Origin of the sequence: Chlorobium phaeovibrioides, from assembly GCF_003968655.1 — a bacterium.
In the GTDB taxonomy this organism is placed as follows: domain Bacteria; phylum Bacteroidota; class Chlorobiia; order Chlorobiales; family Chlorobiaceae; genus Chlorobium; species Chlorobium phaeovibrioides.
Genome location: NZ_RXYK01000012.1, coordinates 1 through 56,700 on the forward strand (window position 1 = coordinate 1; position 56,700 = coordinate 56,700).

At 52.9% G+C, this 56,700-nt stretch carries 52 protein-coding genes, 1 tRNA gene, 1 other RNA gene and 2 pseudogenes (1 of these 56 only partly in view); 16 read left to right on the plus strand and 40 right to left on the minus strand.

Translation table 11 applies throughout. The features are described 5' to 3' along the window. Positions 1 to 318, plus strand: a pseudogene (locus EKD02_RS07570) (integrase core domain-containing protein); the annotation flags it as partial. An 86-nt stretch (positions 319 to 404) separates the two neighbouring features. On the opposite strand, the gene EKD02_RS07575 reads toward EKD02_RS07570, so the two are convergent. From EKD02_RS07575 to EKD02_RS10030, 3 genes and pseudogenes are all read right to left on the minus strand, one after another. After that, positions 405 to 2,426 (minus strand): hypothetical protein, encoded by a 2,022-nt coding sequence (locus EKD02_RS07575; protein ID WP_126384806.1) that lies wholly within the window; start codon positions 2,424 to 2,426, stop codon positions 405 to 407. A 141-nt stretch (positions 2,427 to 2,567) separates the two neighbouring features. After that, a pseudogene (locus EKD02_RS07580) lies at positions 2,568 to 3,567 on the minus strand (IS3 family transposase). Positions 3,568 to 3,575: 8 nt separating this feature from the next. Further along, entirely contained in the window at positions 3,576 to 3,713 is a 138-nt protein-coding gene (locus tag EKD02_RS10030; protein ID WP_185805717.1) for a hypothetical protein, read from the minus strand. A 228-nt stretch (positions 3,714 to 3,941) separates the two neighbouring features. Here EKD02_RS10030 and EKD02_RS07585 point away from each other — a divergent pair, with 228 nt between their 5' ends. From EKD02_RS07585 to EKD02_RS07595, 3 genes are all read left to right on the plus strand, one after another. Then, positions 3,942 to 5,174, plus strand: a complete 1,233-nt coding sequence (locus EKD02_RS07585) for a UPF0149 family protein (RefSeq protein ID WP_126384808.1) — start codon at positions 3,942 to 3,944, stop codon at positions 5,172 to 5,174. Positions 5,175 to 5,246: 72 nt separating this feature from the next. Beyond that, on the plus strand, positions 5,247 to 6,158 hold the full coding sequence (locus tag EKD02_RS07590; protein WP_011889912.1) for a lysophospholipid acyltransferase family protein: 912 nt from the start codon (positions 5,247 to 5,249) through the stop codon (positions 6,156 to 6,158). A gap of 156 nt (positions 6,159 to 6,314) precedes the next feature. Beyond that, entirely contained in the window at positions 6,315 to 8,243 is a 1,929-nt protein-coding gene (locus tag EKD02_RS07595) for an ABC transporter ATP-binding protein (protein ID WP_126384810.1), read from the plus strand. On the opposite strand, the gene EKD02_RS07600 is transcribed toward EKD02_RS07595, so the two are convergent. The 17 genes from EKD02_RS07600 to EKD02_RS07680 form a co-directional block, all read right to left on the minus strand. Continuing rightward, the gene (locus tag EKD02_RS07600) at positions 8,240 to 10,219 is read right to left on the minus strand and encodes a hypothetical protein (RefSeq protein ID WP_126384812.1); all 1,980 of its coding nucleotides are present in this window, start codon (positions 10,217 to 10,219) and stop codon (positions 8,240 to 8,242) included. The genes EKD02_RS07595 and EKD02_RS07600 overlap by 4 nt on opposite strands. Next, positions 10,216 to 11,316 carry a glycosyltransferase family 4 protein gene (locus tag EKD02_RS07605; RefSeq protein WP_126384814.1) on the minus strand — a complete coding sequence of 367 codons (1,101 nt, stop codon included), beginning with the start codon at positions 11,314 to 11,316 and terminating at the stop codon, positions 10,216 to 10,218. Before EKD02_RS07605 ends, EKD02_RS07600 begins: the two co-directional genes overlap by 4 nt. Before the next feature lie 124 nt (positions 11,317 to 11,440). Next, positions 11,441 to 12,913, minus strand: coding sequence for a tetratricopeptide repeat protein (locus tag EKD02_RS07610; protein ID WP_148102968.1), 1,473 nt, complete (start codon positions 12,911 to 12,913; stop codon positions 11,441 to 11,443). Positions 12,914 to 13,018: 105 nt separating this feature from the next. After that, positions 13,019 to 13,810: a hypothetical protein gene (locus EKD02_RS07615; RefSeq protein WP_126384818.1), complete on the minus strand. Its 792-nt coding sequence runs from the start codon at positions 13,808 to 13,810 to the stop codon at positions 13,019 to 13,021. A 43-nt stretch (positions 13,811 to 13,853) separates the two neighbouring features. Continuing rightward, the gene (gene gmd, locus EKD02_RS07620) at positions 13,854 to 14,948 is read right to left on the minus strand and encodes a GDP-mannose 4,6-dehydratase (RefSeq protein ID WP_126384820.1); all 1,095 of its coding nucleotides are present in this window, start codon (positions 14,946 to 14,948) and stop codon (positions 13,854 to 13,856) included. A gap of 15 nt (positions 14,949 to 14,963) precedes the next feature. Further along, the gene (gene fcl, locus EKD02_RS07625) at positions 14,964 to 15,932 is read right to left on the minus strand and encodes a GDP-L-fucose synthase (protein WP_126384822.1); all 969 of its coding nucleotides are present in this window, start codon (positions 15,930 to 15,932) and stop codon (positions 14,964 to 14,966) included. Positions 15,933 to 15,957: 25 nt separating this feature from the next. Further along, positions 15,958 to 16,968: a glycosyltransferase gene (locus EKD02_RS07630; RefSeq protein WP_185805718.1), complete on the minus strand. Its 1,011-nt coding sequence runs from the start codon at positions 16,966 to 16,968 to the stop codon at positions 15,958 to 15,960. Between the two features lie 34 nt (positions 16,969 to 17,002). Further along, the gene (locus tag EKD02_RS07635) at positions 17,003 to 18,076 is read right to left on the minus strand and encodes a glycosyltransferase family 4 protein (RefSeq protein WP_244924422.1); all 1,074 of its coding nucleotides are present in this window, start codon (positions 18,074 to 18,076) and stop codon (positions 17,003 to 17,005) included. A gap of 21 nt (positions 18,077 to 18,097) precedes the next feature. Beyond that, the gene (locus EKD02_RS07640) at positions 18,098 to 19,102 is read right to left on the minus strand and encodes a glycosyltransferase family 2 protein (protein WP_126384825.1); all 1,005 of its coding nucleotides are present in this window, start codon (positions 19,100 to 19,102) and stop codon (positions 18,098 to 18,100) included. A 1-nt stretch (position 19,103) separates the two neighbouring features. Then, on the minus strand, positions 19,104 to 20,282 hold the full coding sequence (locus tag EKD02_RS07645; RefSeq protein WP_126384827.1) for a glycosyltransferase family 4 protein: 1,179 nt from the start codon (positions 20,280 to 20,282) through the stop codon (positions 19,104 to 19,106). Beyond that, positions 20,279 to 21,262, minus strand: coding sequence for a glucosamine inositolphosphorylceramide transferase family protein (locus EKD02_RS07650; RefSeq protein WP_126384829.1), 984 nt, complete (start codon positions 21,260 to 21,262; stop codon positions 20,279 to 20,281). Before EKD02_RS07650 ends, EKD02_RS07645 begins: the two co-directional genes overlap by 4 nt. A 9-nt stretch (positions 21,263 to 21,271) precedes the next feature. Further along, positions 21,272 to 22,237 carry a glycosyltransferase gene (locus tag EKD02_RS07655; RefSeq protein WP_185805719.1) on the minus strand — a complete coding sequence of 322 codons (966 nt, stop codon included), beginning with the start codon at positions 22,235 to 22,237 and terminating at the stop codon, positions 21,272 to 21,274. A 13-nt stretch (positions 22,238 to 22,250) separates the two neighbouring features. Next, the gene (locus EKD02_RS07660; RefSeq protein WP_126384833.1) at positions 22,251 to 23,573 is read right to left on the minus strand and encodes a nucleotide sugar dehydrogenase; all 1,323 of its coding nucleotides are present in this window, start codon (positions 23,571 to 23,573) and stop codon (positions 22,251 to 22,253) included. Continuing rightward, positions 23,570 to 24,559, minus strand: coding sequence for a glucosamine inositolphosphorylceramide transferase family protein (locus EKD02_RS07665; RefSeq protein ID WP_126384835.1), 990 nt, complete (start codon positions 24,557 to 24,559; stop codon positions 23,570 to 23,572). The genes EKD02_RS07660 and EKD02_RS07665 overlap by 4 nt, the downstream gene beginning before the upstream one ends. 53 nt (positions 24,560 to 24,612) lie before the next feature. Further along, positions 24,613 to 25,692 carry a glycosyltransferase family 9 protein gene (locus tag EKD02_RS07670; protein ID WP_244924423.1) on the minus strand — a complete coding sequence of 360 codons (1,080 nt, stop codon included), beginning with the start codon at positions 25,690 to 25,692 and terminating at the stop codon, positions 24,613 to 24,615. An 11-nt stretch (positions 25,693 to 25,703) separates the two neighbouring features. Further along, entirely contained in the window at positions 25,704 to 26,825 is a 1,122-nt protein-coding gene (locus tag EKD02_RS07675) for a glycosyltransferase (RefSeq protein WP_126384838.1), read from the minus strand. A 12-nt stretch (positions 26,826 to 26,837) separates the two neighbouring features. Continuing rightward, complete coding sequence (locus tag EKD02_RS07680) at positions 26,838 to 27,911, minus strand: glycosyltransferase (RefSeq protein ID WP_126384840.1); 1,074 nt, start codon at positions 27,909 to 27,911, stop codon at positions 26,838 to 26,840. 185 nt (positions 27,912 to 28,096) lie between these two features. On the opposite strand from EKD02_RS07680, the gene yrbL reads away from it, so the two are divergent. Next, positions 28,097 to 28,708, plus strand: coding sequence for a PhoP regulatory network protein YrbL (gene yrbL, locus EKD02_RS07685; RefSeq protein ID WP_126384842.1), 612 nt, complete (start codon positions 28,097 to 28,099; stop codon positions 28,706 to 28,708). A gap of 247 nt (positions 28,709 to 28,955) precedes the next feature. Here the strand turns inward: yrbL and EKD02_RS07690 are convergent, their stop codons facing one another. Then, positions 28,956 to 30,020 (minus strand): glycosyltransferase, encoded by a 1,065-nt coding sequence (locus EKD02_RS07690; RefSeq protein ID WP_126384844.1) that lies wholly within the window; start codon positions 30,018 to 30,020, stop codon positions 28,956 to 28,958. A gap of 52 nt (positions 30,021 to 30,072) precedes the next feature. Here EKD02_RS07690 and EKD02_RS07695 point away from each other — a divergent pair, with 52 nt between their 5' ends. The 5 genes from EKD02_RS07695 to EKD02_RS07715 all read left to right on the plus strand — a co-directional run bounded on the left by EKD02_RS07695 (position 30,073) and on the right by EKD02_RS07715 (position 34,050). Next, a complete protein-coding gene (locus EKD02_RS07695; protein ID WP_011889934.1) occupies positions 30,073 to 31,017 on the plus strand; it encodes a CPBP family intramembrane glutamic endopeptidase in 945 nt (314 codons plus the stop codon). A gap of 10 nt (positions 31,018 to 31,027) precedes the next feature. Next, positions 31,028 to 31,843 carry a phosphatidate cytidylyltransferase gene (locus EKD02_RS07700; RefSeq protein ID WP_126384846.1) on the plus strand — a complete coding sequence of 272 codons (816 nt, stop codon included), beginning with the start codon at positions 31,028 to 31,030 and terminating at the stop codon, positions 31,841 to 31,843. 162 nt (positions 31,844 to 32,005) lie between these two features. After that, a complete protein-coding gene (locus EKD02_RS07705; protein ID WP_011889936.1) occupies positions 32,006 to 32,476 on the plus strand; it encodes a PTS sugar transporter subunit IIA in 471 nt (156 codons plus the stop codon). 29 nt (positions 32,477 to 32,505) lie between these two features. Next, positions 32,506 to 33,786 (plus strand): histidine--tRNA ligase, encoded by a 1,281-nt coding sequence (hisS, locus tag EKD02_RS07710; protein ID WP_126384849.1) that lies wholly within the window; start codon positions 32,506 to 32,508, stop codon positions 33,784 to 33,786. Positions 33,787 to 33,795: 9 nt separating this feature from the next. Beyond that, positions 33,796 to 34,050, plus strand: a complete 255-nt coding sequence (locus tag EKD02_RS07715) for a glutaredoxin family protein (protein ID WP_011889938.1) — start codon at positions 33,796 to 33,798, stop codon at positions 34,048 to 34,050. 99 nt (positions 34,051 to 34,149) lie between these two features. Here the strand turns inward: EKD02_RS07715 and lysS are convergent, their stop codons facing one another. Both lysS and EKD02_RS07725 read right to left on the minus strand, forming a co-directional pair. Then, a complete protein-coding gene (lysS, locus tag EKD02_RS07720) occupies positions 34,150 to 35,658 on the minus strand; it encodes a lysine--tRNA ligase (protein ID WP_126384852.1) in 1,509 nt (502 codons plus the stop codon). Positions 35,659 to 35,711: 53 nt separating this feature from the next. Beyond that, on the minus strand, positions 35,712 to 36,647 hold the full coding sequence (locus EKD02_RS07725; RefSeq protein WP_126384855.1) for a phytoene/squalene synthase family protein: 936 nt from the start codon (positions 36,645 to 36,647) through the stop codon (positions 35,712 to 35,714). Between the two features lie 201 nt (positions 36,648 to 36,848). On the opposite strand from EKD02_RS07725, the gene hflX reads away from it, so the two are divergent. From hflX to EKD02_RS07740, 3 genes are read left to right on the plus strand one after another with little or no spacing between them, the layout of a single operon-like run. After that, on the plus strand, positions 36,849 to 38,129 hold the full coding sequence (hflX, locus tag EKD02_RS07730; protein WP_011889941.1) for a GTPase HflX: 1,281 nt from the start codon (positions 36,849 to 36,851) through the stop codon (positions 38,127 to 38,129). A gap of 4 nt (positions 38,130 to 38,133) precedes the next feature. Continuing rightward, positions 38,134 to 38,580 (plus strand): rRNA maturation RNase YbeY, encoded by a 447-nt coding sequence (gene ybeY, locus EKD02_RS07735; RefSeq protein ID WP_126342802.1) that lies wholly within the window; start codon positions 38,134 to 38,136, stop codon positions 38,578 to 38,580. Beyond that, positions 38,577 to 38,768, plus strand: coding sequence for a CPXCG motif-containing cysteine-rich protein (locus tag EKD02_RS07740; protein ID WP_011889943.1), 192 nt, complete (start codon positions 38,577 to 38,579; stop codon positions 38,766 to 38,768). The genes ybeY and EKD02_RS07740 overlap by 4 nt, the downstream gene beginning before the upstream one ends. Positions 38,769 to 38,778: 10 nt before the next feature. Here the strand turns inward: EKD02_RS07740 and rnpB are convergent. The 4 genes from rnpB to rpmG all read right to left on the minus strand — a co-directional run bounded on the left by rnpB (position 38,779) and on the right by rpmG (position 40,518). Next, an RNA gene (gene rnpB / locus EKD02_RS07745) (RNase P RNA component class A) lies at positions 38,779 to 39,184 on the minus strand. A 64-nt stretch (positions 39,185 to 39,248) separates the two neighbouring features. Continuing rightward, positions 39,249 to 40,049 carry a zinc ribbon domain-containing protein gene (locus tag EKD02_RS07750; RefSeq protein WP_126342805.1) on the minus strand — a complete coding sequence of 267 codons (801 nt, stop codon included), beginning with the start codon at positions 40,047 to 40,049 and terminating at the stop codon, positions 39,249 to 39,251. Between the two features lie 158 nt (positions 40,050 to 40,207). Beyond that, positions 40,208 to 40,289: transfer RNA gene (locus tag EKD02_RS07755), tRNA-Leu, on the minus strand. A gap of 46 nt (positions 40,290 to 40,335) precedes the next feature. After that, a complete protein-coding gene (rpmG, locus tag EKD02_RS07760) occupies positions 40,336 to 40,518 on the minus strand; it encodes a 50S ribosomal protein L33 (protein ID WP_011889945.1) in 183 nt (60 codons plus the stop codon). Between the two features lie 157 nt (positions 40,519 to 40,675). Between rpmG and lysA the strand changes: the two genes are divergently transcribed. After that, the gene (gene lysA, locus EKD02_RS07765; RefSeq protein ID WP_126384861.1) at positions 40,676 to 41,944 is read left to right on the plus strand and encodes a diaminopimelate decarboxylase; all 1,269 of its coding nucleotides are present in this window, start codon (positions 40,676 to 40,678) and stop codon (positions 41,942 to 41,944) included. A gap of 25 nt (positions 41,945 to 41,969) precedes the next feature. On the opposite strand, the gene metF is transcribed toward lysA, so the two are convergent. Next, a complete protein-coding gene (gene metF, locus EKD02_RS07770; protein ID WP_126342811.1) occupies positions 41,970 to 42,839 on the minus strand; it encodes a methylenetetrahydrofolate reductase [NAD(P)H] in 870 nt (289 codons plus the stop codon). Between the two features lie 24 nt (positions 42,840 to 42,863). Between metF and EKD02_RS07775 the strand changes: the two genes are divergently transcribed. Next, positions 42,864 to 45,137 (plus strand): ComEC/Rec2 family competence protein, encoded by a 2,274-nt coding sequence (locus EKD02_RS07775; RefSeq protein ID WP_185805720.1) that lies wholly within the window; start codon positions 42,864 to 42,866, stop codon positions 45,135 to 45,137. Here EKD02_RS07775 and EKD02_RS07780 read toward each other — a convergent pair. The 5 genes from EKD02_RS07780 to EKD02_RS07800 form a co-directional block, all read right to left on the minus strand. Continuing rightward, positions 45,118 to 45,390, minus strand: a complete 273-nt coding sequence (locus EKD02_RS07780) for a hypothetical protein (protein ID WP_011889949.1) — start codon at positions 45,388 to 45,390, stop codon at positions 45,118 to 45,120. The two genes, EKD02_RS07775 and EKD02_RS07780, sit on opposite strands and share 20 nt — an antisense overlap. After that, entirely contained in the window at positions 45,387 to 45,953 is a 567-nt protein-coding gene (locus EKD02_RS07785) for an NUDIX hydrolase (protein ID WP_126384868.1), read from the minus strand. Before EKD02_RS07785 ends, EKD02_RS07780 begins: the two co-directional genes overlap by 4 nt. Continuing rightward, positions 45,950 to 47,314 carry an ABC transporter permease gene (locus EKD02_RS07790; RefSeq protein ID WP_126384898.1) on the minus strand — a complete coding sequence of 455 codons (1,365 nt, stop codon included), beginning with the start codon at positions 47,312 to 47,314 and terminating at the stop codon, positions 45,950 to 45,952. The genes EKD02_RS07785 and EKD02_RS07790 overlap by 4 nt, the downstream gene beginning before the upstream one ends. Positions 47,315 to 47,461: 147 nt before the next feature. Next, the gene (locus EKD02_RS07795; RefSeq protein WP_126342820.1) at positions 47,462 to 48,073 is read right to left on the minus strand and encodes a 50S ribosomal protein L25/general stress protein Ctc; all 612 of its coding nucleotides are present in this window, start codon (positions 48,071 to 48,073) and stop codon (positions 47,462 to 47,464) included. A gap of 32 nt (positions 48,074 to 48,105) precedes the next feature. Continuing rightward, a complete protein-coding gene (locus EKD02_RS07800) occupies positions 48,106 to 49,077 on the minus strand; it encodes a ribose-phosphate pyrophosphokinase (RefSeq protein WP_126342823.1) in 972 nt (323 codons plus the stop codon). 196 nt (positions 49,078 to 49,273) lie between these two features. Between EKD02_RS07800 and lpxD the strand changes: the two genes are divergently transcribed. Beyond that, the gene (gene lpxD / locus EKD02_RS07805) at positions 49,274 to 50,329 is read left to right on the plus strand and encodes a UDP-3-O-(3-hydroxymyristoyl)glucosamine N-acyltransferase (protein ID WP_126384871.1); all 1,056 of its coding nucleotides are present in this window, start codon (positions 49,274 to 49,276) and stop codon (positions 50,327 to 50,329) included. Between the two features lie 13 nt (positions 50,330 to 50,342). On the opposite strand, the gene EKD02_RS07810 is transcribed toward lpxD, so the two are convergent. The 7 genes from EKD02_RS07810 to EKD02_RS07840 form a co-directional block, all read right to left on the minus strand. Next, on the minus strand, positions 50,343 to 50,738 hold the full coding sequence (locus EKD02_RS07810) for a ketosteroid isomerase family protein (RefSeq protein WP_011889955.1): 396 nt from the start codon (positions 50,736 to 50,738) through the stop codon (positions 50,343 to 50,345). Between the two features lie 136 nt (positions 50,739 to 50,874). Next, positions 50,875 to 51,564: a YiaD family glycine zipper/OmpA-like lipoprotein gene (locus EKD02_RS07815; protein ID WP_126384875.1), complete on the minus strand. Its 690-nt coding sequence runs from the start codon at positions 51,562 to 51,564 to the stop codon at positions 50,875 to 50,877. A gap of 167 nt (positions 51,565 to 51,731) precedes the next feature. Continuing rightward, the gene (locus EKD02_RS07820) at positions 51,732 to 52,967 is read right to left on the minus strand and encodes an ABC transporter permease (protein ID WP_126342833.1); all 1,236 of its coding nucleotides are present in this window, start codon (positions 52,965 to 52,967) and stop codon (positions 51,732 to 51,734) included. A gap of 11 nt (positions 52,968 to 52,978) precedes the next feature. Further along, positions 52,979 to 54,244, minus strand: coding sequence for an ABC transporter permease (locus EKD02_RS07825; protein ID WP_011889958.1), 1,266 nt, complete (start codon positions 54,242 to 54,244; stop codon positions 52,979 to 52,981). Continuing rightward, positions 54,241 to 54,930 (minus strand): ABC transporter ATP-binding protein, encoded by a 690-nt coding sequence (locus EKD02_RS07830; RefSeq protein WP_126342839.1) that lies wholly within the window; start codon positions 54,928 to 54,930, stop codon positions 54,241 to 54,243. Before EKD02_RS07830 ends, EKD02_RS07825 begins: the two co-directional genes overlap by 4 nt. A 12-nt stretch (positions 54,931 to 54,942) precedes the next feature. Continuing rightward, positions 54,943 to 56,157, minus strand: coding sequence for an efflux RND transporter periplasmic adaptor subunit (locus EKD02_RS07835; RefSeq protein WP_126384878.1), 1,215 nt, complete (start codon positions 56,155 to 56,157; stop codon positions 54,943 to 54,945). A gap of 7 nt (positions 56,158 to 56,164) precedes the next feature. Then, positions 56,165 to 56,700: the 3' portion of a TolC family protein gene (locus EKD02_RS07840; protein WP_126384880.1), read on the minus strand. Its footprint extends 850 nt past the window's final position; the window shows 536 of its 1,386 coding nt (coding positions 851–1,386); its start codon lies off the right edge, out of view; the stop codon is at positions 56,165 to 56,167.

Below are 56,700 nucleotides of genomic sequence, written 5' to 3' on the forward strand. Positions count from 1 at the left end.
GCGGATACAGGTTGACAACGGCAGCGAGTTCATTTCAAAGGAACTGGATCGATGGGCATATGAGAACAAGGTCGTTCGGCGTTCTCTCGACCCGGCAAGCCGACCGATAACCCGTATATTGAATCATTCAACGGGAAGTTTCGGGATGAATGCCTGTCGACCTATTGGTTCAATAGCCTTGACGATGTTCGAGGCAAAATCGAGGAGTGGCAAAACGATTACAACGGCTTCAGGCCCCATTATTCTTTGAGTGGTCTGACCCCGAATGAATTTCTTGCATTACAACAAAATAGGCCGGAAGCTCTAGTTTCAAGGTGACCGATTAAGGGGATATACGCATCAAAAACTTAATTTCTCTCGGTAGCTGTCCTACGAATTGGGAGTACTTCAGTGGGACGGCGTCTTTACAGTTCAGGATCTGAACCGTAATATGAGAAGACCTTGACTTCTTCGAAGTTCTTCTCCAGCCGAAAGAGCATCTGTTTGCCCGGAGCGCTCTTGTTGCAGTTCCATAATATGGGCCGGCGCATGCCATTCCGCACTAGTGCCAGGTTTGCGTTCAGCGTATCGGCGTCTCCCCGATAGAGGTCGAAAATGGACCTTCTTCCGGTATTGAGATTAGTCAGGAGAATCTCCCCTATGATGAAGAGCGGTTGCCGGTGGTTGGTAATTGTCAGCCGGTCGGTCTTTTCGGCAAGGGTGAATTTCATGCTGTGCTGCGTGCTTGATCGTACCGGAGGCACGTTATTGAGCGGACTGTTGTATAGCGGCCATGGTTTATCGCTGTTCCAATACCATGGAAGCAGCGCGGGGGGATAGCTGCCCTCTTCAGGGATGGTTATTTCCAGCCCTTTCGACTGCCATATTGTGTTTGAAGTATTGCCTGCGGACACTACGAGTCCGTCAGGATTGCCGATGCCGGTGTCGATCAGCTCCAGTTTGTAACGCCCCGGCGAAAGCGCCGTGGTTTTCAGTTCCAGTTTCCCGTGGAGCGGCCAGTAGGCCCTGAACTCCGGTTTCGTCGGTTTCCCGTATTTTCTCGTTTCACCGATGACCAGCCATTCTTCGGGATGCTTCGCTATTTCCTCTCCCGATGCATTGAAGCGGAACTGCAGGTCCCTGTGTCCTCCAGGAAGCCCGAGATAATATCCCCGGTATGTTTCAGGGGTATAGGTCGCCAGTGATTTCCCCTGCTGTTCGTGGAGCCAGCTGCCCAGAGCGTCGGCATCGGAGTATCGCGGGTTGTAGAACTTGAAGAGCCATCCGTGTGACGCTTTCTGGTGGGCTGCGTTATAGACGAAGAGCAGGGATAGGGTTAGAAGCGGCCATGCAAGGACCCACTCCCTTGTAGTCGATTGTTGCCGTATGTCCCTGAAGAACAGCGTTTCAAGCATTTTTGCGACGCCGTACGCAATGACCATCCATGTTACGATTTCAAGCGGATAGAAGAACCGGTAGCTCTGCTCGGTAAGAGGAGCCATGGTGAGCTGGCCTGCAAGCACCGCGATGAATATGGATGCAAGCGGATATTTCCGCTCTCTTATAATGTAATAGATGCCGTATGCGAGCAGTGGCGTGTATAGCCCGTAGTAGTATTTTGCGAAGTCGTGTCTAATGACGGTCTTGAGCAGCTCTGAGCCTATGTGCCCAATCAGCGCCCTCCAGTCGTTTTCTGCCGTGATCATCCGGACCGCGTCCGGACTCATTTTTGACTCGATGGTTTTTGAGAATGAGAACGGAAAGAGATGGAGCCCGTGCAGGTAGTCGGAGCCGACGGCTATGGCAATGAAGAGTATCCCGGCCCATAAGACGTATTTCAGCCGTCTGCCGTGTCTGAGAAAGAGTCCTTCATGTATGAGGAGTGCTCCGAGCAGAACCACGGCCAGATAGAGTCCTGTCGAATGGGTCAGCAGCATCATGGCCACTAGCGGAATGCTGAAAAGGATGCGATGTTTCGAGTAGAACAGTGCGGATGCGGAGAGAATGAAAAACAGTATCGCATAGAAACTGGGAACCACCCAGAAGAATCCATGGTAGGAGCCCTTTCCTTCATAAAAAGCAAAGATGCCGAGCGCAACAGCAATGAAGAGCGGCGAGCGGTCGGTTTTTTTTAGGAAAAGGAGGAGGGCCAGCCCCATCAGGAAAAGACCGATATAGAAATTTGCATGGAACATGGCCGTCGCCGAAATGCCGAGCGCCCTGGCCAGGGTCCCATATGCAAGCGAGAATAGGATCTGGTCCCTGTCCGGGATCAATATGTACTCGGCGGGAGGGGCGATCCTGAACTCGATGTTCGAGATGTAGGCGAGCGCGTCATCGATGCCGAGCGGGCCGGGATGGTTGTACATCATGAAGAAGACGCCGTACCACTGGACGATGAGGAAAAAGAGGGTCGCTACTATGATGATGGTCTTCTGCTTGGTCACTATACTGTTCAATATGTTAATAATTTAAAATCAAATTGTTTAGCAGCTGGAGTTCTGTTACTGCGATGGTTTCAAGCGAACAATGTAGTGGACCCCACCCAGTAGACAGAAAGGGCCGATTTTAAGCTGGTAACCAGCTGATTATGCAGCGGAAAGGCGTTGCCCCCCTTTTTCAACCAACTCTTGTTTCGGCTCGTTCTTCAGCCGATACCTGTCAACGATGTGAGCCCCGCCGCCTTGGTCTGAGCGATACACCTCATCAGGAGTACTGTAGCCAAGAGACTGATGCGGACGAACTGTGTTGTAATCTACAAAATATTCCTTTAAGCCCTGCTGTAATTCTACCGCGTAACCATACCCTTGCGCCTACAGGTCCTCATGTTTAACGCTACGCCAGCACCTTGCGAGAGTACCAGTCAATGATCGCCACCAGATACATGCACCCTTGAGGCAGTTGGCAGTAATTAATGTCAACGGACCAGACTTGCTTGGGGCGGGTCACATAGATGCCCCGCAACAGGTACGGATAGATCTTGTGTTGCGGATGCGGCAAGCTGGTGTTGGGCCCGGAGGCAATACTGGCCAGCTCCAGCCTTCTCATGAGCCGCTGTACCCGCTTGCGATTGATTTTGTATCCGAGGTCGATAAGATACTTCTTGATCTTGCGGCTGCCAAAGAACGGATGCCGGGTGTATTCCTTGTCGATCAGGTCCAGAAGCGTCGCTTCCTCAGCGTTAAAGAACTGCGCGACCGGCGGGACATAGAATGACGAGCGATAGGTTCCAGCCAATGCGCACTGGCTTGCAATCGCCAAGGGCTCTTGTTCGCTGATCCAGGCTCTGTGCGTCTTCATCGGGAGAAGCCGGACTTTTTTTAACCAATCCAATTCCACCTTTAAACGGCCTATTTCAGAGTACAGTTTTTCTGGATCAGCCGCCGGGTCCACCGGCTTAGGGTCTCTCTTCATCTCGAAAAGGCTTGCCGCCTGCTTCTGCAGTTCTTTCTTCCACTTACAAACCTGAGCGGGGTGAACGCCGTATTCCTGAGCAATCTCATTCAGGGTTTTTACTCCGTGAATGGCCTCAAGGGGCACCTTGGCCTTGAAATCGTTGCTGAAGCTCTTGCGTGTTCTTTGGCTCATTTACTTGCTCACTCTTTTGAGTGACCCCCTCCCCGCTCCTCCTGGAACACCGCCGGGACGCCCTCGTTCCGGCGCACCATCCCCGTATGGCCCGTCCTGCCGGCCAGCGGGTCGGCCTCGTCGATGTAGAACAATGTCGCCGTCACCTTCGGGAGCGCCCCCGAGAACCCTGTCGCCTTTATGGCTGGGGGAAGAGGAAGGAGCAGTTTCGGGAGCGGCAGATCGGGAAGGGGTTTGATGGGAGTGACGCCCGTGCGATAATGTTTTTTTTTCGTGGCGCATTGATATATTCTTGAATCTTGGCTGGAGCTTTATGTCGTAAGGGCTCCTGTTCCCTGAATCAACTGTATCAACTTATAAGACCGGAGTCTACCTTGCTTGTTTATGAACTTCGCGTATCGCTTTTGCATGCCGAGCCTCCCGTCTGGCGGCGGGTTCGGATGCCTGCCGAGGCCCAGCTTCCGCTTGTGCATACATCACTCCAGCTGGTAATGGGTTGGGAGAACCGGCACCTGCACGAGTTTGTAGGGGCAAACCGTTTACACTACGGTGAGGCAGAGGAGGGGGCGTTGGACGCCGGTGTGCTCGATGAGCGTCACCATACGCTCCAGTCGCTGTTTGCGGAGCCGGGTGAGCGGTGCCTCTATGTGTACGATTACGGGGACGACTGGGTGCATGAGATCATTCTTGAGTCGGTCGGTGAGCTTCTGCCGGAAGAGTTCCCTCTGTGTTGCCTTGATGGCTCTGGTGCCTGCCCGCCAGAGGATTGCGGGGGAGTCGGGGGATACGCTGCGCTTCTTGAGAGCCTCGGCGATGGGTTCAATGCCAGGGCTTTTGATTGTGCCTCTTTCAACGATGAGGTAGGACGCTTGTTTCCGCGTGACGATGAGATGCATTCACCTGAATCAGTGAGTGAGGGGATTGCCTTGTTCCTGGGGCTTCGTGATTTGCTCGAGACAGGAGCGACAACTGAGGGTGCGATGTCGGTCATGATGCTTGATGGTTTTTTTTCAGCTCTGGCAATCCATCCCGAAGCCATCCTGCCTGACCGATGGCTGCCGTGGGTATGGGATGTCACCGGGAGCGGCCGGGAGCCTGGCTTTGCCTCTAAAGGGGAAGTGGAGAAGGCAATGGGGCTGCTCTTCACCTATTACAACATCGTGGTTGGCAAGCTTGGCGATGAAGCTGCAGGGTACACGCCGCTATTCGATGAGCTGGGCATTAAGGCGGCTGAAGATAGGCCGCTGGCGGTCAGGGACTGGGCTCAGGGGTTCATTTGCGGAGCAATGATCGACAAGGGCGTGTGGGATCGGACCTTTAAGGATGAGCAGGGCAAGATGCTTCTCGCTCCGTTTGCAATGATGGCCGGTATGTTCGATGAGGCGCAGGATTCCCGGGAGCTGCAGGTTGAAGAGATGAAGGAAAAAGTGCAGGACGAACTGGGCTTCAATGTGCTTGACCTTCGGGAGTTCTGGGTGCCCTGGCGCCGTGAGTACCTTTCGCAGCACGGTGGCGGTGGGATGATCCGTTCAGAGGCCCGTGTGGGTCGCAACGACCGGTGCCCCTGCGGCAGCGGAAAAAAGTACAAGCAGTGCTGCGGAAGGTAGGGCTCTTGTTTTAGCTGGGGGTTTAATGTATGTTTTGCTGAAAAACTTCCATTACTGACCAACCTCTCCTGCATGACATTGAAAAAGTTCCGGCAGCTATTGGGCTATCAGGCGTTCATGCTGCTTGGTATGCTGGTGAGGAGCCTTAAGCGAACCCACTCTGTGGCGTTGGCTCATTTCATCGGTGATGTCATATTCCATGTTCTGAGGATCCGCCGCTCTCTTGTTGAGGAGAACATCTCCATAGTCTTTCCCGATAAATCCCCCAAAGAGGTGCGCTGCCTGGCAGGCCAAGTGTATCGAAATCAGGCGGAAAACATCATCGAGGTGCTCCGCCTTCCCCTTGTGCAGACACGAGAGGACGCCGAGGCCCTGATTGAGATTGAACCGGGGGATTTTCTTTTGAGAACGCGCGATAAGGGCAAGGGTGCGGTGATGGTTTCGGCGCATTTCGGCAACTGGGAGTTGCTCGGCCTGTGTACCGGCATGCTCATTGCTCCTTTGACAATTGTTGTCAAGCGTCTGCGCAACAGGGCAATTGACAGGAAAATCAACCAGTGGCGCAGCCTTAGGGGAAACAAGATGGTGTATGCCTCCAAAGCCCCGAGAGTGGCTCTCAGCACTTTGCGTCAAGGGGGGCTCCTCACCCTTCTGGCGGACCAGTCCGATCCTGATGAAGGGTTCTTTACACCCTTCCTTGGCAGGACCACCTCTGTTTTTCTCGGACCCGCTTTTCTTGCACTGAAAACAGGCGTTCCTCTGTTCGCCGGCATGTGCCGCCGCATAGGGGGCGGGCGGTACAAGGTTGAGATGCAGGAAGTCCCCACGGATGACCTCACCGGCTCCAAGGATGACATTGAAGAGCTCGCCCGTCGCTATACCAGGGTGCTCGAAAGCTATATCTATAGGTATCCGGAGGAGTGGTTCTGGTTGCATGATCGATGGAAACGCACGGGACCGGGTGGAGAGGCTCAGGGGACTTGAGCCCTCATCAAGGCAATGAGTAGTATTACTCCATGGCTCCATGGCTGCAGTCGTCGCCAATGGGGTCTTTTGCGTTATGGTTGGTTATTAGGCGGTGAACGCTTACTTTATTCCTTTGGTTTCGTTCCATGTTTGCTTAAGGGTTGATTGCCTCCTATGAAGTTGATTTTACGGGTATTGAGCTATCTTGCCCCGTCTAAGGGAAAGATAGTCCTTGTTGTGTTTGTCAGTCTCTTGACCTCGCTTTTCAGTGTGGTCTCTATTTATTCCGTCCTGCCCCTCCTCAACGCCATCTTTACGGCAGACAAGACAGTCAGCGCTCCAGTGACGCCCGGGCCGGCATCACCGGACAGTGTAGCGGCCGTCTCCCCCAAAGGGCTTTCGCTCAGCCGTGAGTCGCTTGCATCAAAAAACAGCCTGATCGATACGAAGGCGCTGCAGGAGCAGGTGACCGAAAAGTTCCAGCAACTCTTTCAGGCGGAGACAAAGCGGCAGATGCTCCTGAACATCTGCTTGTTCCTTATTGCGGCCTTCGCCCTGAAGAATACCTTTCTCTATATCAACAAGCAGTTGATATACCGTATACAGACCAAGGCGACAAAGACACTTCGTGATAATGTATTCCATACCATCATAGAGATGCATCTGGACTATTTCAACCACCAGCGTGTCGGTGGGTTGATGAACCATGTTTACCACGATGTTGGCGTTGTGCAGGGCTCAATCAGTTCCACCTTCATCAATTTTATACAGAACCCGTTCACCATATTCGTCTATATTGGCATTCTGTTTGTCTTGAGCTGGAAACTGACGCTTTTTGCCTTTGCAGTATCGCTCATAATCTTTTTCCTCATTCAGGTGATCGGCAAGCGGGTCAAGGCGCTTTCACGCCTCATCCGTGAAAAAATGGGCGATATGAACTCTGTCCTGCAGGAGAAGTTCAACGGCATCAAGGTGATCAAGTCGACCGGGTTTGAAAATGTGGAGGTTGAACGGTTCAAGAGCTTTACCAACGAATTCCGCCGTCTTGATCTCAAGGTGTACCGACTGAAGAACATCATCTCCCCGCTCAATGAGACCCTACTTGTCAGTGCGGTTGCTATGGTACTCTGGTTTGGCGGTCTGCAGGTGTTTGAGGGCAGCATGACGGCCAACGAGCTGATTGTGTTTGCCTTCAGTCTCTATTCAGCTATGGGGCCATTGAAGATGCTTGGCGAAGCCAACACAAACATCCAGAGCGGCATGGTGTCCGCTGAGCGCTTGTTCGAGCTGATTGATGCCGAGCCGCTTGTCGTGAACGGAACCAAGCCGATTTCAGGTTTTTCCGATGTGATTCGTTTTGAGGATGTCTCTTTTGCCTACAGGCAGGAAGAGGGGAGTGCACGGGTGCTCGACCGGGTGTCGTTTGAGATACGGAAGGGTGAGATGGTCGCGCTTGTTGGCCAGTCGGGGTCAGGTAAGTCGACGGCTGTCGATCTTTTACTTCGGTTTTACGATGTGGACAAGGGGCGCATTACGATTGACGGTGTCGATATCAGGGAGTTTGATTACAAACAGCTGCGCAGCATGATTGGGGTGGTGAGCCAGGAGGTCATCCTCTTTAACGACACCATCGAACAGAATATTGCCTACGGGGTGCAGAACGGTGTGATGCATGAGCGGGTGGTAGCAGCGGCAAAGCTTGCAAACGCAAGCGGGTTCATTGAGGAGAAGCCCGAAGCATACGAAACGGTTGTGGGGGACAGGGGTATCCAGCTCTCAGGTGGTCAGCGCCAGCGGCTTGCCATTGCGCGTGCCATGGTGCGCAACCCGGATCTCTTGATTTTCGATGAGGCAACCAGTGCGCTTGACAATGAGTCGGAGAAAGTGGTGCAGGACGCCATAGATAACGCGCTTTCCGACAGGACGGCGCTGGTTGTGGCCCACAGGCTTTCAACCGTAAAGAACGCCGACAGAATCATTGTAATGGACCGGGGCCATGTGGCGGAGTCCGGAACGCACGCTGAGCTGATGGCCAAAGACGGTCTGTACCGGATGTATCATGACATACAGTTTACATCGAAGGACGAAGATTCTCTGATTTAAAGCTCACCGCTTTTACCATAATAGGTAAACGCTTTTGCATCCTTGAATGCCTTTTTCATCTGGAACAGGTATGCTCTTCCAGGCGCTCCGTTCGGATCGGTCCATAAGAGAGGGAGCTCTTTGTCGCCATAGACCAGTGATATTCCCTCCTTAAGCGTCGTTTCATCTCCCCAGTAGAAATCTATAACCTGCGCCAATCCGGTGTCGAGGTTGGTCAGTTGGATCATGCCAGCAAGATAGCGGGTCTCGCCTGAGTTCCGCAACATGAGGGATGCTGTCGGTTCATGCAGGGTGAAGTCTATCGAGTGTTTTCTGCTTTCACGGACAATGTTGGTTTTGCGCATTGGTCTGTTGTGAAGCGGCCATGTGGTATCAGGGAACCAGTACCAGGGAGGCATGATGGGCGGATACATGCCCTTTTCGGGGAACCGGACGGCATAGGAGTCTTCCTGCCAGTCCGACAGGGTCACGCCGTCTGCAGATATGCTGATGCCATCGGTGCCGGGTAGTTCAGTGTCAATCAACTCAATTCTATAGCGCCCCGGAAGCAATGCCGGGGTTTTGATGTGTAAAGCGCCGTCTTTCGGAAGGAGGGCTCTGAATCCTCCATTGTTTGCCTCATAGAGCCGGAGGTTTTCACCGATGACCAGCCAAGATTCCGGGTCCCGTGCTATGTTTTTTCCGGATGGGTTGAAATGATAGGCAAAGTCCATTCCGGATTGCTGCAACCCCTTATAGACTCCCGGATGCTTGACATACATTGCCAGTTTTTTGTCTTGATTGTTATCAAGATAGTCCGTGAATGCTTTTGCTTCCAGAAACAACGGATTATAGAACTTGAAATAGAAGTTGTGAGCTGCTTTTTGATGGATGGTGTTGTACAGAAAGAGGCTGGAGAGCACAACCAGCGCCCATCGGGAAGTTTTTGCTGTAATACCTGCAGTTGACCATTCCCGAGGTTGCAGCAGTTTGCTGAGTCCGTATGCGATGACTATCCAAGTGAGAATTTCAAGAGGATAAAAAAACCGGTAGGTATAGTTTGAGAGAGGAGAAATGAGAATCTGTCCAATGAGTGCCGCCATAAAGAGTGACAGGAGAGGGTATTTTTTCTCTTTCCATATCCAATAGAGCCCATAGACGACGAGGGGCGTGTAGAGGCCGTAAAAGTATTTGGAGAAATCGTGACGGCCTATGGTTTCCAGTATATCATTGAGGGCCGTAGCCGGCATGAGATTCTGGAACTCGACTTTCCTGTATGAATTGAATGAAGATGTAAATGATGCCGGCAGGATGTGTTGCTGGTAAAGATATTCGCTTCCTATAAATATTACGCTCACGGCAAGCAGAAATGCCACTAATTTTTTTATCCCGGGCAGGTTTCTCTTGAACAGCGTTTCATGGAGCAGAATTGCAACAACGATAAGGGAACCTAAATAAATGCCGGTGGAATGGGTGACAAGCAAAAGGGCTAGAAGCGGCAGCCCATAGATATAGTGGTGCTTTGAGTAAAAAACAGCTCTTGCAGTCAAGAGAAACAGCATGATGGCGTAGAAGCTGGGGACGACCCAGAAAAAACCATGGTAGCTGCCTTTCCCCTCATGGAATGCAAAAAGTAGCAGGGCGATGACTGTAAAGAGGGCGGACGAATCGATTTTTTTTACAAGGCTGGTGATGGTAAGACCCATCAGGAAGATGCCGATATAGAAGTTGAGATGGAACATGCTTGTTGTCGAAATACCCATCAAGGACGCAAGCAGCCCGAATATGTATGGGTGTAGAATCTTGTTGATATTGCTTGGTGCAAGCGATGGGCTCGAAAGGGGGAACTCCCGGAAGAAGTCGATCTCTTGGATATAGAACGCTGAATCATTCAGCCCCAGCGGGCCGGGATGATTGTAGAGCATGAAGTAGATGCCGTACCACTGGACGAGGAGGAAGAAGAGGAGTGCTCCAGAGATGGTGATTTTGTTTTTCATCGCATGAGCTTGTCAAGCAGATTGAGTTCTTGTTCGGCTATGGTGCCAAGGGAATACTTGTCTATGGCAAATCCCCGGGCATTATTGCTTAGGTGTTGTCTTAATGCTTCAGATGCCATGAGTTCTTCAACGGCTTCGCGTATGCCCCCGGTGTCGGTTGGGCAGAGCCAGCCGGTTTTCAGGTGGCTGATTATTTCCCGTATGCCGGGAGCGTCACCTCCGATGACAGGAAGCCCTGTCGCCATGGCTTCGATAAGGGTTTTAGGATGCCCTTCGTAGTGCGAGGGCAGCACGAAGATTTTCGATCGGTTCAGCCAATTGGGGAGATCCGGATTGGGGATGTTTCCCGGCCATTCAATATCCAGTTCGAGTCCCTGAGCCTGGGATTTGAGCTCATCTTCCAGCGGACCTTTCCCGATGATGGCGATTTTTAGCTTGAGGCCCTGCAACGCCTTGAGAAGGGTTTGAAGGTTTTTCTGGGGATTGAGTCGTCCAATAAAGAGAATGTCAATATCTTTTACTGAGGAAGAGGGGGCAAAGAGCTCAGTGTTGACATAGTTTGGTATGACGGTAACTTTGCCATTTGTTCCTGAAATCCGTTTCTCAATGCTTTCCTGCATCATTGGCGTGGTGACCTCGATGCCGTCTGCTGCACTGAAAAGTTTTGACTCATAGTTGAGTGCCTCAATTGCCTGTTTAGAGTGTTCACCGCGTTCGCGCTCAATGAATTCAGAGTGCATGTAGCCGCACCGGGCGAGCAGCGGTTTGCGGTGGACTTGCGCTGCCCTGAGAGCCGTCAGGGCTCCGGGAGTCTGGTTCGATTTGATGATGTTTGTCCGGCGAAGCGTCCCGGCATGAAGGAGCGGGATCATTCTCGTGTAGATCGGTAGCGGCAGGCCGTATTCGTTGCAGAGGATTTCGATGCCCTCAAGACGGTCTTTGTAACGGATGCGGTCCTTTCGGCCGTATGTGACGAAAGACACCTTCGCTCCGGCGTCCATGTGTTTCCTGTAGAGCGCCACTTCACGCTCAAGCATGCCCACCCGGTCCCAGTCTTTCAGGGCGGTGTTATGGGTGAAGAAGAGCGTGAGGTGCATTCCTGAAGGTGCTTCGTGGTTTTGGAGTATGTATGAATGTAGCTGATTGCCGGGGATTTCCCTTCGGGAATTATCGGGGTTAGGTGCTCATATGTTCATTCCGGCATACGCTGGGGGTTGTGTCTCAGCGTCGACTTTTCAGGCTGTATGAGGTAATGTCAAGATTCTCCATAGGATAGTGCAGCATAAGTGATCGTTGTGATGGAGTGTTCTCCCAGTTGCCCCTCATGACTTTAGCGACATATTCTCCGGTACGGTCCTTTACGTCTACTATTACATCCGTATTGCTTGTGAATGTAGTTTCGTTGTTGAAGCAGAACATCGTGTCCAGATTTCCCGAGAGTTCCGCAATTGCAGGAATGAATGTTCCTGACGAGGCGACCAGGACTCTTGCACTAAGCAGGCACTCAATATCTTCTTTCAATGATCCTGACTTTCTGGTGACTGTTCCAGTTGAACTCCGGGCATAGTCAAGAAGGGGGAGGAGGACAGGATTGCCGTCATCTTCGCAGACGATGGTCACGCTGTCCCATTGTCCGCTTGCAAGGATCTTTTCGTAAAAAGAGAGCGGTGGTTGGCCATAGTCAGGATGGACTTTTTCGCCAACCCTGAACACGTCGCCTGCCCTGAGATGTATGACCAGATCCCTTTTACCTAAAGGCAAGGGAGCATTAAGTCGCAGGCATTCTTGACCTAAAAAGGACGATATGGGCAATCGGTTCGGTGTGAGGACGTCAAAGAAATATTTTCTCTGAAAGAAGTCTCCGGCGAGGATCGATTTCCCCATCCTTGAGCATTCATCTGCGGATGGCGGGTTTTTGACCACGATGCCGTCACGGGTCGCGAACTGTTCCTGCAGGTACCAGAATCCCGGCAGCCAGATTTCCCTCACATTCAGGGTTTGGGCAAGGTTTAGTGCATTGCTTAGCTGGATAATGGTATTGCCGAATCGCGGGTTGGCCGTTACATGCAGCACCTCGGGTGATTCGGTCCGCATGTTATTGCCGGCATTGTGGCTGTTCTTTCCTGATTTAAGCCGGTATTCATAGTCGGCATATGCCATCGGATGAACGCCAAGGTGGTTGCAGAACGCTATTTCCTCAGGCGAGAGCCTTTTTTTCTGGAAATAACGATGGTTGGGATAGCGCGCCAAATGGGCTTCCATAAGCGCCTGCGCCTCATCAAACTCCCCAAGCTTGCAGTGAGCATCAATGATGTGGCTCATTGCGCGAGCAGCCATGCCTGTGCTTCCGGCCTGAAGGATCTTTTTCCAGCTTGATTTCACCTGATCCCACTCCTTCCGGGCTTCAGATATTTTGGCTCCCTCTTTCAGTAGCAGGACATTTTTCGGACTTCGGGCCAGCCCAGCGAGGGTAATCCTTTTCGCAACAGCAACATTGCCTCGCGTCCGATATTTTTTTGAAAGCAGAATGCAAGCCCATGATGGCAAACTGTGGGCCGCGGACTCCAGTCGGGCTGTTGATTGATCATCATCAGGCGCAGACGCGCGGGTGATGATCAATCGTATTGTCTGCGCCCATGCAATGCCTTTTTGTTTCAGCGCCATTGCCGTTTCTTTGTGAGTACTCCTCGTCATCAAATGCGTTTATCTTCTTGGGCGCCTCTCAACAGGTACATTCTCGTGCACCACATCTGTTTTGACTGGACGTCAATCGTTTTGTGTTTCTACGCTGAATGTGGCTCAAGCTGTTTCGCCAGTTTTTTCATGTGTCATGTATCGCTCTCGCAGGTACCATACCCATCTCATAAGAAAACGCTTTGTGCGCTTTTTAATGGTAAATGCTTCAGGGGCATACTTGTTCGCCCTTGTCCCCGAAACCCCTTCAACGAAAGGCGGGATGGGAAACAGTCCTTTGTAAATAGAAAACCCGTTGTTTATTACGATATCATGAAAAGAATGCTCTAGGTAGTAGCCCTCCTCATCACGAACATCACGAACATCACGGTAAGCTTCAAGAAAATGCTTTACATAGAGTTCTTTCTTGATAATGTAGAATCGGCTGTCGAAAGCAGTCGAAACAATGCGTCGAATGGATAGCTGATGCCTTATCTTCAGTTCGAACTGGAATTCATGGTTCCAGTGGCGCATAATCTCGATAAAATTGCCGACCCATAGCTTGCTGGTGCATTTGGCAAAAACCTCGGCATCCCGCAATATATGGGAGTGTTCAAGGGCGTAGTTGACAATTTCACCCTCACCGAACCCTTTTCCGTAAAGTGCTACTTTTCGGGCATCATTGCTGAAACTAAGGCATTCAACGTTTGCTGCGGGAAACCGCTCTCTGACAATCTCTGAAAAATCGAAATTTGATCCGTCACACAGGACGATAGTCAAATCCGGAGCAATGGCCAGCCACTGCGCGAGTGCATGGATTGTCAGTTCTATGCGTCGTTCGGCGTCGTTCAGGACAACAAATGGTGCCGATACACGAACGGCAGAGGTGACAAGAAGGGGGGGGAGTCCAGACTGCATCGTCGAATGTTTTTTGAAAGAGCATGATTGCATCGTATCGTCGTCACTCCCTGTAATCCAAGGCCTTATAGCCATGTTTTTTTACCAGGGTATCCCTCTGGGCAAGGGTCATATCTTCTCGAACCATTTCCGAAACCAACTCTTCGAAAGTCGTCTTCGGAACCCAGCCCAGACGATTCCTGGCTTTTGATGCGTCACCAAGCAGGGTTTCAACCTCGGTAGGCCTGAAATAACGGGGATCAACCCTGATGATCCGCTTGCCGTCCTGATCTATGCCGTGTTCTTCCACACCGCATCCCTGCCAGCCGATGTTCATATCCAGCTCTTTAGCCGCGGCGTTGATAAACTCACGGACACTGTATTGCACTCCAGTGGCAATGACATAATCCTCAGGCTTATCCTGCTGTAGCATCAGCCATTGCATCTCGACATAATCCCGGGCATGTCCCCAGTCGCGTTTTGCGTCAAGGTTGCCGAGATAGAGGCAATCCTGCAGGCCGAGTTTGATCCTGGCGAGCGCACGGGTGATTTTGCGGGTTACAAAGGTTTCGCCGCGTATGGGGCTTTCGTGGTTGAAGAGAATGCCGTTGCAGGCGTATATGCCGTAGGCCTCACGGTAGTTGACCGTGATCCAGTATGCGTATAGTTTGGCGACTGCGTATGGACTGCGGGGGTAAAACGGCGTCGTCTCTTTTTGCGGTGTTTCCTGAACCAGTCCGTATAGCTCCGACGTGCTTGCCTGGTAGAACCGGGTTTTTTTCTCGAGTCCCAGTATGCGGATCGCCTCGAGAACCCGCAGGGCGCCGAGCGCGTCGGAATTGGCGGTATACTCCGGTTCCTCAAAGCTGACAGCAACATGGCTCTGTGCCGCAAGGTTGTATATCTCGTCAGGTTGTGTCTGCTGGATAACCCTGATAAGGCTGGATGAGTCAGTCATGTCTCCATGGTGAAGGAAAAACCTGACGTTCTGCTCATGCTGATCCTTATAGAGGTGATCAATACGGGCGGTATTGAAAAGGCTGCTTCGTCTTTTGATGCCATGGACCTCATAGCCTTTTTTTAGGAGCAGTTCAGCGAGATAGGCTCCATCCTGGCCGGTGATGCCGGTGATCAGCGCGACTTTTTTTTGTTCGCTCATATGTTTCGTGTGTTATTATCGGCTGCGGTTTGCCGAGATTATAAAATCTTGATATGCTAACTTCAGCCCCTCTTCAATGCCGATAGCCGGCTTCCATCCCAGTGATTGGATCAGGGTGCTGTCCATCAGCTTCCTCGGCGCGCCGTCGGGTTTACTGGCGTCGAAGCTTATGGTTCCGTTGTATCCAACGGTGTCGGCGACGAGGGTTGCAAGTTCTTTAATGGGTATGTCTTTCCCTGCGCCGACGTTGATATGCTGCTGCATAGGGGATGTATGGGCGTCATATGATGCTTTGTCGAGGTGCATCACATGCACCGATGCCGATGCCAGGTCATCCACATAGAGAAATTCGCGCCTGGGGTTTCCGCTGCCCCAGACCATGACTTCTGGATCATTGTTTGTTTTGGCTTCATGGAACCGCCGGAGCAGCGCGGGGATGACATGCGAGTTTTCGCGATGGTAATTGTCGCCTGGTCCATAGAGATTCGTCGGCATCACGCTGCGGAAGTCGGCTCCATACTGGCGGTTGAAGCTTTCGCAGAGTTTGATGCCGGCAATTTTCGCTATTGCATAGGGTTCGTTCGTCGGTTCCAGTTTCCCTGTCAGCAGCGCATCTTCCTGCATGGGCTGGGGGGCCAGTTTCGGGTAGATGCAGCTTGAGCCGAGAAAAAGGAGCCGTTCGGTGTCATATTGATGGGCCGCTTGGATGATATTTGCCGCAATCATCAGGTTGTTGTATATGAAATCGGCTGGAAACGTGTTGTTTGCATGGATACCACCGACCGTTGCAGCAGCCAGGTATACCTGATTGGGTTTTTCCTTCCTGAAGAACTGCTGGACATCCGACTGCCGTGTGAGGTCGAGTTCCCTGCGGCTACGGGTGACAATGTTTTCGCATCCGTTTTTTTGCAGCAGTCTGGCAATAGCCGACCCAACCATGCCCTGATGTCCTGCGATGAATATTTTAGCTGAACGCTCGCTCATTCTCTTGTGTTGTGATCGTTTCGTTTTAGGCTTTCCTCAGGTATTTGAGCAATAGCCGTGCATGCAAATAGCTTAAGGGGGAAAGGCGTTTTGTGGCGTATGTTCTCTCGGCGACTCTTCTGTAAATCGCTGTGATGAAATCAATGTAGAGGGTCGCCACCTCGGTCATGCTGAGAACATTGATATTTGCCCTGTATGCGTCGATGTGCCTTGCGATGTTCCCGATAGTCTGAAGGACATCTTCTGTTCCATTAAAGAGGAGGCCGTTTCCGTTGAGGAGTTCCGGGTAGCTTGAGTTGTTCCTGGCTACGGCAGGCAGTCCGCAGTGGAGCGCTTCCAGAAAGCTGTTGGAGCATGGTTCTCCCTGGCTTGCAGCAATGAATATGTCGTGTCCTCTCAGCAGGTCGGCCAGCTTTTCAGAGGGCTGCGGGGAGATGGCGTTTATGTTGCGGAACGATGTCTCGGTATTTCCGACGAATGTCATTGAGTACGTGCTGAAGTCAAGGTGATCGTCAAGATAGTTGAAGATGTCAAAACCCTTTCGGGGATTTGATGACCATGTCGTGGCAATCAGCCGGATTTTATTGTCTGCTCTTTGGTGCCGGCCCTGGGTGGCATGGAAAATCATCGGGTCAGGGGCATTGATGATGCAGGTTTCATGGCGGTTCTTTCCCATCCCCTGGCGGTACGACTCATTGCGGCTCCATTTCGACTGGAACACCGTTCCGTCGGCAATGAGCCTGTTGCAGTAGAATATCGCCCTGTCGGTGGCAATGCCCGAGTCTCCCCTGGTATGGAAGAGCGGCCCGTCCACCCTGTGAATGAAGACCTTCTTCGGATACTTCCGTTTCAGCTGAAGAGCCTGTTTCTGAAACTGGTGGCTGTTGAACAGGATGACATCGGCTGTTTCGGGAGTTTCTGCATTCAGCCCCTGCGCCACGAATTGTGTTTTCAGCGCCTTCAAAAACTGATTTCCGCCTCCCCATGGCTTATCGGAGAATTCCCATAGGATATGAATGCGTGGGCGTTGTGACATATGGATGTGCTGAATCAATTTTTTCTTTCCCGGATCAGTCGACATAGCCTTTCATAAAGGATTTCCATGCGGAGAGCTGATTTGTATAGGCGTTGGCTTTGGCGGTCAGGATGCCGTTTTGGACAACAGTGGCTTGTTGCGCTTTGTCCTGCATAACGGCAAGTGTCCAGTGCGCCAAAGCTTCTGCATCCTCAATATCAGCGAGAAAGCCGTTATTTCCATGCTCGATGAGATCCGTGGCCTGTCCTACCCCGGTGCTGATGAGCGGTACCCCGCTGGCCATTGATTCGAGTACGGCCTTGGGGCCGCCTTCATCTCTTGATGAGATGACATAGGCATCAAGCGCATGATAATATTTTCCGATGTCAAGGTAGTCGTTCAGGAAGTGGTGGGCGAAGGGAATGCCCAGCCTGTCCAGTCCGTTTTTCACATACCCCCTTGCCGGACCTGTCAGCAGCACGAAAAGCCCCTGAACCTCATCCTTCAGGATTTCCATCGCTTTCAGAAATATGTCGGGGCCCTTCTCCATTTTCGGTTCCAGCCCTTCGCTCCAGCCGTTGCCGTCTTTCTGGAACGATCCGATAACAACCGCGCTTTCAGGGATGCCGAGCGCAGCCCGCCGCTGTTTTTTCTGCCCGGGTCCGGCAGGGCTGAAGTGATCAAGGTTGATCCCGATGGGTATTCGGAACACTTTTTCGTGTGCAATCCCGGTGTCCAGCACAGTCTCTTCCATGAACCGGCAACTGACCTGGATCCTGGAAATATCCTCATGGTGCTGACGGATGGTTTTGAGCATCCCCCTCGATTTATCGTCCCATGCCGGATTGCCGTGGTAGTAAGGGAACGCGATGCGGCAGTCGGGTTTCTGCCAGTTCTCCAGAAACTCATAGCGGCTCATGTTGAAGAAGCACTGGCCCTTCATGAGCCGCCGGTATTTTGCATCGATGACATGGATGCCGAGTTTTCGGCAGATAGCGGTGAGTTCCACGGCGTCCCAGTAGAGGCTCCAATTAGCATTGTCCCCCTTTATGAAGAGTCGGGTATGGGGGGGCCAGAATATCGATTCCAGTCCGGATTTCAGGTATTGCGGGGCGTTTTTGAGTTTCACTTTTGCTCTTCAGTCTGTTGGTCAATCGTTGCGGCCGGCTATGCACCTCAGCACAAATTTCCAGTATTTAATCCTTTCCGGCCGGTAGTGGGCGGAAAGGGGGGAGCGGAGGTAGGCCGCAAGGGTCTCTCTGTTGTGGTTCATATTCTTTCGGCAGGTCAGCCACCATTTCCGGCTGATTTCCTGCTGCAGGACGGTGCGTTCGAAGCGATTTCCTGCTTCGTTCAGTGCCAGCAGCTTCACTAGCCAGCGTTCTGCCGCCTGAAGATTGACATCCCCTCGGTTTTCGGCTATCCGGTGATGGGTTTCAAGCTCTTCGGGGGACGGGGTGCCGATCATCCGCTGGAGGTAGCCTGATCGAATGTGCCGTGCGTTGCTGACCTGGAGATCCGCCTTCCTCGAGCTCAACTGTCCAGCATGCTCACGGAAATATAGTAAGGTTTCCGGGATGTTGGCAAAGGCGGTTTTATCTGCCAGGGATGTCCAGTAGTTGTAATCCTGAGTGTAGATGAGGTTTTCGGGGTAGGGGTGCGCTTTTGCAAGGTCTGATCGCATGATGACGGTGGGGTGGAAGAAGCAGGTGCTGAAGAGGAGTTGGATTTTGAGCTCTTCGTCTGTTTCTGGCAGTGTTCTTGTGTTTTTTAGCTTGCCATTTTTTATGAGCCGCATTGCGGTGCCTGAAATGCCTATTTCAGGGTGGTTGTCCATGAAGTGTACCTGTTTCTCAAGCCTTGTGGGTAGGCTGATGTCATCAGCGTCCATTCGTGCGATGTATGTTCCTTTTGCTTCGCTGATACCTTGGTTGAGCACATGGACGGTGCCGTGGTTTTCAGGGTTGGCGATGAGGCGGATTCTTGGGTCTTCGTAGGATTTGACAATTGTTGTGCTGCCGTCGGTTGAACCGTCATCAATGATGAGGAACTCGAAGTCTGTGAACGATTGTTTCAGGATGCTGTCAATAGCTTCCCTGAGGTAGCGCTCCCCGTTATGAACGGGCATGAGAATGGTGACTTGGGGGTTCTTCATCTTACAGCTCCTTTTCTGCCATGGCGAGAATGTTGTCGGTCATACTCTTATCAGAGAAGTTCTTCAGCACATGTTCCCGTCCCTTCATGCCCATCTTTAGTGCTTTATCACGGTTACCGAGAAGAGTGAGAATGGCTTTTTTCAAGGCCTCCTGGTTGCCGTTGGGGACAATGAAGCCGGTCTCATTGTTGACGACTCCTTCCGGTAGTCCGCCCGTGGTGCTTACGACGACCGGCAGGCCGCAGGCGCTGGCTTCGGGTATCACCCTTGGCAGGCCCTCTTCCTGGTAGAACGGGCAGTAGACCGGTTCCGATGTCAGTACGAAGATGTCCGCCGCCTGTAACAGTTGGGGCAGCTTTTCGTTCTGCACTGTGGGGTGGATGATGACATTGTTTTCGAGATGAAGCTCCTTGATAAGGGAATCGAGAAGAAGGCTTTCGGGTTCGTCGCGGTTGGCGACGATCATGTAGGTAATGCCCGGGTAGCTTTTCTTCAGTTCGGGGAGTGCCATCAGGATATGGCGGAACCCTTTGACGGCCATCATCCTGCTGACGGTTACAAGGAGGGGGCGGTTGGGGGCAATGCCTATGCCAAGCAGCTGGCGAAGGGCCAGCTGCTTTCCTGTGTCGTGTTCGGGAATGAACATGTCGGTTTTAACATTGCAGCCAAGCACCAGGGTCGGGCAGGTGAGCTTGGGGTACATATCCCGGGCAATGGTATCAAGCGAGCTGCTTACGGGCATGAAGAGGTCAACTGAGGAGTAGACCTGGTTGATTTTTGCAATGAGTTTGGGCTTTCGGGGATAGACATGTTTTGTGATATCGGTACCATGCGATGCGCAGAATATCTTGAAACGGAAGATACCTTTCAGGCGGTGGATGACTTCTATGTCGTTCCAGGTTGCGGCAACGAGCACCAGTTCTTTTCTGGTGAGCATGTACCTGAGGAGCCCGGGCAGGCGGTAGAGCCAGTGAAGCTTCTGCCAGTCGTGTCCTTTGATGTAACGCACCTGTTTTGAGGAGCGGGCTCCCTTTTTTTTGTTTGACCGGGTCATGTGGGTCATCACCACCGCTTCGTAACCGTTCGCGCTCAGGGTATCGAGCAGGTTTTCTGCCCAGAGTGATATGCCTCCCATGAAGGGAGGGTATTCGGAGCAGAGTATGACGAAGGTCTTTTTCATGGTGCAGTTGCTCCAATGCCGTCACCTATTCCATCAACAATGGCAATCCAGCGTCCGTCTTCCATTTGGTGCGGGTCTATGGTGTGCATGCCTTTGTTGTTCCATGCTTCGTTTCCTGCCTGTATGATCGGGTTGTTTGAGGTTTGTTCTTCCCTGTATGTGGCGGGGGTGAGCTCCGTGATTCTGAACCCCCATACTTTGCTGCCATAGCTTGGCACGCTGTCTTGCGCGTAGCGGTAGATGGCGTTGCTGTAATGAATGACCCTACCACCCGGGCGTGCGTAGTGGCGGCTTTCTTTGATGAGGGGGCTATTGGGGTGTTCATTCCATGGTCCCTTCAGGTTGCTGGCGGTGAAGAGGTGCAGGTTTTTGGTTTGCGGGGCGTAGCTGAACAGGTACCAGTGGTCGTTGTGGTGTATGACTGAGGGATCCTGGAGAGGGGCTGTCCTGTCTGTTCCTTTGAGGATGGTTGCGGTGCGCTCCCATGTGTGCGGGAAGGTGGATGCGCAATAGAGCGTCATCTCGTTTGATTTGCCTGCTTCGGGGATCATGTAGTGCTCACCCTCATGAAGAAAAACATAGGGATAGGAGAGGTGGAACGGTTCGGAAAGGGCGGTTCCGCCGTAGGTCCAGGTTTTCAGGTCGGGGCTGGTTGCGTAGCCTATGTCTCCTTTGCCGGACTTTTTCTCCATCATTTCGAAGAAGAGGACGAATTCACTGTTGTGCTTCACCATGAAGGGATCGGCCACAAGGCGAGAGGTCATGTTTGTGACATCTGCGGCTTTAAGAATCGGGTTGGTTACTCCTTTTGCGGGAAAAAGTGTCAGGGGGTCGGGGCCTTCATAGAGGCCGATGCACCAGTTTGGGCCATGCATGCGGCGCATTTTCTTATTGTGTTTTTTTATGGCTTTCCGGGCAACAAGAATGACTGCCACAGTGAGCGCCAGGCCGAGGATGTAGAGGATGATGGTGAGGGTCATTGTGTGTTGTTAGTGGTTGCCGGCTCTTTTGCGCTGGCTCAGCGCGTAGCCGAACAGGTGCTCATAGCATCTCTCTTCGGTGAGATCCAGCGCAGTGGTGCAGAGGGTTTCTTTAAGGCTGTCGGGGTATGAAGCATAACGGCGGATGTTCCGGTTCATCATGAGGTTCGACGTCCTGAATGCCAGGGGTTCGAGTTCCGCGGCGATGCTGACCTTTTTGGATAGGAGGCACGGCGTACCGCAGGCCATGCTTTCGTAAAAGATCCTGGGGTTGAAGTCGCTGCGGGAGAAAAAGAGCGTCAGCTGGGTTTTCCTGTAGAGGTCTCCCATGTCAGATTTTGAAACCCGCTTCAGGTATTCGAAGTCGATGCGCTTGCGCCTCAGGATGCTGAAACACTCCTCTGCATAGCTTTCGTTTTTTGTCGTGCCGCAGAACACGACCTTCGTCCCTCCGAGGGCACGCCTTGTCACCCTTTTCGCGAACTTCAGCTGCCCTTTCAGGTTGGTGAAGGCCGCCGGGTAGAGGAAGAAGTTCTCCCTTTTCGTATTGTCGCAGTAGAAAAAGCCTCGATCGTGGTCCGGGAGGGGTTTGATGAAGGCATCGTCATGCACAATAATCACGCTGTGTCCCTGGTAGGACTCGGGGGCACTGCTTTTGAGCGGATACACTATTTTCAGCTTTGCACTTTGGATGAGACGGTTTTTTGGGTCGAAGCTGCCGGCAGTTCTTCCGAAAAAGATGTCGATGGAGTCAATGGCTTCACTTTCAATCCTGTGCAGTGTTTCGTCACCATTGAGCAGATACAGCTCACGGTCGTTTGTGAGGAAATAGACCTTCAGGGATGTGTTGTGAAGAATGTAACGCGGCAGCCAGTAGACCCATCCTTCGGCAGTGTTTTCCGGCAGAAAGTGGAATCCACGGAAGAGGATTGACCGGTAGTTGCTGTCGAGATATGCTATTGATGGCTGATTCATTTGTTCCGTTTTTTTAGAGCCGTCCATCCGAAATTTTGCGATCGTAGATGCCTTTCACATCATACACAATGCCGTTTTTTGTGAGCCAGGCTCTCGGGTCGAGCGCTTTGAATTCGTTGTGGCCTACTGCCGCTACAACTGCCTGGTAGTTGTTTTTTTCTATACCGTTGGTACTGTGGATCATTGGCAGACCGTACTCGTGCATGACCTCTTCAGGGGAGGCCCAGGGGTCGGCAATTTCAACTGCACAGCCGTATTCCTGCAGCTCTTTGATGATGTCGATGACGCGGCTGTTGCGGATGTCGGGGCAGTTTTCCTTGAAGGTGATGCCGAGTACGAGCACTTTGGCGTTCTTGACATGGCAGTCGTTCCTGATCAGGAGTTTGACGGCTTCGCTGGCTACATAGGCGCCCATGTCGTCGTTGAGGCGGCGTCCGGCGAGGATGATTTCGGGGTTGTAACCGACCTCCTGCGCTTTCTGGGCAAGGTAGTATGGGTCGACGCCGATGCAGTGGCCTCCTACCAGACCGGGTTTGAAGGGGAGGAAGTTCCATTTGGTGGAAGCAGCTTCAAGGACATCGAGCGTGTCGATTCCCATACGGTTGAAGATGCGGGCGAGTTCGTTGACGAAGGCGATGTTGATGTCGCGCTGCGAGTTCTCAATGACCTTGGCGGCTTCGGCAACTTTGATAGAGGGGGCGAGGTGGGTGCCGGCCTCTATAATGGAGAGGTAGAGCCCGTTGACAACGGCTGCGGCTTCGGGGGTGGAGCCGGAGGTCACTTTCTTGATTTTTGTGACGGTATGGAGTTTGTCGCCGGGGTTGATGCGTTCGGGTGAGTACCCGACGAAGAATCCCTCGTTCATTGTCATGCCGGAGACCTTTTCAAGCACAGGCACACAGTCCTCTTCGGTGGCTCCGGGGTAGACGGTGGATTCATAGATGACGATGTCGCCTTCTTTGAGCACTTTGCCGACGGTTTCACTGGCTTTGACAAGCGGGGTGAGGTCGGGGCGGTTGTTCTTGTCGGTCGGGGTTGGGACCGTGACTATGTAAACATTGGCGTCGGCAAGATCCTGCAGATTTGTGGTGACGAAGAGCCCTTTGGCGCCCGATTTCGGGAGGGGATTCTCTCTCGTTATGCACATTTTGAGCTCCTGTTCCTCTGTTTCGAGTGTGGAGTCTTTGCAGCTGTTGAGTTCGTCAATTCGTGGCTGCTTGATGTCGAACCCGGCTACAGGGTAGTGCTTTGCGAACTCGACGGCGAGGGGTAGGCCAACATAGCCGAGCCCGATGACGGCAATTTTCGGGGATTTCTGTGCGTTGATGGTGGTCATGGTTGCTTCGTTGGTTGATTCAATGTGTGACGGTGTTCAAGGCCGTCGACAAAGGCAATCCACCGCCCGTTGGGCATCTGGTGCGGATCGACGGTGTGCATGCCGCGGTTGTTCCATGCTTCGTTGCCCTGTTGGACTACAGAGGTGCTTGATGCCTGCTCTTCGCGGTAGGTTGATGGAGTGAGTTCGGTGATCCGGAACGCCCATGCCTTGCTGCCGTAGCGGGGAACGCCGTCCTGAGCGTAGCGGTAGAGGACTTCGCCGTCTGCGACGACTCGGCCGCCAGGCCTTGCGAAATGATCGCTTCCTGTAACGATGGGGCTTTTCGGGTGCTCTTTCCACGGGCTTTCAAGGCTGTCGGCCACGAAGAGGTGGAGGTTGTTGACTTTGCGCATGTAGCTGAACAGGTACCATTTCCCGTTATGGTGCACCACTGAGGGGTCGAGGAGCGGAACCTGTCGTTTATCGCCTTTGATGATTGTGGTTACCGGCTCCCATTTGCCGGGGAAGTTTGTTGCGCGGTACAGGCGGATGGATTTTGATTTGGCGCATTCTGGAATCATGTACATTTCGCCTTCGTGGCGGAATACATAGGGGTAGGAGAGGTGGAACTTCTCGCTGAGTACTGTGCCGGTGTAGGTCCATGTTTTCATGTCCCGGCTCAGGGCGTGGCCGATTTCTCCGGTTTCCCGCTGGGTGTTGAGGAATTCAAAGAAGAGGTTGTATGTGCCATCATGTTCCACCATGAACGGGTCGGCCACAAAGCGGGCTGGTGCATCGGTAATATCCCCGGCGGTGAGTATGGGGTTGTGGATGCCGTCCATAGGTGAGAGGGTTATGGGATCGGGGCCTTCATAGAGCCCGATTGACCAGACTTCATTTTCCTGACGGCGCAGTTTTTGCCGTTGCCGCTTCAGCCGGTGGTTGACCAGCATGGCGAGTGCAACAAGTGTTGCCGAAAGGGTTATTGCGAGGACGAAGGGCATTGATCGCTATCGGGGTGTTCTTACTGGTGGTAATGAACTTGTAATGTAGCCGATTATACGCTTGTTTCCCAAGATGCAGGGCGTTCTCTCTGGAGTTGTTTCTCCACGGCTTTTTTGACGCTGTCGGGCGATATGCCTGCGACCTCTCCGGTGGGGGATATGACGAGTTCACCCGGGATGCGGAATGGGCCGAACCGGGTGATGTCCTGCGGGGCTTCGCGGTAGAGGCCGATGACGGGGGTGGCGGTAGCGGAGGCGATGTGGATGAGCGAGGTGTCGGGGGTGACGAGCAGTTCAAGAGTTTCTACGATGCGGGATGCTTCGTAGAGGTTTCCGGTGGCCGGAGAGGGAATGATATTCGGGCAGTTGCGCTCAAGGTTTCTTTTTGATTCCAGTTCGCTGGGGCCGGAGAGGACGATGAATTGTGTATCGGGGAGGCTTTGGACGAGTTTCTTCCATTTGGTTTCAGGCCAGGTTCGGTTGGCTTCACCGGCACTGATGTTGATGCCTGTTGGGCGCCGGGTATCAATCTGGCGGAGAAATATCTGCATCTCCATTGGAAGGAGTGATGGGGGAAGGCAGGGGCGGCATTCTTCTTCCGTTACCGTTACTCCGAGCAGGGGGAGGATGGCGCAGTTTTTCAGGGCCATGTGCGTGTTGTGCTCAATTGTGATGAGCTGGTCGAAGAGACCTGTGTGGAATTCATTGGCGTGACCGACTTTGTGGCGGGCCTTGATGAGTACCGATTGGAGGAGAAAGTGGGTGGAGGGGTGGTCCTTGGTGTTGAAGAGGACATCGAATTCTCTTTTGAGTACTTCTCTTTTGTATCTGCCGGGTTCCCGTTTTGTTTGGTGCACAGCGGTGACATTGGAATCGTTTCTGAAGAAGTTGGCGCTTGCTTCGCTGAAGGCGATGATGTGGATTTCGAGCTTCGGGAAGGCTTTGCGGAGGTTCCTGATGAGCGGGGTAAGCAGGACTGAGTCGCCGAGTTTTTCCTGGGCGAGGATGGCTATGGATTCCAGTTTTCCTGTAAACGGGGCGCTGCCGCTCCTTTTCGGGGCGAAGTGCTGCAGGGTGCGTGCGAAGAGCTGGCGGAACTGGCGCTTCTTTTTCTTTTTTTGTCTGGCTTGCATTGGTGGTTTATTCATTTCCGGAGGGATGTTTCCCGGAGTTTCTCCTGCAGGTGCCGTTCAAGGTTGCTTGTCATGGCGGCTATGGTGAACTCCTTCTCTACGCGTTCGTGACCGGCTTTTCCGTATTGCTCCATTGTGTCGGGGCTGTCAATGATTGTACGGATTGCAGTTGCTATTGCTTCCGGGTCTTGCGGGGGGATGATGATCCCGGTTTTCTTGTGTGCGCCCTCTTCCATCAGTTCCCGTGCTCCGTTGACATCGGTGGCTATAACGGGTTTCTTCATCGCCATGGCTTCCATCACTACATTCGGCATGCCTTCAAAGAGGGAGGCGAGAACGAAGAGGTCGCATCCTTTCAGGTAGGGAAAGATGTTTTCTGTGAAGCCGAGCAGGATGAATGAGTCTTCAAGTCCTGCAGCTTTGATTTGTGTTGTGAGTTCTTCCTGGAGTTTTCCTTCACCCGAGACGGCAAAGACCAGATCGTTCCGGCTTTTTTTGAGGATGGCAGCGGCCTCAATGAGGTAGGTGAACCCCTTCTGTTCTGAAAGGCGCCCTGCGCTGTAAATGATCTTTTTGCCGGGGTAGGGGGTGCTGAAGTCGTATCTGTCGACATGGCTCGGTATGTCAAGGCCGTTGTAGATGACTTTGACGAACTCTTTGGGAAACCATCCATACTCTCCGTAGGCATCTTTGATGGTGCGGCTGTTGGTGATGATGCCGTCAGTCAGGTTGGTGAGGGTGAGTTTGTGTTTGAACTTTTTGCTGCAGAGCAGCATGCCGTGACGGGCGAGAACAACTGGCGTTTTTGCGATGCGGGCAGCGAGGCCTGCTACGCGTACATCCTTGTTGAGGTTGCAGATGAGGATGTTGGTGTGGTGCTTTTTCAGCCAGCGGGCGATTTTTAGTGTGGCCAGCGGGCTGAAGTCGCCGCGGATTTCAAAGACATCTGTATGCACCCCTTTGGATTCCGCATACTGAAGGATTCTTGAGTGCTTTTTACTTGCGAGCGTGACATTGTGACCCCGTTCGGTGAGGCCTTTAGCGGCATTCACCATCCATTTTTCACCACCGCCGAACTTGTTGCGGCCTATGGAGTTGATGAAGAGGATGTTGAGGGGTGTAGGGTTACCCATGTTTGCTGTTGCTTAGCGGTTCATGACCTGCTGGCAGAATGCGGTCATTTCCTCTTTGACTTTTTCTGCCGAGTATTGTTCTTTGACGCTCTCCTGCGCGGCTTCTGCTATCTGGTGGCGTAGGCCGGGTTCAAGGTAGAGTTTGCGGAGGACGGAGGCAAGTGTTTCTTCATCTCCGTGGTTGAAGAGGAATCCGTTTCGGCCGTCTGTGATTATTTCTTCGATACCCCCACCGGCATAGGTGCTGACGGGGGTGTTGTGGAGGTACATGGCTTCAATGAGGGCTGTGGAGAGGCCTTCGCTTTTAGAGGTCATGACGAAGACATCGCTTGTTGCCAGAGTTGTGTAGGGGTTGCTGCTGAAGCCCGGCATGCTTAGATGCTTCTCTATGCCAAGTTGTTTTGCCTGGTGTTCCAGCCGGCTGCGCTCGCTTCCTTCGCCGAGGATGGTTACCTGGATATCAGCTTCGGGTGTTGTGGTAAAGAGAATTCCGAGTGCCTTGAGCAGGAGGTCGTAACTTTTGTTTGTGTCGAGTCTGCCCATGGCGGTGATTTTCATGGTTGGCCCGGCGGGGCGTACTGATTGTTCAATCACTTTGTCGAGGGTAGCAGAGTCTATTCCCCGGTACAGCACCTTGATTTTCTTTTCGGGGATCCAGCCTGTTTTCAGGAGCTGTTTTTTGATCTCTTGGGCGTTGACGATGATGCCATCGGCGAGTTTGTCGTAGATGATGCGGTTTATGCTGGTGTTTTCAAGTGGTCTGATGATGCCGAGCCAGAGGATGTTCCTGATGCCACATATCCGGCTGACAATGCCTGCGATGGCATAGTCTTTTCTTTTTGAGGGAATGATGATATCAATCCGGTGTTTTTTGACTATACGAACCAGTCTGGCGATGGTGTAGAGGTCTCCTTCAAAGAGGAATGGCAGCTGGTACCCTATCATCCGGGCATGTGCGCCGATTTCATCCTTCCGGTAGGCGAATACGGTATTGTTGGATATAGAGAGCATGTTTGCGACCATGGTGATGGATCGCTCGTTACCTCCGAACCCCCGGCTTGCGGAATTGATGAAGAGGATGTTCATGGAGCGGGGCGTAGCCTCTGTTGTTTATGGTTGTACTGGTAATAAGAATAAAGGTAAGAAAATAGCCGGCGGTTTCCTGCTGGTAAGGTCGGCGCTTTGTGCGATTCTGGTTTGTTGCGCTTTTGCCGGGGAATTGTTACATTTTTGTGAATTCTTTCATCTGCATTGTAACAAATCCGTTCTGTATGGGTGTTATCCGTCTGAATCGTTCGCTTCTCATCGGCAAGGGCTCTTCACGCGTCTGCTACCGTCATCCTGAGGATGAGGGGAAGTGCGTGAAGGTGGAGCGCCATGTTGATAGGAGTGTTACGGCTGAAGAGCTCTGTCGTTACAGGCGTTTGCAGAAACGGGGGATTTCATGGGGCAATCTTGCCCGTTATCATGGGGATGTTGAGACTGATCAGGGACCTGGTGCAGTGTTCGACATGCCTCTTGATGCAGACGGATCGGTTTCCAGAACGCTCCACTATTATTTGGTGAGCGGAGAGGCTGATGGCTGCAAAGCTTCTGAAATGGCAGAATCTCTCATTGAGCTGAAGCAGTATCTGCTGGAGCATGCTATCCTTGTGCGTGAAATCAAGCCGGAGAACATGGTTTATCGTCGGATGGGTAGCGGAGAATGCAGCTTTGTGCTTGTTGACGGTATCGGTAACAACCAGTTCCTGCCTGTGGCCTGTTATGTGAAGCGCCTCGCTCGGCGCGTCATTGGGCGCAAGTGGGCAACCTTCGAACGCGACCTTTCCGACCTGTATCCCGAAAGTATGCTGGCGAAAGCCATTCTCAGGCACCTTCGCTGATTGTTCTCCCTTTCCTCTTCCTATTGTATCTCTCCAGATGTAATGGTTTCTTCCAGCTGGTTGATTTTATCGGCAAAGAGCCGCTCGTTCCATAGCTTCAAGCGCATTGTGAGGCTGGTATTTCTGAAGCCTTTTTTATGATGCCGATCATGGCCTATAGATGGTTTGCAGTGCGCAATGGCTGGGCCAATAGGGCGGATTGTCAAAGGATAAAATCGGAAGATTCCAGGCGATGGGTGATGCGTTTTCAGGTGCGGCCGGCAGTTTTTCGGCAGAATGCGGCGATGCTCTCTGCCATGGCGGGGATGGAGAACTGCTGTTCCACCCGTTCTCTTGCGGCTTCGGCCATTTCCTTTCGTTCGGTTTCGTTCCGGTAGAGCCTGGTGATGGCTTCTGCAAGGCTTTTTTCGTCCCCATAGTTGATGAGGAGGCCGTTCATTGCGTTTGTAATGACCTCTTCTACACCTCCGGCGTATGTGCTGATGGGGGCGCAGCGGAGGTACATGGCTTCAAGCAGGGCGTTGGAGAGCCCTTCGTTGGTGGAGGTCATGGCGAAGATGTCGCTTGCTTGAAGGGTGGGGTAGGGGTTCTGGAGGAATCCGCTGAATCGGACCTTCTGGGAGAGGCCAAGTTCTTTTGAGAGCGCTTCAAATGCCGGGCGGTCACTGCCTTCGCCCATGACGACAAGGCCGGCTTCTGCATCGGGGTTGAGTTGCTGGAAGCGGGCAAAAGAGCGGATGAGGAAGTCGAACCCTTTGTTTTTTGTGATGCGGCCGAGGGCTGCTATGGTGAAGGGAAAGGGTTTGTCGATCGGGGGCTCAATCTGCCTGTCTATTTCCGTTGTGTCGAGGCCGTTGTAGATGACCTTGATTTTTTGTTCGGGGATGTAGCCGGTCTGGAGCAGGGTACGCTTTATTTTTTCAGCGTTGACGATAATGCCGCTTGTCAGGGTGTGGTACATAAAGCGCTGCCATGGCCAGCGGAGCGGGCGGTCGGCTCCGAGGCGGAGGATGACTGGTGTGCGGGTGATTTTTCCTGCAATGCCGGCGAGAAGGTAGTCTTTGCGCTTGGTGGGAACGAGAATGTTGATCTGCTCCTTACGGATGAGGCGTACAAGCTTCAGGATGGTGTAGAGGTCGATATGGCTCCAGCAGGGGAGGCGGTATGAGGGAATGGTGAAGTGGCGCCCTACTGCTTCGCGGCGATAGACGAGGATGGTTCGGTTGTTTGCGGCCAGAGATTCAGCGGCCATCCGGGTCCATTTTTCTGTGCCGCCCCATTCGCGGGCGGAGTTCATGAAAAGGATGTTCATGGAGCCGGGGTGGTTGTGTCTTTAATTACCGTAACTTTCATTAGCTTCATGGATGAAAAGTATCAAATTCTCTGTTATTCCAATGCTTCCTGACCGCTTTACCGCCAATCGCCCTTCTTTCTTCATCAACACGGCCTTCCTTCTTGGTGTGATGGTGCTGTACCCGGTTGCGGGGGCTCTGCTTTTCAGCCTTTCGGGGGGCAGTGCGGAAATGGTGCTTGTGGGTGGGGGGATTGGTGCGATGCTGCCGAAGTTGCGTTTTGTGCAGGTTCTCGGGCAGCTGCTGGTGCTTGCCTTGCCGGTGCTTGTGCTTGCTGCTGTGCATGTCCGGAGGCGGCTGTTTTCGCCTGAGAGTTTTCGCTTTCTTGGTTTAGGGGGTGGGGTGGACTCCAGGCTTGCCTGGTTTGGTGTTGCGGGGGTGTTCCTTCTGCAGCCGTTGCTCTATACGGTAGCCGGCCTTCAGAACCTGTTTCTCTGGCCTGCGCTTGGTGAGGCAGGTGCGGAGGTGGTACGGCAGCGGGCGGTCATGGAAGGGTTTATTTCGGAACTTGCCGGTGCGGGCTCTCTTTCTGAGTTTTTTGTGGTGGTTGGGGTGCTGGCGCTGGTGCCTGCTGTGAGTGAGGAGCTGCTGTTCAGGGGGTATGTGCAGGGGAATTATGCGGCTTCCATGCGTCCACTGTATGCGGTGCTGCTTACGGGCACCATGTTTGCTTTTTTCCATATGAGTGCAGCCAATCTGGTGCCGCTTGCTTTGCTTGGCTACTATATTGGCTATATTTACAGCAGGTCCGGTAACCTTGCGGTACCTATGTCGGTGCATTTTGTGAACAACCTTTCGGCTCTTCTGCTTCTTGCTTTGGGCGGAGGTTCTGAGGCTGCTGGCCCTGAGCCTGAGCTTCTGCTTGGTATGGCATGGTGGTGGGCGGCTGTGCCTCTTTCCCTTTTGTTGTTCGTGTTTGTGATGCGGCGTTTTTCCTCCATTGCTTCGGCTTCGTAACAGATTTTTTATGGGTAAGCTTCTCGGTGTCAATCTCCTGCAGCGTGTTCTGGTGGCTGCTCTGGGCATTCCTCTTCTTTTGTGGCTGATTCAGCTGGGAGGCGTATGGTTTTTTTCGTTTTTCCTGCTGCTCGCGCTGCTGGCTTCGTTTGAGTTTCATCGTCTTGCTTCGCACAAGGCCAACCCTCCGGCTCTCTGGATTATGCTGCTTGCCACACTTCTGGTGCAGGCGGATTTTTATTTCGGGTTTGTGGAAATCTGGGTTGTTTTGCTTGGCGTGGTGATGGCGTTGTTTCTGCTTGAACTGTTTGTGAAGGAGGGCTCGCCGCTTCTTAACCTTGGTTCAGCGCTTGCGGGCTTCATGTATGTGAATCTGGCCTTTGGTTCTCTTTTGCGCCTTCGCATGGAGCCGATGAACGGGGACGGCGAGGCATGGGTGCTTTTGATGTTCATCTGCATCTGGTCGACGGATATTTCCGCATACTTCGGGGGAAGCCTTGCCGGGGGGAAGGTGTTTCAGCGGAAGCTGTTTGAGCGCCACAGTCCGCACAAGACCTGGGAGGGGTTCTTTTTCGGGGTGCTGGGGAGTGTTGCTGCTGCGTATGCGTTTTCTTTTGTTGTGCCTGATGTCTCCCCCTCAACGGTGCTTCTTGCCGGTCTTCTTATCGGTCTCTTCAGTCCTGCTGGCGACCTTATCGAGTCCATGTTCAAGCGCGATGCGGGGGTGAAGGATGCTTCTGCGCTTATCCCCGGGCATGGGGGGGTTCTGGACCGGTTTGATACGGTGATGTTTGTGGCGCCGTTTCTCTACCTTTTGACGCGGTAAACCTGCTTCGAACCTCACTGGCTGTGTTGGTCGGGGGCTGAAATCATGCTGTCAGGGTGTTTAGATGTTGGCAATTGAATTTTTATATTATGCCTGTCTTTCCTTCTGTGGCGGTACTTTTCGGCTGCCCGGGTGTTTTACATAGCGTCATCTTGTGTCAAAATGAAAATCGAGAGTATCCTTTCTGAAAAATACATTGCGCTGAACCTTGAACTTGAAACCAAGGAGCAGGTGATTGAACGAATGCTTTCGATTATTTCGGAACATTCGGGGGTGAAAGATATTGACCGGTTGCGGGCAGATGTGCTTCGCCGTGAGGGTGAAATGTCGACGGGTATCGGCAAGAAGATTGCCTTGCCGCATGCAAAGACTGATGCGGTTTCTCATCCGGTGCTTGCCATTGCTACCCTGAAGGAGGATATCAATTTTGATTCCATAGATAAAGAACCGGTAAAGATCATATTTCTTTTGGCTACGCCTGCCGATATGCTGGCCGAGCACCTGAAGCTGCTTGGTCGCATTACGCGCCTTGCCGGGCGTGAGGATGTGAGGGAGCGGCTTTTTGCGGCTGTAAAGCCTTCTGAGGTGCTTGAGCTGTTCAAGCTTGAGGAAAAGGAGCTGCCGCAGATATGAACCGGATTGAAAGAGAGGGACGGTAGCGTATGTCGCAGTATCAGGCGGTAAAGGGAACAAAGGATGTTTTTCCGGACGAGGCGGTGCAGTGGCAGCTTGTTGAGGGTGTGGTGCGCCGGCTTGCCGGGCTCTATGCTTTCGGTGAGGTGCGTACGCCTGTGTTTGAGTATACGGAGCTGTTCCAGAGGGGTATTGGTGCCACAACAGATATTGTGGGGAAGGAGATGTTCTCGTTTCTTCCCGATCCACAGGGTCGTTCGTTGACGCTTCGGCCTGAGATGACGGCGGGAGTGATGCGTGCAGCTCTGCAGAGAAACCTGCTCTCGCAGGCTCCTCTGCATAAATTATTCTATATCAGTGATCTGTTCCGCAAGGAGAGGCCCCAGGCCGGGCGGCAGCGGCAGTTTACGCAGTTCGGTGCGGAGCTCCTGGGGGCCTCGTCTCCGGCGGCGGTGGCTGAGGTGCTGTCGTTCATGATGGGGGTGTTTGATGCTCTTGGCCTCACGGGGCTGCGGCTCCGCATCAATACGCTGGGCGATCTTGAGGACCGTGCGCGTTATCGCGATGCGCTTCGTGCTTATTTTCTGCCCTTTGCGGACGAGCTTGACGAGTCGTCAAAAGAGCGGCTTGAGAAGAACCCGTTACGAATTCTTGATTCCAAAAATCCTGCCCTGAAGGAGCTGATTGCTGCTGCACCCCGTCTTTTTGATTTTGTGAAGGCTGAAGGGGTTGCGGAGTTTGAAGAGGTTCTTTCGCTGTTGCGAGACCGCGGTGTCAGCTATGAAGTTGATCATCTGCTGGTGCGGGGGCTTGATTATTACTGCCATACGGCTTTTGAGGTGACCAGTTCGGAACTTGGCGCGCAGGATGCAATAGGTGGAGGTGGCCGTTATGATGGCCTTGCCCGTGAGCTTGGTGGCGGTAAGGATATGCCGGCTGTCGGGTTTGCTGTGGGGATGGAGCGGCTGCTTATTGCCATGGAGAAGCAGGGGCTTCTGGAAGGGCTGAAGCCTGTGGGGCCGAAAGTGTTTGTGGTGGTGCAGCAGCTGGAGCTTTCAGGCCACGCCATGCAGGTTGCATTTCAGTTGCGCCGTGCGGGTATCAGTACCGAGCTGGACCTTGCCGGGCGGAGCATGAAGGCGCAGATGCGTGAGGCGAACCGTCTTGGTGCTGCCTATGCGCTCTTTATTGGCCAGACTGAGTTTGAATCGGGCCAGTACGGGTTGAAGAATCTTGTGAGTTCGGAGCAGAGCACTTTTACTCTTGATTCAATTACAGAAATTCTCCGTGAGCCTCTCCTTTGCGGATAGCCCGAGGACATGAACTGCCCTGTACCACAAGTGACCATTTACGGCAAGCCCGGCTGTTGTCTTTGCGATGAGGCATTAGAGGTGATGAGCCGTATTCAGGTGCGAGTGCCGTTCCTTCTTGAAAAGGTAGACATAACTTCCTCCGCCGATCTTCATTCCCTTTACGGTAATGACATTCCCGTCATCCATATCGACGGCCGTGAGGCTTTCCGGCAGCGTGTTGACGAAGCGCGGTTCCTGCTGCTGCTCAGCCCGACAGACTGAAGGGTTTCTCTCAAACAGAAGCCATCAACTCAAAAGCCCTTTGCCGCTCCAGCGGCTCAGGGCTTTTATTTTTTCATGATGGAATCGCTTTGGCCGGGGTTATTCCGGCTTCATGTGCGGGAAGAAGATGACATCGCGGATTGAGTCTTCTCCTGTGAGCAGCATGACGAGGCGGTCGACGCCGATGCCGAGGCCTGCCGTAGGGGGCATGCCGTATTCAAGGGCTCTGAGGAAGTCTTCGTCAACAATCATGGCCTCATCGTCTCCGCGCTGGCGGAGGCCGGCCTGCTCTTCAAGCCGCTGGCGCTGCACGACCGGGTCGTTGAGTTCGGAGAAGGAGTTGCATATCTCTTTGCCGCCTGCAATCAGCTCGAAGCGCTCTACCAGACCTTCTTTTTCGCGGTGTGGTTTGGCCAGGGGCGACATTTCTGTCGGGTAGTCGGTGATGAAGGTTGGCTGAATCAGTTTGGGCTCAACAAACTCACCGAAAATTTCATCAATGATTTTGCCGGGGCCGATTTTCGGGTCGAGTTCCAGGCCGAGGTCCTTTGCCGTGTTGCGGAGTTCCTGCTCGCTTTTTCCTTCAATATCCGCGCCGGTGTATTCTTTGATTGAATCGGCAATGGTGATGCGCCTGAAGGGGGGCTTGAGGCTGATTTCATTGCCCAGGAATGATGTGGTGTCGCTCCCGTTGACGGCAAGGGCGGTCTGGTGGAAGAGCTGTTCGACAAGCTCCATCATCCAGTTATAGTCTTTGTAGGCCACATAGAGTTCCACCTGGGTGAATTCGGGGTTGTGGAAGCGGTCAATGCCTTCGTTGCGGAAATCTTTGGCGAACTCAAACACTCCCTCAAACCCTCCTACAATGAGGCGTTTGAGGTAGAGCTCGTTGGCAATGCGGAGGTAGAGCTCCATGTCCAGCGCATTGTGGTGCGTGGTGAAGGGGCGTGCGGCAGCTCCTCCGTAGATGGGCTGCAGGATCGGGGTTTCAACCTCAAGCCACCCTTTGGCTGTGAAGAAGCTGCGCATGTGTGAGACGATGGCGCTTCTTTTGATGAAGGTTTCGCGGACTTCGGGGTTGACGATGAGGTCAACATAGCGCTGGCGGTATCGGAGCTCACGGTCGGAGAAGGCGTCGAAGACCACTTTCTCGCCCTCTACCTCTTTTTCTTTGGCGACGGGTATGGGACGCAGTGATTTGGAGAGGAGTGTGAACTCTTCGGCGTGGATTGATATTTCACCGGTCCGGGTTTTGAATGTGTATCCTTTCACGCCCGCAATGTCGCCGATGTCGAGCAGTTTGAATGTGTTGTATGAGGTTTCTCCGACTTCGTCTTTTTTCAGGTAGACCTGTATTCTGCCTTTGGCGTCCTGAATGTGGAAAAATGAGGCTTTGCCCATTTTTCTGATGGCCATAATGCGCCCCGCCACTGATACGGGGGTTTTGGCCTCCTCCTGAAATGTTTCAATGATGTCACGGGAGTGGGCGGTGACGGCGAATTCGCATGGATAGGGGTTGATGCCCGATTCCATAAGGTGCGTGCGTTCGTCCAGACGGCGCTGCATCTGGTCGTTGAGGGAGATTTGCTGTTCGTGTTCTTGCTGCATAAACTGAGAGGGGAGAATGAATTAGGGTGTTGTTATGGTTCTGATGCGTTCCTTCAGACGGAGGCTTTTGATTTACGCCATACCTGGGGCAGCGTCAGTATTTTCTGGCTGAATGAGCGGTATGCCCGTTGTGAGAAGACATCATAGCTGTTTTCTTCTATTGAGTTCAGGATGTTTCCGTAGTTGACGCTGCTGAGGGCAACAGCCAGACGGCTCTCTTTCTGGAGCATCGGGATTCCTTTGTCGGACGAGAGGTAGTAGCGTCTTGCCCTCTCAATCTGAAACTGCATAAGGTTGCGGAACTTGTCGTTCATGGTTTTTTTCATGAACTCTTCACGGCTGTAGCCGAACCGTTCCAAATCTTCCAGCGGGATGTAGATTCTTCCGCGGTCAACATCCTCTCCGATGTCGCGGAGGATGTTGGTGAGCTGCATTGCGATGCCGAGATCTATGGCGTGGCGAAGGGCTTCGGGGTCGCTGTATCCGAATATCTCTGAAGTCATGAGCCCGACGATCGAGGCAACCTTGTAGCAGTAGATATAGAGTTCGTCAAAGGTGCTGAAGGGGGAGAACTCAATGTCCATGGCAACCCCCTCAATCAGCTCAAGCGGGTGCTCAATGGCAATTGGATAGCTTTCAAGTGTGTGGTTCCAGGCCACCATTATGGGGTCGTCTCCTGTCTCTCCCCGGTAACATGCTTTGAGCCGTGTTTTCCAGTCTTCCAGCAGTCCGTTGATCGTTTCGCGCGTTATGGTGCCCTCTGAGAGTTTTTCCTCGGCGTTGTCGACAAGGTCGTCAACTGTGCGAAGGAGGGCGTAGATGGCGAAAATGGGGTTCTGCAGCCGTTTGGGAAGGAAGAGCGTGGCCAGATAAAATGTTTTTGCGTGATGCTTTGCAATCTGGCGACAGTGTCTGTAGGCGGCTTCAGGCTGAAGAGCCGTATCGTATTGCGCTGCTGTGGATATGGTCCCGTTGCTGCCGTCTGTCATCTGGTGTGCGCGATTGTTGTCTTCGGGTGCCCATCGGTTTTTCTGCTACCGCCCTGGTATGCCGTGAAAACAAAAATGTGTAACTTTTCAGGGCCTGGATTGGTTACCTTTAATGGTAAGAGTGGTCAAGATATAACAAACCGCCTAAAATCACAATATGCCCGGCTGCCGGTCGGGCTCAATACATATCTGGAAAAGCTGTTGAATACTGTTGATGTCATCGATGCACGAGAAAAGGCCATTCTTGTCGGGATTGCCTATCCGCCTGAAGTTTCAAGAGTGCAGGTGGAAGAGTATCTGGAGGAGCTGGCGTTTCTTGCCGATACGGCGGGAGCTGATGTAGGGAAGTCGATGATTCAGGAGAGGCGTGCTGCTGATCCCGGTTTTGCAATCGGGAGCGGGAAGGTGGACGAGCTTCGCAGCATGGTGAAGGCGTCAGAGGCTGATATCGTCATTTTTGATGATGATCTTACCCCGCTTCAGGCAAGAAATCTTGAACGGGAGCTTGCATGTAAGGTGATTGACCGGACCGGTCTCATTCTGCAGATATTTGCTTTGAGGGCCAAGTCGTTCCGGGCCAAGATGCAGGTTGAGCTGGCTCAGCTTGAGTATATGCTGCCGCGCCTGACGGGGCAGTGGACTCACCTGTCGAAGCAGAAGGGGGGCATTGGCACCAAGGGGCCGGGCGAGACGCAGATTGAGACTGACCGCCGGCTTGTGCGCAGCAGAATCGCGCTTCTGAAGAAAAAACTTCGTGATGTCTCTCTCCAGCATGATACCCAGACCCGGGGTCGGGTGAGTGTTCCGCGGGTGGCTCTTGTGGGCTATACCAACGCGGGCAAGTCGACACTTATGAATATGCTCTGCCCTCAGGCGGAGGCATTTGCTGAAAACAGGCTGTTTGCTACCCTTGATACCAAAACCCGACGGCTGGAGCTGAAAATCAACAAGCTTGTGCTGCTGTCCGACACGGTTGGCTTCATACGCAAGCTGCCCCATACGCTTGTTGAGAGTTTCCGCTCAACGCTTGACGAGGTGCTGCAGGCGGATTTTCTGCTCCATGTCATTGACCTCAGCCATCCGGGCTTTGAGGAGCAGATGAAGGTGGTTGGCGATACTCTTCGCGAGATAGGAGTCCGCCATCCGAACACCATAGAAGTGTTCAACAAGATTGATGCGCTTGAGGATCCGGCAACCCTGCTTGATTTGCGGGCACGATATCCTGATGCCGTGTTCATTTCCGCCGCGCGCGGCATCAATCTTTCCGAGTTGCGTCTTCGCATTGCTGCGCATGTGGCGCGCGACTATACCGAACGGAAAATCCGGGTCCATGTGGCTGATTACAAACTGATAGGCTATCTGTATGAACATGCAGAGGTGACTGACAGGCAGTGTATTGATGAGGATATTGAGCTCACCTTTCAGGTGCATAAGAATAACCTCAAGCACATTGACGCCCTGACAGGCCATCTTGCCATATAGAGCTATGACCATTCAATTGCATAATACTACCCGTCGAGCGCTCCCGGAGGCGAAGCTGAAAAAAGCTGTGCGGCTGGTGCTTTCAGAGGAGGGCGGAAAAGCGGTATCAATTGATGCCATTTACTGCGGTGGACGGATGATGCGCCGTATCAACAGGGAATTTCTCGGCCATGATTATGATACCGATACAGTGACTTTCCCGTACAGTGAGGGGCTTGTTGTTGAGGGGGAGTTCTATGTGTCGCTGGATGAAGTGGGCCGCAATGCGGTGCGTTTCAAAAGCGGGTTTGAGCAGGAGCTTCTTCGTGTCACCATCCATTCAGTTCTGCATCTTCTCGGCTATGATGACGCCAGCCCTGAACAGAGGGAGAGGATGCGACAGAAAGAGGACCGGTATCTCCGCATTTTTGGTGCCGGTGTTTCATCAACTGAAGAGAGGAGTCAGGTATGAATATGCTGGAAACGGTTTCTGTTCCCTGCCCATTCTGTGGGGAGCCGATGGATCTGGAGATTGATTGCGGGGCGGGAAGTCAGGAGTATACAGAGGACTGCCCGGTCTGCTGCAAGCCGGTGAGTGTGAGTGTGAGGATTTCCGACGGGGGAGCTCCCCTGGTGGAGGTCAGCCCTGAGGATGGCTGAATAAAAAAAAGCCGAAACCGAAGATGTAAGCCGAATTCTGTGAATCAACCGGCGTGCCGGAAGAAACTGCAGTCATTTATCTGATGCGGCCTACCCGAAAACTCTCCTTGCGGAATCGGGCGGGCCGCCCTCTTTCCCTTTGGGGAAAAGCTTTCCTATTCGGCCTTGCTTCGGGGAGGTTTGCATAGCGCACTCCGTTACCGGAATGCCTGGTGGTCTCTTACACCGCCGTTTCACCCTTACTCCGGTTTCCCGGAGCGGTCTGCTTTCTGCTGCGCTCTCTGTCAGGACCGGCTTGCGCCGACCTGCCCGGGCTTGAGAACCTTTCGGCGCTCTCGACCGGCACCCTGCCCTGTGAAGTTCGGACTTTCCTCTGCAGGGCCATTGGCCCTGCAGCGACTGCACACTTGCGGTTTCAGCGTATGAAAGATAGCATGTGTTTGCTGAAAAACACGCTCTTTTAATGGGGAAGTTTTTTTTCTAGTCGTCAGCCTCTTCAAAGAGCCTCTCATGCACAACAATGCGCCCGCATGATTCACATAGGTAGAATCCTCCCTGGACTATCATGGTGTGCCGGTTGGTGGGAACTCTGGTGTTGCATCCGGAGCAGGCGTTGCGGTTGAGCGGCACAACGGCGTTGCGGAGCGATCCGCTTCTGAGGTGGTCGTATTTGTCAAGCAGGCGTTTGGCTTCGGTTGCCAGAAGGTCCCGCTGTGCATCAATCTGTTTCTGGAGTGCAGCGACCTCTTCGGCAGTTTCAATGACAATGCCGTTCAGCTCTTCGTTCTTCTGCTCCGTCTGCTTCTTGAAGTCTTCAAGCTGCTGTGCGAGAACATCGTCGGGCATCATATCGTCAGATATTTCGTCGTAGCGGTTTTCGGCTATCAGCTGACGGCCCTTTTCCTGCATTTCGCGGGTTCGCTGTTCGCCCTGGCTGATGTCCTGAAGTCCGATTTCTGCCAACGCAATCTCTTTTTCTTCGTACTCTATCTGTTTGGAGAGTGCGTCGTACTCTTTGTTGTTTCTTGCGAGGGTCTGTTTTTCACGGAATGCATCAATTTTTTCACGGCAGGCATTGGCGGTTTCGTTGAGGTGCTGGCGAAGTTTGAGATGCTCTTCGTTTTTTGCCGTGCGCGTTTCAATCTGCTTTACGGTAAATGCCAGATCCTCTTCAAGTGCGTTAATCTCTTCTGGAAGGCCTTTCTGAAGACTGACGATTTTTTCTATCTGATTGTCGAGGTGCTGGAGCCTGACAAGGAGGTTGATTTTTGAATGATCCACTACTGCTCGTGTTTGGGATTATGAGAGGGACAAAAAAAAGCACCCTCCCGTGAAAGGTGCATACATTGTTTCAGATGTGAAAGAACAGACTCAAACGAACTGTCTGCTGAAAAGATGAGAGACGAGGCTGCATGCATATCGCGGGGAAGCTTTTTATGTGCCCGAAAGGAGATTCGAACTCCTACACCTTGCGGCGCTCGTCCCTGAAACGAGTGCGTCTACCAGTTCCGCCATTCGGGCCAAAAAGAAATTAAGCGCTTTTTCGCTATAAAGCCAAATAATTAAATTACTTGATTTCTTTGTGCAGCGTATGTTTCTGCATGCTCGGGTTGTATTTTTTCAGAACAAGACGGTCTGTCGTGTTCTTCTTGTTTTTCGTCGTCGTGTATCTTGAGACAGTTTTGCCCTCTTTTTTGGCTTCAGTGCACTCAAGAGTGATGACGATTCTATTTTCTTTTCCTTTTGCCATTGTTCCGTTTCGGTAGTGTATGGATGGGATATACTATACAAGTGAGTTGTGAATATAAGACCGGGCTTGTGATTTTGCAAGTTCGGGGATATTTCTTTCCGTTGATAAAGAGAAAGGGTATTTTGTCCTTTTTAACGAAAACGAAGGGGTAGAGATATTGTCTGACAGAACAGATTTTCATTTTGAAGCCGGAGAGCTCAGCTGTGAGGGTGCCGGGCTGAGTGCGCTTGCCGAAGAGTTCGGAACACCGCTCTATGTGACCTCCCGTCGCAGTCTTGTGGAGAGTTACCGGGAGTTTGAAGCAGCATTTGCCTCATTGCCGCATCTTACCTGCTATTCAGTGAAGGCCAATTTCAACCTGAATGTCATCAGGGAGTTCGGAGAGCTTGGAGCTGGATGTGATGTCAATTCCGGTGGTGAGCTTTACCGGGCACTTCAGGCTGGTGTTCCTTCAGAGCGGATTATTGTTGCCGGTGTTGGCAAACGGCCGGATGAAATTGCCTATGCCCTCAAAAGCGGCGTGCTGCTTCTGAAGGTTGAGTCGCTCTCAGAGCTTCGGGCGATTGATCGTATTGCCGGCGAGGAAGGGGTTGTTGCTTCGGTGGCGCTTCGGGTCAACCCGAATGTGACTGCTGAAACCCACCCCTATATCACCACTGGCGACAGCAAGGAGAAGTTCGGTATTGACGAGGCTGAACTTCCCGGGATTTTCTCTCTTCTGGGAACTCTTCACAATGTCAGGCTTATAGGGCTCGATATGCATATCGGTTCCCAGATTTTCGATACGGAGTTTTATGTTGCAGCTCTTACGAAGCTTCTTGATGTGTTCAGTTACGCCCGTGGCGCGGGTTTTGCCATTGAGTATCTGGATATCGGCGGCGGGTTCCCCGTCACCTATGACCCGATGAAGCCTGCAACTGCGATTGAGCGTTTTGCTGAAAAACTTGTTCCGATGCTCAAGGAGACCGGGGCAAAGGTGATTCTTGAGCCGGGCCGTTTTCTTGTGGCCAATTCAACGGTGCTGCTGTCGAAGATTCTCTATAAAAAGAGCAACCATACCGGCAAAAAGTTTTTTGTTGTCGATGCCGGCATGACAGAGCTTATCCGGCCGGCGCTCTACCAGTCGCATCATGAGGTTCTTTCGGTTCGGCAGCATGATCAAAGGGTGGTTGCCGATGTTGTGGGCCCTGTCTGCGAGTCAAGCGACTTTTTTGCCAGAGGCAGAGAGATTGATGACGCTCCGGAGGGCGGGCTGCTGGCTGTGATGTCCTGTGGGGCATATGCGGCTGTCATGGCCAGCAACTATAATGGACGGCTGCGTCCTGCCGAGGTGATGGTTGATGGTGGTGAGCCCCGTCTGATGCGCCGGAGGGAGACCCTTGAGCAGCTGACGGCTCATGATGTTTTCACTCCCCGGTCCCTTTGAAAAAAGAGCCCTCCACGGCTGCCATTCAGCTGTGGAGGTTCTGGAATATTTCGAGGGTTGCCGTGGCCATGTTCAGTGTATAGAAGTGAATGCCGCGAATCTGGTTGTCAATGAGTTCCTGGACCTGGTTTGTTGCCCATTCAATGCCGATTGAAGCTACCTGTGCGTCGTTTTCCGCATCGAGAACTTTTTTCAGGAGGGGGGCCGGGATTCTTGCTCCAAGCGCCAGTTCCGACATTCTTGTCATTCCTTTTGTGCTCGTCACCGGCATGATTCCGGGTATGATGGGAACGGAAATGCCTGCCAGACGGCAGCGGTCCACGAAGTCGAAATAGTCGCGGTTGTCGAAAAACAGCTGGGTTACAATATAGTCCGCCCCCGCATCCACTTTTGCTTTCAGATATTCGATTTCCTGCAGTCTGTTGGGGGTTTCAGGATGTCCTTCGGGAAATCCTGCCACTCCGACCCCTATATCGGGGTGATTGTTCTTGATGAAGCGAACCAGATCGATGGCGTGGGGAAAATCTTTGACTGCATCAGCAATGGACTCTGTGCCGGCCGGTTTGTCGCCTCTGAGCGCAAGCACATTGTTTATCCCATGGCTTTGGTAGTTTTCAAGTATTTCGCCGGTTTCGCCGCTTGTTGATGCAATGCAGGTCAGGTGCGATACTACAGAAAGGCCGGTCTCTTTCTGGATTCTTGTGACCAGGTCGTGCGTTCTGGTCCGTGTGGAGCCGCCGGCTCCATAGGTGACGCTGACATAAGAGGGGTTGAGGGGAGAGAGAGCCGTTATGGTTTCAAACAGTGTTTCCCAGTCCGCATCTTTTTTCGGAGGAAAGAATTCAAAGCTGAATACGGGTTTGTGTGCTGTGTTCAGAATCTCTTTGACCAGCATGAAACAAAGGGTTTAGGAGCTTTCGTGAAAAAAAAGAATATACGAAACATTGCGTTAGCTCCATATCCGTCAGTGCGCCTTCTGGGTTTTGTTGCCGGGGGCGTTCTTGCTGGTTCGTTTTTCCCTGTGGGGGTGGAGGTATGGTTTGGTATGGCTCTTGCTTCGCTCCTTGCGGTTGGGGGGGCACTGCTTTATGAATGGTTCTTGTCCCGTTCCGGCCGCTCCCTTGCTGTGGGCCGTTTTCCCCTTCCTGTGAGCACCATTCTCTTCCTGGTTCTGGTTTTTACCGCTTTTGCCGCTTACGCAGATCTCCGTTTCAATCATGTTCCCCGAAACGGCCTTCTTCCTTTTGCGGGTAAAAGCATTGTTCTCAGTGGAAGGGTGGAGAGCCGTCCTGTGGTTTCCTCTTCGGGAACCCGTTTTCAGATGGAGGTTCGCGAGGTGTTTGATGATGGGGATGCAACTGAACTTTGCGATCGTGCGGCTGTTCATGTGCGGGGTGCCGGGAAGGGTGAGCTGCAGATTCGGCGGGGAAGCCTTGTGCGGGTGAAGGGGAGTGTGACTGCTTTAGGCGGTGCCGGAAACCGGGGGGAGTTCAATCCGCATCAAGCCTCCCGGCTGAAGGGTGTGTCGGCATCGGTTTTTGCTGTTGGAGTGTGGCAGGTGCAGAGCGATGGAGAGAGCGGGGCGGGGTGGTTTGAGCGTTTTCTTGTTGAGCCTGTTGCCCTCTATCTTGAGAATGCACTCAAGACCCGGGTTTCCGGGGGGCGGGAACGCTCGTTCATGGCCGGAGTTCTTGCCGGACAGCGCGACCAGCTCTCCCCTGAGCTGGAGCTGGCGTTCCGCCGGACCGGTACGGCTCATATTCTTGCGGTTTCGGGGCTCCATGTCGGTCTTCTGGTTCTGGTGGTGAATCTTCTTCTCCAGCGGCTCAAGTCTGCTGCATGGGGGCGCTGGGCTGCAGTTGCCCTTACCGGGTTCATTCTGCTTGTCTACACCATGGTAACGGGTGGGGCTGCTTCGGTTCGGCGCGCCTCCATTATGGCAATGGTGGTACTTACCGGGGCGGCATCAGGCCGTCAGTCGTTTTCCCTCAACGCTCTTGCTTTGGCCGATGTCATCATCCTGTTTCTTGATCCGCTCGACCTGTTCAGTCCCGGTTTTCAGATGAGCAATGCGGCTGTGCTCTCCATTCTGCTGTTCAATCCCCGTCTCAATCAGTTGCTCAATCGCGGAGGCGGCGGAGCCGGACGGCGCATCTGGCGGTTTGTGAACTCAAGTCTTCTCCTTACCCTTGCGGCTTCGCTTGGCGTGGCACCTCTCATTGCGTGGTACTTCGGTACTTTCTCACTTATTGCCTTTGTGGCCAATTTTCCTGTTGTTCTTTTTTCCTCTCTGATGCTGTATGCGCTGTTCGGAATGCTCCTGCTTAATCTGGTGTCTGCTGCAGCGGCTGGTGTGCTTGGAGCTGCGGCACAGTTTTTTGCAGCGCTTGCTCTCGATTCTGCCTCTTTTTTCAGCAGCTTTCCTTTTGGGGTGGTCAATTTCCGTCCAGCCGCATTTGAGCTGCTTCTTTTCTTTTTTCTGCTTCCTGTACCGTTTTTCTTTCTGGTGCGGAATCGGTGGAAAGAGGGTGTGGGGGTGCTGCTTGTTGCCACCAACATCCTCGTCTGGCAGGCTCTCTTTTTCCCCCCCGCCGCTTCTCCTGCCTTCCTCAGCGTCAATCTTGGCAGGAACCTCTCATTTCTCTTCTCTTCAGGCTTTGAGAGCATTCAGATTGATGCGGGGCGGAAACCCTCGGATGGGGAGCGTATCGGGCGACAGGAGGCAGGTTTCGGTTTTTCGTCCCCCTCAGCCCTCGTTCAGCTCTTTTCACCCGATTCGCTTGTGCTCGGGGCCCCTTCCCGGCACCATGTTCTCCGGTCCGATTCTCTTCTTGTTCTTCCTTCCGTTGTGATTGCCCGCCCTGCGGGGAGGGTGGTAAAGCTCTGGAGCCGCCGCCATTCTATACTGATGGCTTCGGGTACCGGGAGTCTCCAGAAGAGCGAGCTGTTCCGTGCCGATACAGCCGTGCTGTGGATTTACAGGTTTGGTCTGAAGCAGCAGAGGGAGCTTGCTTCATGGCTGGAGTACAGCCGGCCTAAGCATTGCCTGCTTGTGCCCGGGGGTTTTTTGAAACGGGTCGACAGAGAGATGCTTCGCCGGTTCAGCAATGAACGGCCGGGGGTGGAGTTCCGTTCAAAAGAGCGGCAGATGGTGGTTTGGCCGGAGGAGGCGCTCAGTTTTCGGGGGGAGTGAAGAGGCCTTGAGAAACCTGACTGTCAATGATTGCGGCAATCTCTTTTGAGAGCCCCGGTGGGTTCAGCTGTCTGATGACCTTGGCTATCGTGTAGATTTTCCCTTCAAGGGGAAGGAATCTGTTGACCACGACAACCCGGTTGTCATGGACGCGGCATTCACCGCCCAGAAAATTCCCTTTTTCGTAGCGGAGTGAGTAGCCGAGCTCTTTGATGGCGGTTTCAAGCAGTGTGAGCTGTGCTGTTTTTTTCATGCCTCTCCCCTCTGCATCAGGTATTTGAGAAGGGGGGCAGCATGGAGCGACTGCAGTATCTCTCCGTCATCAAGAATCCGGCAGAGTTTTTCATGCGAGACAGGCAATACGCTGATCTCCTCTGTTGCGTCGAGATTCTGAGCGCCGAGGATTTCAACTCCTTCTGCCAGAAAGGTTGTGGTGATGTTGTTCTGCAGTGCGGGATTTGCGCTGAGCTCCATCCACTGACGCCACCGTCCTCCGCCATACCCGGTCTCTTCCCTGAGCTCCCTTTTGGCTGCCTGAAGAATGCTTTCGCCTGCCTGGTCGTGCACACCTGCGGGAAGTTCGTAGAAGACCTTTCCTATGCCGTGCCGGTATTGGCGTATCAGTACCACCTCTCCTGTCGTGGTTACTGGTATGACATTGCACCACGGGGGAAATTCCTGGACATAGTAGTCTTTGATGATGCGCCCGTTTTCAAGCTGGACGCAGTCTTTTCGTACGGTGAACCATGGTTCCCTGTGCATGTAGACGGAAGTAATGGTTTTCCAGTCTGCAGGTTCGCGGTGAAGTTGTGTCATGACTGGCCTCTCATGCGCGGGTCGAGGGCGTCGCGCACCCCGTCTCCCAGAAGGTTGAAGCAGACCACGGTTGTGAGAATGGCTATGCCGGGAAATGTGGAAATCCACCAGTGGTTGAGCAGGCTGTCGCGCCCTTCGTTGATGATGTTGCCCCAGCTGGGAACAGGCGGTTGTACGCCAAGTCCAAGGAAGGAGAGTCCGGCTTCGGTGAGGATGATGCTTCCGATGCGCAGTGTGGCGGCGATAATGACCGGCGTGAGGGTGTTGGGGGCGAGGTGACGGAAGATGATTCTCATGTCGGAAAGACCCAGCGAGCGGGCTGCCAATATGAACTCCTGCTCTTTGAGTGAGAGCACCTGGCTGCGGACAATTCTTGCGACCCCCATCCAGCCGGTGAAGGAGAGGGTAATGACGATGAGGTAGATTGAGTTGCCGAAGGTGGCAATGATGATGAGAATGAGAAAGAGTGCGGGAAAGGCGATGAGGACATCGACAATACGCATCATCACGGCGTCGACCCAGCCTCCGAAATAGCCTGAGCTTACCCCAATAACGGTGCCGAGGCTGACGGATATGAGCACCACGAGAAAGCCGATGGAGAGGGATATTCGGGAGCCGTAGATCACTCTGGAGAGAATGTCGCGGCCGTACTGGTCGGTGCCAAGAAGAAAGGTTCGGGTAACTTTGTACTGTGGTCCTGCAAGCTCTGCCAATGGAATGGTTTTTGTCCGCATTCCCTGACGGTAAACGGCATTCCGGGCTTCTTCATGGACGGAATTGACAAAGCGGATGGCGTGGGGCTCATTGCGGGTTTTGAGTTTCCTGAAATCACTGATGAGGGTGTTGGCCATCCATATCACGCTGCCTTCGCCCTTCTGCATGGGAATTTCAAGGGTTTTGGGCTGTTTGAGCACCAGTGCATCAATTCTGCTCAAGGGGGGCTGGTAGGCGGTAACCAGAAAGTCCTGCTGGTCATAGGGGCTGAATGGGGCAATGTAGGGGGCCAGAAATGCGACGGAGTAGAGGATAAAGATGATTGCCGAGGCAATCAGTGCAATTTTCTGACGCATGAACGCCCGGAGGCTGATTTTACCGAGGCTGAGTTCGTTTTTTTTACTTGTGGATTCTGCGGCTTTTCCTGAAAGCCTTTTGAACAGAATGGCACAGAGAATGACGATGGCAATGAGAAGGTAGAGGGCTGCAACCCAGAACTGGGTTATTTCGGATGTGAATATCTGCTGCAGCGTTTCGGGCGCGGTCATCAAAAGGGCAGCTGCGAAAAGGAAGGTGCGAATGCTGAGGACGAAAAGGTCCCACTGGATGAACAGGACGGAGAGCAGTGCTGCAAGAGAGAGGGCCATGAAAATATTCAGGCCATGGCGGCCGTCTGTCTGTTCTGTTTTCACGCTGTTGCAGATGGCTTAGAGGATGTGAAATGCGGCGGAGTGCGAAAAGAAAAAGCTGCTTCTCTGTTCAGGGGAAGCAGCTTTTTGCAGTCATGCTGTACTTCAGGCCTCTGCTTCAGGAGCGGCAGCGGCTTCAGGAGTTTCTTCGGTCTCAACCTCAACCTTGGGGGCAACAACGCTCACAACCGGAGTTTCGGGATCAATCATGATCTCAAGATTCTCGTAGGATTGGGCAGGGATGTCTTTGACATGCACAATGCTGCCGATTTCCATATCGGTGATGTCGATGACAAGATGGTCGGGCATGTCGGTCGGTTTGCCTTTCAGCGTCAGGTTGTGACGCAGAATCTGGAGTTTGCCGCCCTTGTCGACACCGACTGATTCGCCGGTAACTGAAACAGGCACATCCATTTCAATGACCTCATCGGCAGCAAAGAGCTGGAAGTCGGTATGGATGATTCTGTCGGTGACCGGGTGAAACTGTACTGCCTTGATAAAGGAGCGTTTCACCTTGCCGTCAGGAAAGCGGAGGTCGATGATGTGCGATTCTGCGGTGTGAACCAGTTTGTTCAGTTCAAGCTCGTTGACGCTGACTGCAACGGTCTCTTCACCTTTATGGTAGACAACTGCCGGTACATTGCCGCTTTTGCGGATTTTTTCGGCGTCGTTCTTTTTGATGATTCGGGGCTGAACCCCAAGTACGGTAGTTTCCATGCTCTTTCTTTCTCTCTTTTTACGCTTCTGGTTTAATGATTGTTCGTGATTTTCTGGGTGATGTTCTTGCTGTCAAACAGGCAGCTGACCGAGTCGTCCTCATAGATTCTCTTGATGGCTTCGCCAAAGAGATTGCTGACGGTAACCGTCTCGATTTTTGGTGAGAATGCATGACCTGTTACAACAGAGTCGGTCACAATGACCTTTTCCAGTACAGATGCGTCAATGCGTTCAATTGCCGGTCCTGAAAGAATGGGGTGTGTGGCGGCGGCGTAAATGTCAAGTCCGCCTGCGTCCCGTATTGCTTTGGCTGCGTTGACAAGGGTGCCGGCGGTGTCAATCATGTCGTCAACCAGCAGGACATTTTTCCCCCTGACATCGCCGATGATGTTCATGACTTCGGCCACATTGGCTTTGGGCCGCCGTTTGTCGACAATGACCAGGTCGGTGCCTAGTTCTTCGGCAAATTTTCTTGCGAGTTTGACGCCGCCAACATCGGGGGAGGCTACCACAAGATTGTCGCGGAATGCCTTGTGACGGACATGTTCTATAAGAACGACGCTGGAGTATAGGTGATCAAAGGGGATGTCAAAAAACCCCTGAATCTGTGCGGCGTGCAGGTCCATGGTAAGGATTCTGTTGGCGCCTGCCTGGGTGAGCAGATTGGCCACCAGTTTTGCCGTAATGGCTACCCGCGGTTTGTCTTTTCTGTCCTGGCGTGCATATCCGTAGTAGGGGAGGACTGCGGTGATTCTTGCGGCCGAGGAGCGTCTTGCTGCGTCAATCATGATGAGGAGTTCCATCAGGCTGTCGGCCGGCGGGTTGGTCGACTGGATGATGAAGAGGTCCGAGCCTCTGATTGACTCGAAATAGTTGACCGAGATCTCGCCGTCCGAGAAGTTTTCCACCTTTGCATCGCAGAGGGGCATGTCAAGATAGGCGGCGATTTTTTCTGCAAGTGCGGGGTTGCTGCGGCCTGCAAAAATTTTAATGGGTTTTGCCATTGTGTCCTGCATATTACAGATGAAACGGATTATATTATGGCATTACTTATCAAAAGCCCCTTCGCCATCCTCTGACAGCCAACATCCATAAATCAAATCCGAAAAGCGGTTCAGGGACTTCAAATATAGTGAAAACGGCTTACAAAATAATTATTTTTTTCCTCTTTTTACAAGAGAACAGACAAGCAGCAACGATATGACCATACAAGAAATACAGGCGTACCTGACAGAGTTTTTCGATTCCGTTGAACTTGTCGGAAGCGGTAAGGGCGAGATTTCGGCTCCCGCAAAAATCGAATCGGCCGGTGCGGGCGAGGTGAGTTTTATTGCCAATGAGAAATATCTCCGTTTTCTGGACGAAACCAAGGCTTCTCTTGTTATTGTCCACCGTAGCGTCAATGTCGCTGATTTTGCCGAAGGGCGTTCGTTTCTGAAGGTTGCAGACCCCTATACGGCTTTTGTTTTTGTTCTCAAGAAGTTTTCGCTCCCCCGAACCATTGCAGCTCCGGGCATAGCCCCGACAGCGGTTATCGGTGAAGGGGCTGTCATGGGCGAGGGGGTCACTGTTGGCCAGTACGCTGTTGTTGGCGACCGGTGCCGGATAGGCGCCGGCAGCATCATTGGGCCGCATGCTGTCATCATGCATGATGTTGAGATTGGCGAAGGGTGCACGATTTTTCCCCATGTTGTCTGTTATGACGGTACCCGTATCGGCCGAAGGGTGGTGATTCATGCCGGAAGCGTGATTGGTGCGGACGGGTTTGGTTTTGCCCCGCAGGCTGACGGTTCCTATGTGAAAATTCCCCAGATGGGCATTGTGGAGATTGGCGATGATGCCGAAATCGGAGCCAACGCAACCATAGACAGGGCAACAATGGGCAGTACGGTTATCGGCAAAGGGGTCAAGGTCGATAATCTGGTGCAGGTTGCCCATAACTGCCGCATAGGAGAGCATACGGTCATTGCCGCCCAGGCCGGCATTTCAGGCAGCGTCATTATGGGCCGGCAGTGCATGATAGGTGGGCAGGCTGGTTTTGCAGGTCATCTTGAGCTTGCCGACAGGACCAGCGTTGCCGCTCAGGCGGGGGTTTCAAAATCATTTCTTGAGCCTGGTACAGCGCTTCGCGGCTATCCGGCCCAGCCGATGCGCGACCAGCTGCGCCATGAGGCGATGCTTCGCCATCTGGGTTCAATGAAGGATCGGCTTGACGAGCTGGAGCAGCGGTTACTGAAACAGCCTCACGGGGCCTGATTCTCCTTTCGTTTCAGGAGAGGTTTCTGGGTACCTGTGAGGAGTGGTGGTGGATGATCGGCTGCGGAAGGGACAGGTCGACAACGAAGCTGAATCGGGAAGGGAAAGAGAGAAGCACCTGGTCCACTTCAAACTCAAACGAATAGATGCCGCTGATGGTGTGGACGGAGTCGCTGTGGCTCTGTGTTCTCAGCGCCTTGCTGTGGAGCCTGACGCCCATGCCCTCACGGGTTGCGAGCTGGCGGAAGTATTCTGTTATCTTTTCGGGGCCTATGACCGTATGGGGTGAAAATGTCGGCACAAGCACCGCATGCTGGTTGTAGAGTGCTGCGATTTCATCAGGCTTTCCGCTGCATACACGGGTTACCCACTGATAAAGGATCTCTTCTGCTGTCTTGAACGGGGCCATGAGTCGCTTCGTTTGAATGGGGAGAGATAGCTGGTAAAAATGTACGCATTTTTGTTTTTTCCTCTCAAAAAAAAAGCTCCCCGAACAATGCCGCTGTTCTGCAGAATTGTTCGGGGAGCTGTGCCGGTTTCCCCTACTACATCTTCAGTTCGCCGGAAGCCGCCTGGTTTTTCAGTTCGTCGTTTGCGCTTATGAGCACTTCAACCCGACGGTTGAGTCTTCTGCCATACTCTGTTTCATTGCTTGCAATTGGCCGTGTTTCACCGTACCCGACCGGAGAGAGACGGTAGCGGGATACACCATACCCGGCAAGCAGGTTTGCAACCGATTCCGCGCGCCGTTCTGAAAGAGTCTGGTTGAGGCTTTCGGCGCCGACGGCGTCGGTATGCCCTTCAATAACCAGATTCGTGTTGCTGTAGCGGTTCAGGATGCGGGCAAGTTTTTCAATGTTGTACCTGCTCGTTGAGGTGAGGGTTGATGAGCCTGTGGAAAAGAGGATGCCTGAGTCAAAGACGACCCTGATGCTTTCGCCAACCCTCTCAACCCTTGCGCCTTCAACCTGGCTGTCAATTTCTTCTGCCTGTTTGTCCATATAGTTCCCGATCAGTGCACCTGCTGCGCCGCCTACTACGGCTCCTATTGCGGCGCCCTGTACCCAGCTGCCGGTTTTGCTTCCAATGAGGCCTCCCAGAACCCCGCCGGCTGCTGCTCCGATTCCGGCACCCCGTCCCGTGTTTCTTGTGGACTCGCATCCCCAGGTGAGCGATGTCATAGCAAGGATGAGGAGGAGGGTGATGGGGCGTTTCATGGTCTGTAGATGTGTCATGGCTGTGTTGGTTGTGTTGCTGGAATTCCCCTTCTGCTGATTTTGTATATAAAATACATAATGAATGCCATTCTTTCCCTCTCTGCAGCAGAAAAAATGGTTGCCGCCATATATTTTTTTTAGACGACAGAGGGGGTGAATTCTTGCGGTGTGAAAAAGCGGGTGCGCTATTTTCCTTTGAGCGCCTCGACCGGGTTGAGGTTTGCGGCTTTCCAGGCAGGAAAGAGGCCGAAGCCGATGCCGATTGCCGAGCACACGGCCATGGAAATGGTTATCCAGAGCAGCGGGAAGATGGGAGGCAGGTTGAACTGCAGGGCAACCAGATTGCCGGTTGCCGTGCCGGCGGCGGCGCCGATGAGGCCTCCTGCAAGAGAGAGGATGAGGGCTTCGAGAAGAAACTGGCGGAGAATGCTGTTTTGGGGAGCCCCAATGGATTTGCGTATTCCGATCTCTTTTGTCCGTTCGGTGACGCTGACCAGCATGATGTTCATGATGCCGACTCCTGCAGTGAGCAGTGCCATGAAGCTTATGATGAATGCTCCTGTACTGATGGCCCGTTCAATGTCGCGGAAGGAGTCGATAAGTGATTCATTGGTTCTGATTTCAAAGTCATTTGGTTCCCGGATGGTCAGCCCTCTGGTGATGCGCATTGAGCCGACTGCATGATCAAGAGTTCGGGAGTAGGTTTTCCGTGATGAGGCTTCAACTGTTATGTTGATGCTGCCGCTCTCTTTGACATGGTTCAGATAGCGGGTGATGGGAATCAGGAGGAAGTTGTCCTGGCTTTGACCGAAGGCGGCTCCTTTCTTGGCAAAGATACCTGAAACTCTGTAGACTTCGCCTCTAACCCGTATGGAGTGGTTGAGGGGGTTTTCGCCCTGGGTGAAGAGGGTTGCTGCGAGTTCGCTCCCGATGACGGCGGCGTTTGTGGCATAACGGATGTCGTTCGTTGTGAGGTTGCGCCCTTTCTCAATCGGATAGCCGTTGGAGGCCGAAAAGTTTTCATCGCCTCCTGTCAGCACAACATCGGGGTTGGTTGTCCTGTCGGCATATTTGGCCTGGTTTGCCTGCGATGAAAGCATGAATCCTATGGTGCTGGCTTTGCCTTCCATGGTTTTCCGGAAGACAAGCGCCTGGGGGTAGGTGATGTCCTGCCTGTTGATGTACTGGTTTCGCCGGTGTCCGCTCCCGAATACCGTTGCTGGATATTTCTGTATCTGGAAGGTGTTTGCTCCAAGGCTGGTCAGACCGGTTTCAACGCTTTTGTTGACAGCCTCAAGCGCAGTCATGACGCCGATGATGGAAAATACCCCTACAGCAACCCCCATGACGGTGAGAGCTGAACGCAGCCGGTTTGCCCCGAGCGAATAGAGGGCCTGCCTGATGATTTCACGAAACTGCATGCCGGTGGTTCCTATTCATAGCGCAGAGAGTCTGCAGGGTCAAGTCTTGATGCGTTGACGGCTGGTGCCAGACCGGAAATTATTCCGGTTGCAACGGAGACGACAAGGCTTGCAAAAACAAGGGCCGGGGAGAATTGTACGGGAAAATCGGGGAGTGCGGTGGCAATGGCCCAGGTCATGAGGAAGGAGGTCACAAGACCGATGAGCCCTCCGATCAGGCAGATCATGACCGATTCAATGAGAAACTGCATGAGAATGGTGTTTCTTCTGGCACCAAGGGCTTTGCGCAGTCCTATTTCCCGGGTCCGTTCCTTGACGCTGACGAAGGTGATGTTCATGATGCCGATGGCTCCCACAAAGAGCGACATACCGGTAATGAAAATGCCCGCAGCGGCAATGCCGTTTTTTATCGGATCGAGCTGGCTTTTAAATGCTTTTTGTTCATTGATGGAAAAATCGGCCTCTTTTTGAGGCGGGAGCCGCCGTATCCGGCGCATGATGCCAAGCAGTTCGGCTTTTGCATCGTCAACCTGTTTCTGGTCACGGATTTTGACTCTCAGGGTGACAAACCCTTTTTTCCCGAATGTTTTTTCAAATGCGCCCAGCGGCATGATGACCTGATTGTCAAAACTGAAGAGCCCGAGGAATTTTCCCTGTTTGCGGAACACTCCAATCACCCTGAAGCGGCTGTTTTTCATTTTGATGATGTTGCCAACGGCTTCCCGTTCCCCGAAAAGCCCTGTGGCTATGTCGTCGCCGATGACGGCTACCATTGTGCCTGCAGCGGATTCCGTCGGGGTGAAGAACCGACCGCTGGAGAGGTCTCCCGATGCTGTTTGGGGGTAGCGGTAGCTGGTGCCGAGTGCAAAAGCCTGTTCGATGGTAAGGTCGCGGTATTGTACGGATGCCTGATAGGTCGACATCTGGGGTACGGCAACGAGGAGGTTTGAGTTGGGGTTGTCCTCAATGGTTCGGTTGATGGCCTCGGTGTAGCTGGTTTTCAGGTCAGCCCTGTTTCGGTACCGCCACCATTGCCCCATGGTACTCCATGAGGATTTCTGGACATAGATGACATCGTAGCCTAACATGGCGAGGCTTTTGTCAAACCCCCGGTCTATGCCGTTGATGGCTGTTCCCATCATGGTGATGGCCACAATGCCGATAATGACGCCCAGTGCGGTAAGGAATGAACGGATCTTGTTCGCCCTGATCTGGAACAGGGCGATATGGAGGCTTTCGGCGGTTTCATACCGGAACTGTTTGAGGCTCCGTTTCACTGTTTCTTGTCGCTTTCGATTCTGCCGTCTCTGAGCCGGATGATTCGGCGGGTGTAGAGGGCTATATCCTCTTCATGAGTGATGAGGATGATGGTGTTGCCCGCTTTTGACAGGTCTGAAAAAATCTCCATGATATCCTGACTTGTTGCCGTATCGAGATTGCCGGTCGGCTCATCTGCCAGAATGATTGAGGGGTTGTTGATGAGTGCCCTTGCTATTGCAACACGCTGTATCTGGCCACCGGAGAGTTCGGTCGGTTTGTGGGTTATCCTGTCACCAAGGCCGACTCTGTTGAGTGCTTCTGTGGCGCGTTCCTCCCGTTCCCGGGGGTTTACTCCTGCATAGATGAGGGGAAGTTCTACATTGCGCAGGCAGTTGATGCGCGGCAGGAGGTTGAAGGTCTGGAAGACAAATCCTATTTCACGGTTTCTGACCCGCGCAAGTTCATCGTCATCCATTTCGGCTACATTCTGGCCGTTGAGAATGTAGGTTCCGGAGGTGGGGGTGTCGAGACAGCCGATGATATTCATCAGTGTCGACTTTCCGCTTCCCGAGGGGCCCATGATTGCTGCGTAGTCGTTTTTCAGGAATTCAAGATCAACGCCGTCAAGTGCCTTGACAGTCTCTTCTCCCATAGAGTAGTGGCGCTTGAGGTCGCGCATGGTGATGACCGGTGATGTCTCCATTGGGGCCTCTGGTTATTCCTTGAGGGTGACTTTCATTCCATCCTGCAGCTGTGTGCTGATTGCGGTGTAACTGCCTGAAACAACCTCTTCACCCTCTTTGAGTCCTGTTGTGACGATGATGTGGGTGTTGTCGGTCGTGCCGGTTTCAACGGGCACGAAATGGGCTTTGGCGCTGCGGATGACAAAGACGCCCTGACGGCTCTCTTCGGCGGCATCTGCTTGTTGTTTTTTTGCGGATGTGGTTCTAAGGGTGAGGCTCTGAATTGGAACGGCAAGAGCGTTGTTCACCCGCTCGGTTTCAATGTCGGCCGTGGCGCTCATGCCGGGTTTGAGAAGGCGCTGGTGGTTGAAAATCCGGATTTTGACGGAAAAATTCGTAGCCTCTTCCTGCGTTCCTGCTGCTGTTGAAATAGCCGAATTGGCTATTTCATGCACCCTGCCGCTGAAGATCCGGCTTCCGTATGCATCCACTGTAACTGAGACGGGGTTGCCGGTATGGACATTGACAATGTCGTTTTCATTGACTTCAACCTCTACCTGCATGCTGTCTAGGTTGGCGAGCCGCATTACCTCTGTTCCCGGGAATTGACCTGTACCAACTACCCGTTCTCCGAGTTTGCTCGTCAGGGAGATGATTGATCCTGTGATGGGGGCCCGGACAACGGTTTTTTTGAGTCTGTCCTGATTCTGTTCAAGCAGGCTTTTGTTCTGCGCAATGGCGTATGTTGACGACTGATATGCGGCACGGGCGGCATCCGCATTTGTTTTGGAGGCCAGATAGTCGGTTTCGGAAATGAGTTTTTCCTCGTAAAGCAGCTCAGCCTTGCGGAAGTCGTCGTTTGCCTTGAATTGGCGTGAGCGGGCTTCAAGGCTCTGGGAGCGGGCCTGGTTCAGCTGGGCCTGGCTCTGTTCAACCTGGTTGAAATAGACATCGGGCTGGATTTTGAAGAGGAGCGTTCCTTTCTCGACGCTTTGGCCCTCTTTGACGGGGAGTTCAATAATTTCACCCGATACATCGGGGGATATGGCCACATCGGTTTCCGGCTGGATTTTTCCCGTTGCGGTAACAATGTGCACAATCTCTTTTCTTGTGGCCGGTTCAACCGTAACCTCAATGGGTTTTTCCCGGAAAATGAAGAGTGATGCAAGAAGTACCACTGCTGCCGCTGCACCGGTGGCTATCGTGAGGTATCGCTTTGTTTTTGCCGTGTTCTTTTTCTTGGCCATTGTGTGTTCAGTCTTGTTGTACGGGGGGCAGGGGTATGCTTCCTGTGGTGTAGTCGAGAATGTTTTTCTGCAGCGCCAGATTGTATTTGGCCCGCGTCAGGCTGGAGCGGGCTTCGAAGAGAGTTGAACGGGCGGCGGAGAGATCCACAAAGCCTGCGGCTCCGAGTTCATATTTTCTCCTCACGGCGTTCCATGCGGCTTCCGCTGCTTTCAGGCTTGTTTCAGCCGTGATGATTTCGGTTCGGGCTGAGTTGTAGTCTCCAAGCTGCTGCTGGATGTCTATCTGTATGGTGCGTTGAAGGTCGTCATAGTCCTGCATGCTGTTCAGATGGCTGATTTTTGCTGCCTGAACGGCGTAGCCGGTCTGGAATCCATCAAAGATGCTCCAGTTGAGGTTCAATGAGACGGCGTAGTTGCCCGAGTTTTCAAGTTGCTCCTGAATGGTGGGGGAAGCATTTTTTGTATATAAGGGTGACGAGCCGCTGAGGTAGCTGGTTCCTCCTGTGCCCACACTGAAGGATGCGTCAAGTGATGGCCAGCGAG

Coding starts and splice junctions, on each gene's coding strand:
- EKD02_RS07590 (WP_011889912.1), top strand. CDS start 5,247: ATGACATTGAAAAAGTTCCGGCAGCTATTGGGCTATCAGGCGTTCATG.
- EKD02_RS07595 (WP_126384810.1), top strand. CDS start 6,315: ATGAAGTTGATTTTACGGGTATTGAGCTATCTTGCCCCGTCTAAGGGA.
- EKD02_RS07600 (WP_126384812.1), bottom strand. CDS start 10,219: ATGAAAAACAAAATCACCATCTCTGGAGCACTCCTCTTCTTCCTCCTC.
- EKD02_RS07605 (WP_126384814.1), bottom strand. CDS start 11,316: ATGCACCTCACGCTCTTCTTCACCCATAACACCGCCCTGAAAGACTGG.
- EKD02_RS07610 (WP_148102968.1), bottom strand. CDS start 12,913: ATGACGAGGAGTACTCACAAAGAAACGGCAATGGCGCTGAAACAAAAA.
- EKD02_RS07615 (WP_126384818.1), bottom strand. CDS start 13,810: ATGCAGTCTGGACTCCCCCCCCTTCTTGTCACCTCTGCCGTTCGTGTA.
- gmd (WP_126384820.1), bottom strand. CDS start 14,948: ATGAGCGAACAAAAAAAAGTCGCGCTGATCACCGGCATCACCGGCCAG.
- fcl (WP_126384822.1), bottom strand. CDS start 15,932: ATGAGCGAGCGTTCAGCTAAAATATTCATCGCAGGACATCAGGGCATG.
- EKD02_RS07630 (WP_185805718.1), bottom strand. CDS start 16,968: ATGTCACAACGCCCACGCATTCATATCCTATGGGAATTCTCCGATAAG.
- EKD02_RS07640 (WP_126384825.1), bottom strand. CDS start 19,102: ATGAAGAACCCCCAAGTCACCATTCTCATGCCCGTTCATAACGGGGAG.
- EKD02_RS07645 (WP_126384827.1), bottom strand. CDS start 20,282: ATGAAAAAGACCTTCGTCATACTCTGCTCCGAATACCCTCCCTTCATG.
- EKD02_RS07650 (WP_126384829.1), bottom strand. CDS start 21,262: ATGACCCTCACCATCATCCTCTACATCCTCGGCCTGGCGCTCACTGTG.
- EKD02_RS07655 (WP_185805719.1), bottom strand. CDS start 22,237: ATGAATCAGCCATCAATAGCATATCTCGACAGCAACTACCGGTCAATC.
- EKD02_RS07660 (WP_126384833.1), bottom strand. CDS start 23,573: ATGACCACCATCAACGCACAGAAATCCCCGAAAATTGCCGTCATCGGG.
- EKD02_RS07665 (WP_126384835.1), bottom strand. CDS start 24,559: ATGCCCTTCGTCCTCGCAATAACCCTTTCGGCAACACTTGTTGCACTC.
- EKD02_RS07670 (WP_244924423.1), bottom strand. CDS start 25,692: ATGCAAGCCAGACAAAAAAAGAAAAAGAAGCGCCAGTTCCGCCAGCTC.
- EKD02_RS07675 (WP_126384838.1), bottom strand. CDS start 26,825: ATGGGTAACCCTACACCCCTCAACATCCTCTTCATCAACTCCATAGGC.
- EKD02_RS07680 (WP_126384840.1), bottom strand. CDS start 27,911: ATGAACATCCTCTTCATCAATTCCGCAAGCCGGGGGTTCGGAGGTAAC.
- yrbL (WP_126384842.1), top strand. CDS start 28,097: ATGGGTGTTATCCGTCTGAATCGTTCGCTTCTCATCGGCAAGGGCTCT.
- EKD02_RS07690 (WP_126384844.1), bottom strand. CDS start 30,020: ATGAACATCCTTTTCATGAACTCCGCCCGCGAATGGGGCGGCACAGAA.
- EKD02_RS07695 (WP_011889934.1), top strand. CDS start 30,073: ATGAAAAGTATCAAATTCTCTGTTATTCCAATGCTTCCTGACCGCTTT.
- EKD02_RS07700 (WP_126384846.1), top strand. CDS start 31,028: ATGGGTAAGCTTCTCGGTGTCAATCTCCTGCAGCGTGTTCTGGTGGCT.
- EKD02_RS07705 (WP_011889936.1), top strand. CDS start 32,006: ATGAAAATCGAGAGTATCCTTTCTGAAAAATACATTGCGCTGAACCTT.
- hisS (WP_126384849.1), top strand. CDS start 32,506: ATGTCGCAGTATCAGGCGGTAAAGGGAACAAAGGATGTTTTTCCGGAC.
- EKD02_RS07715 (WP_011889938.1), top strand. CDS start 33,796: ATGAACTGCCCTGTACCACAAGTGACCATTTACGGCAAGCCCGGCTGT.
- lysS (WP_126384852.1), bottom strand. CDS start 35,658: ATGCAGCAAGAACACGAACAGCAAATCTCCCTCAACGACCAGATGCAG.
- EKD02_RS07725 (WP_126384855.1), bottom strand. CDS start 36,647: ATGACAGACGGCAGCAACGGGACCATATCCACAGCAGCGCAATACGAT.
- ybeY (WP_126342802.1), top strand. CDS start 38,134: ATGACCATTCAATTGCATAATACTACCCGTCGAGCGCTCCCGGAGGCG.
- EKD02_RS07740 (WP_011889943.1), top strand. CDS start 38,577: ATGAATATGCTGGAAACGGTTTCTGTTCCCTGCCCATTCTGTGGGGAG.
- rpmG (WP_011889945.1), bottom strand. CDS start 40,518: ATGGCAAAAGGAAAAGAAAATAGAATCGTCATCACTCTTGAGTGCACT.
- metF (WP_126342811.1), bottom strand. CDS start 42,839: ATGCTGGTCAAAGAGATTCTGAACACAGCACACAAACCCGTATTCAGC.
- EKD02_RS07780 (WP_011889949.1), bottom strand. CDS start 45,390: ATGAAAAAAACAGCACAGCTCACACTGCTTGAAACCGCCATCAAAGAG.
- EKD02_RS07785 (WP_126384868.1), bottom strand. CDS start 45,953: ATGACACAACTTCACCGCGAACCTGCAGACTGGAAAACCATTACTTCC.
- EKD02_RS07790 (WP_126384898.1), bottom strand. CDS start 47,314: ATGGCCCTCTCTCTTGCAGCACTGCTCTCCGTCCTGTTCATCCAGTGG.
- EKD02_RS07795 (WP_126342820.1), bottom strand. CDS start 48,073: ATGGAAACTACCGTACTTGGGGTTCAGCCCCGAATCATCAAAAAGAAC.
- EKD02_RS07800 (WP_126342823.1), bottom strand. CDS start 49,077: ATGGCAAAACCCATTAAAATTTTTGCAGGCCGCAGCAACCCCGCACTT.
- lpxD (WP_126384871.1), top strand. CDS start 49,274: ATGACCATACAAGAAATACAGGCGTACCTGACAGAGTTTTTCGATTCC.
- EKD02_RS07810 (WP_011889955.1), bottom strand. CDS start 50,738: ATGGCCCCGTTCAAGACAGCAGAAGAGATCCTTTATCAGTGGGTAACC.
- EKD02_RS07815 (WP_126384875.1), bottom strand. CDS start 51,564: ATGACACATCTACAGACCATGAAACGCCCCATCACCCTCCTCCTCATC.
- EKD02_RS07820 (WP_126342833.1), bottom strand. CDS start 52,967: ATGCAGTTTCGTGAAATCATCAGGCAGGCCCTCTATTCGCTCGGGGCA.
- EKD02_RS07830 (WP_126342839.1), bottom strand. CDS start 54,930: ATGGAGACATCACCGGTCATCACCATGCGCGACCTCAAGCGCCACTAC.
- EKD02_RS07835 (WP_126384878.1), bottom strand. CDS start 56,157: ATGGCCAAGAAAAAGAACACGGCAAAAACAAAGCGATACCTCACGATA.